General features: G+C 44.6%; 41 protein-coding genes, 1 other RNA gene and 1 pseudogene (2 of these 43 only partly in view). 20 read left to right on the top strand and 23 right to left on the bottom strand.

The genetic code is table 11. The features are described from left to right. Both GVO63_RS01170 and GVO63_RS01165 read right to left on the bottom strand, forming a co-directional pair. A protein-coding gene (locus tag GVO63_RS01170) for a TonB-dependent receptor (protein WP_159577806.1) crosses the window boundary here: on the bottom strand, positions 1-1896 show its 5' portion. 810 nt of this gene lie to the left of the window's left edge; only the first 1896 of its 2706 coding nucleotides appear in the window; the start codon lies at positions 1894-1896; the stop codon falls past the left edge of the window. 344 nt (positions 1897-2240) lie between these two features. Beyond that, positions 2241-3305 (bottom strand): LysR family transcriptional regulator, encoded by a 1065-nt coding sequence (locus GVO63_RS01165; protein WP_159493688.1) that lies wholly within the window; start codon positions 3303-3305, stop codon positions 2241-2243. A 433-nt stretch (positions 3306-3738) separates the two neighbouring features. On the opposite strand from GVO63_RS01165, the gene GVO63_RS01160 reads away from it, so the two are divergent. The 7 genes from GVO63_RS01160 (at position 3739) to GVO63_RS01130 (ending at position 12288) form a co-directional block, all read left to right on the top strand. After that, on the top strand, positions 3739-5013 hold the full coding sequence (locus tag GVO63_RS01160) for an efflux RND transporter periplasmic adaptor subunit (protein ID WP_159577805.1): 1275 nt from the start codon (positions 3739-3741) through the stop codon (positions 5011-5013). Then, positions 5013-8135: an efflux RND transporter permease subunit gene (locus GVO63_RS01155; RefSeq protein ID WP_159577804.1), complete on the top strand. Its 3123-nt coding sequence runs from the start codon at positions 5013-5015 to the stop codon at positions 8133-8135. The genes GVO63_RS01160 and GVO63_RS01155 overlap by 1 nt, the downstream gene beginning before the upstream one ends. A 167-nt stretch (positions 8136-8302) precedes the next feature. After that, positions 8303-9013 (top strand): SIMPL domain-containing protein, encoded by a 711-nt coding sequence (locus GVO63_RS01150; RefSeq protein WP_159493691.1) that lies wholly within the window; start codon positions 8303-8305, stop codon positions 9011-9013. A gap of 238 nt (positions 9014-9251) precedes the next feature. Then, positions 9252-9542, top strand: a complete 291-nt coding sequence (locus tag GVO63_RS01145) for a DUF1289 domain-containing protein (RefSeq protein WP_159577803.1) — start codon at positions 9252-9254, stop codon at positions 9540-9542. A gap of 27 nt (positions 9543-9569) precedes the next feature. Further along, complete coding sequence (locus GVO63_RS01140; RefSeq protein ID WP_159577802.1) at positions 9570-10394, top strand: HDOD domain-containing protein; 825 nt, start codon at positions 9570-9572, stop codon at positions 10392-10394. Positions 10395-10527: 133 nt separating this feature from the next. Next, a complete protein-coding gene (locus GVO63_RS01135) occupies positions 10528-11328 on the top strand; it encodes a YdiY family protein (RefSeq protein ID WP_159577801.1) in 801 nt (266 codons plus the stop codon). Positions 11329-11541: 213 nt separating this feature from the next. Beyond that, positions 11542-12288: a YdiY family protein gene (locus GVO63_RS01130; RefSeq protein WP_159493695.1), complete on the top strand. Its 747-nt coding sequence runs from the start codon at positions 11542-11544 to the stop codon at positions 12286-12288. A gap of 133 nt (positions 12289-12421) precedes the next feature. Here the strand turns inward: GVO63_RS01130 and serA are convergent, their stop codons facing one another. The 7 genes from serA to ssrS all read right to left on the bottom strand — a co-directional run bounded on the left by serA (position 12422) and on the right by ssrS (position 19340). Further along, a complete protein-coding gene (gene serA / locus GVO63_RS01125; protein WP_159577800.1) occupies positions 12422-13651 on the bottom strand; it encodes a phosphoglycerate dehydrogenase in 1230 nt (409 codons plus the stop codon). 394 nt (positions 13652-14045) lie between these two features. Then, the gene (rpiA, locus tag GVO63_RS01120) at positions 14046-14702 is read right to left on the bottom strand and encodes a ribose-5-phosphate isomerase RpiA (protein ID WP_159493697.1); all 657 of its coding nucleotides are present in this window, start codon (positions 14700-14702) and stop codon (positions 14046-14048) included. Between the two features lie 171 nt (positions 14703-14873). Then, positions 14874-15503: a 5-formyltetrahydrofolate cyclo-ligase gene (locus GVO63_RS01115; RefSeq protein ID WP_159577799.1), complete on the bottom strand. Its 630-nt coding sequence runs from the start codon at positions 15501-15503 to the stop codon at positions 14874-14876. An 82-nt stretch (positions 15504-15585) separates the two neighbouring features. Continuing rightward, entirely contained in the window at positions 15586-17214 is a 1629-nt protein-coding gene (locus GVO63_RS01110) for a GAF domain-containing hybrid sensor histidine kinase/response regulator (RefSeq protein ID WP_159577798.1), read from the bottom strand. Positions 17215-17275: 61 nt separating this feature from the next. After that, entirely contained in the window at positions 17276-18217 is a 942-nt protein-coding gene (locus GVO63_RS01105) for a nucleoside hydrolase (protein WP_159495097.1), read from the bottom strand. A gap of 22 nt (positions 18218-18239) precedes the next feature. Continuing rightward, on the bottom strand, positions 18240-19136 hold the full coding sequence (locus GVO63_RS01100; protein ID WP_159577797.1) for a ribokinase: 897 nt from the start codon (positions 19134-19136) through the stop codon (positions 18240-18242). A 21-nt stretch (positions 19137-19157) separates the two neighbouring features. Further along, positions 19158-19340, bottom strand: a non-coding RNA gene (gene ssrS / locus GVO63_RS01095) — 6S RNA. A gap of 535 nt (positions 19341-19875) precedes the next feature. On the opposite strand from ssrS, the gene GVO63_RS01090 reads away from it, so the two are divergent. The 6 genes from GVO63_RS01090 (at position 19876) to GVO63_RS01065 (ending at position 26544) form a co-directional block, all read left to right on the top strand. Next, positions 19876-20442 carry a UPF0149 family protein gene (locus GVO63_RS01090; protein ID WP_159495100.1) on the top strand — a complete coding sequence of 189 codons (567 nt, stop codon included), beginning with the start codon at positions 19876-19878 and terminating at the stop codon, positions 20440-20442. Positions 20443-20496: 54 nt separating this feature from the next. Continuing rightward, positions 20497-21810: a Xaa-Pro aminopeptidase gene (pepP, locus tag GVO63_RS01085; RefSeq protein ID WP_159577796.1), complete on the top strand. Its 1314-nt coding sequence runs from the start codon at positions 20497-20499 to the stop codon at positions 21808-21810. A 71-nt stretch (positions 21811-21881) separates the two neighbouring features. Continuing rightward, positions 21882-23225 (top strand): FAD-dependent monooxygenase, encoded by a 1344-nt coding sequence (locus GVO63_RS01080; RefSeq protein ID WP_159577795.1) that lies wholly within the window; start codon positions 21882-21884, stop codon positions 23223-23225. Continuing rightward, complete coding sequence (locus GVO63_RS01075) at positions 23212-24384, top strand: FAD-dependent monooxygenase (protein ID WP_159577794.1); 1173 nt, start codon at positions 23212-23214, stop codon at positions 24382-24384. Before GVO63_RS01080 ends, GVO63_RS01075 begins: the two co-directional genes overlap by 14 nt. Before the next feature lie 158 nt (positions 24385-24542). Beyond that, the gene (locus GVO63_RS01070) at positions 24543-25418 is read left to right on the top strand and encodes a multidrug transporter (RefSeq protein ID WP_159577793.1); all 876 of its coding nucleotides are present in this window, start codon (positions 24543-24545) and stop codon (positions 25416-25418) included. Positions 25419-25497: 79 nt separating this feature from the next. Continuing rightward, positions 25498-26544, top strand: a complete 1047-nt coding sequence (locus GVO63_RS01065; RefSeq protein ID WP_159577792.1) for an MBL fold metallo-hydrolase — start codon at positions 25498-25500, stop codon at positions 26542-26544. A gap of 124 nt (positions 26545-26668) precedes the next feature. Here the strand turns inward: GVO63_RS01065 and GVO63_RS01060 are convergent, their stop codons facing one another. The 6 genes from GVO63_RS01060 to GVO63_RS01035 form a co-directional block, all read right to left on the bottom strand. Beyond that, entirely contained in the window at positions 26669-27517 is an 849-nt protein-coding gene (locus GVO63_RS01060) for a LysR family transcriptional regulator (RefSeq protein ID WP_159495090.1), read from the bottom strand. A 92-nt stretch (positions 27518-27609) separates the two neighbouring features. Then, positions 27610-28926 carry a sugar MFS transporter gene (locus tag GVO63_RS01055; RefSeq protein ID WP_159577791.1) on the bottom strand — a complete coding sequence of 439 codons (1317 nt, stop codon included), beginning with the start codon at positions 28924-28926 and terminating at the stop codon, positions 27610-27612. A 117-nt stretch (positions 28927-29043) separates the two neighbouring features. Beyond that, a complete protein-coding gene (gene nagA, locus GVO63_RS01050; RefSeq protein ID WP_159577790.1) occupies positions 29044-30171 on the bottom strand; it encodes an N-acetylglucosamine-6-phosphate deacetylase in 1128 nt (375 codons plus the stop codon). Positions 30172-30173: 2 nt separating this feature from the next. Beyond that, positions 30174-31175 carry a glucosamine-6-phosphate deaminase NagB-II gene (gene nagB-II, locus GVO63_RS01045; protein WP_159577789.1) on the bottom strand — a complete coding sequence of 334 codons (1002 nt, stop codon included), beginning with the start codon at positions 31173-31175 and terminating at the stop codon, positions 30174-30176. 1 nt (position 31176) lies between these two features. Further along, positions 31177-32055: a BadF/BadG/BcrA/BcrD ATPase family protein gene (locus GVO63_RS01040; RefSeq protein ID WP_159577788.1), complete on the bottom strand. Its 879-nt coding sequence runs from the start codon at positions 32053-32055 to the stop codon at positions 31177-31179. A gap of 10 nt (positions 32056-32065) precedes the next feature. Beyond that, positions 32066-33151: an acyltransferase family protein gene (locus GVO63_RS01035; RefSeq protein ID WP_159577787.1), complete on the bottom strand. Its 1086-nt coding sequence runs from the start codon at positions 33149-33151 to the stop codon at positions 32066-32068. 199 nt (positions 33152-33350) lie between these two features. On the opposite strand from GVO63_RS01035, the gene GVO63_RS01030 reads away from it, so the two are divergent. From GVO63_RS01030 to gcvP, 6 genes are all read left to right on the top strand, one after another. After that, complete coding sequence (locus tag GVO63_RS01030) at positions 33351-34373, top strand: LacI family DNA-binding transcriptional regulator (protein WP_159577786.1); 1023 nt, start codon at positions 33351-33353, stop codon at positions 34371-34373. 217 nt (positions 34374-34590) lie between these two features. Beyond that, on the top strand, positions 34591-37236 hold the full coding sequence (locus GVO63_RS01025) for a TonB-dependent receptor (protein ID WP_159577785.1): 2646 nt from the start codon (positions 34591-34593) through the stop codon (positions 37234-37236). Between the two features lie 61 nt (positions 37237-37297). Next, a complete protein-coding gene (locus GVO63_RS01020) occupies positions 37298-39520 on the top strand; it encodes an alpha-N-acetylglucosaminidase (protein ID WP_159577784.1) in 2223 nt (740 codons plus the stop codon). Between the two features lie 199 nt (positions 39521-39719). After that, positions 39720-40799 (top strand): glycine cleavage system aminomethyltransferase GcvT, encoded by a 1080-nt coding sequence (gene gcvT / locus GVO63_RS01015; protein WP_159577783.1) that lies wholly within the window; start codon positions 39720-39722, stop codon positions 40797-40799. Positions 40800-40825: 26 nt separating this feature from the next. Then, positions 40826-41215 (top strand): glycine cleavage system protein GcvH, encoded by a 390-nt coding sequence (gene gcvH / locus GVO63_RS01010; protein WP_159495081.1) that lies wholly within the window; start codon positions 40826-40828, stop codon positions 41213-41215. Between the two features lie 123 nt (positions 41216-41338). Further along, positions 41339-44248 carry an aminomethyl-transferring glycine dehydrogenase gene (gene gcvP / locus GVO63_RS01005; protein ID WP_159577782.1) on the top strand — a complete coding sequence of 970 codons (2910 nt, stop codon included), beginning with the start codon at positions 41339-41341 and terminating at the stop codon, positions 44246-44248. A 146-nt stretch (positions 44249-44394) separates the two neighbouring features. Here gcvP and GVO63_RS01000 read toward each other — a convergent pair whose 3' ends face one another. From GVO63_RS01000 to GVO63_RS00970, 7 genes are read right to left on the bottom strand one after another with little or no spacing between them, the layout of a single operon-like run. Beyond that, positions 44395-47598, bottom strand: a complete 3204-nt coding sequence (locus GVO63_RS01000; protein WP_159577781.1) for a hypothetical protein — start codon at positions 47596-47598, stop codon at positions 44395-44397. 19 nt (positions 47599-47617) lie between these two features. Beyond that, the gene (locus GVO63_RS00995; RefSeq protein ID WP_236552023.1) at positions 47618-48454 is read right to left on the bottom strand and encodes an ATP F0F1 synthase synthase; all 837 of its coding nucleotides are present in this window, start codon (positions 48452-48454) and stop codon (positions 47618-47620) included. Next, a complete protein-coding gene (locus GVO63_RS00990) occupies positions 48454-49011 on the bottom strand; it encodes a hypothetical protein (RefSeq protein WP_159577780.1) in 558 nt (185 codons plus the stop codon). The genes GVO63_RS00995 and GVO63_RS00990 overlap by 1 nt, the downstream gene beginning before the upstream one ends. Further along, positions 49008-50135, bottom strand: coding sequence for a restriction endonuclease subunit S (locus GVO63_RS00985; protein ID WP_159577779.1), 1128 nt, complete (start codon positions 50133-50135; stop codon positions 49008-49010). The genes GVO63_RS00990 and GVO63_RS00985 overlap by 4 nt, the downstream gene beginning before the upstream one ends. Further along, complete coding sequence (locus GVO63_RS00980; RefSeq protein WP_159577778.1) at positions 50128-51765, bottom strand: class I SAM-dependent DNA methyltransferase; 1638 nt, start codon at positions 51763-51765, stop codon at positions 50128-50130. Before GVO63_RS00980 ends, GVO63_RS00985 begins: the two co-directional genes overlap by 8 nt. Positions 51766-51798: 33 nt before the next feature. After that, the gene (locus GVO63_RS00975; RefSeq protein ID WP_159577777.1) at positions 51799-54903 is read right to left on the bottom strand and encodes a type I restriction endonuclease subunit R; all 3105 of its coding nucleotides are present in this window, start codon (positions 54901-54903) and stop codon (positions 51799-51801) included. 8 nt (positions 54904-54911) lie between these two features. Continuing rightward, positions 54912-55085 (bottom strand): helix-turn-helix domain-containing protein, encoded by a 174-nt coding sequence (locus GVO63_RS00970; protein WP_159577776.1) that lies wholly within the window; start codon positions 55083-55085, stop codon positions 54912-54914. A 275-nt stretch (positions 55086-55360) separates the two neighbouring features. Here GVO63_RS00970 and GVO63_RS00960 point away from each other — a divergent pair. Then, positions 55361-56424 (top strand): annotated as a pseudogene (locus GVO63_RS00960) (IS3 family transposase); the annotation flags it as partial. An 82-nt stretch (positions 56425-56506) separates the two neighbouring features. On the opposite strand, the gene GVO63_RS00955 reads toward GVO63_RS00960, so the two are convergent. Then, positions 56507-57671: the 3' portion of a serine hydrolase gene (locus GVO63_RS00955; protein WP_159577774.1), read on the bottom strand. The gene runs 347 nt beyond the window's last position; 1165 of the gene's 1512 nt are visible here — the last part of the coding sequence; its start codon lies off the right edge, out of view; its stop codon occupies positions 56507-56509.

Genomic DNA, 57671 nt, shown 5'->3' with positions numbered 1-57671 from the left:
CGTGAGGTTTTTACTTGCGCTAAAGCGAAGTAGCACATCTTCACTCACTTCATAAACCACATTCAGTGTTGGTAAAACGCCTGAATAATCGCGAACCATAATAATGTCTTCACCGCCAGAGATACCCTTGGAGGTTAATTCAGTATTGTAATAGCGAAGACCGACGCTTCCTCTAAAGTTGGCGTCGTTTAGCATACTGTCCCAGCTATACATACCATAGAGGGCTTGGGTTTCTTCTTCTACATCGTAGGCGAATGTACTAATAACCTTATCTTCACCTAATGATAGGCCAGAAAGGCCATAAAACGCCTGTATCTTCGCCATATCAAGCTGTAGCCAATCTTGATCAGGGTGGTCTGAATACACTTCGGTGACATCAGGTGAAATTGTGATTACACCGTTATTAAGAGGCGTGTCTTTACTCTGAACATAACCAGAATCTTGACGACGCTCACCCGTGTTAGAGAATTTTTTATAATTAGCGCCGAAGCTAATGGTTCCTGTATCGCCAACGAAGTACTTAAAATCTACCCTGGCGTTGTCGAAATCGTTGGTTATGTAGTCTTCTTGGAAATACAAATCTTTAACCAGCCAGCCGTCAGGGGAGGCAGGGTCGAAGTCATAAGTATTTACACCGTAAAAGCGGTCTTGAGTAAAGTCGGTGGTAATACCGCTGCCAGGCCGCATTAGGTTGGCCTTATTTACCTTGGGTTGGTCGTAGTCAGAAGAGCTAGACCCAATCTGTGCGTTTGCTATGAAATCATCAGTGATGTTCCAGTCTACACTCAAGGTTAGTTGTGTGAAAACTGACTCATTATAATCTTCTCGTGATTCTGTTCTTATTGTGGTGTCTGAATAACGGCCAAAGACGACTTCTTTATCGCCATTATTGTCAATGAACTCTAGCTCTTCCACGCGACCAAGAGCTGTACTGCTTGAACCGCCAGTTGAAATATGGTGCTCATCCAGCGTATTGTTTAGCTCACCGCGCAGAAAATCTAAGCTAATATTTAAATCATCAGAGGGGCGATATTGTAAAGACGCCGTTATACCTAAGCGCTCTTGTTGGTTATTCCATACTGAGTATCGGTTACCTCTGGAAAACCATAGTTCACCGTCTTCGAGTAGTTGAGCGGTATTGGCATCTAGACTATCACTGTAGTTTGACGTGCTTCTCTTACGCCATCTGTAGGTGTTGTAGCCAAATTCGCGCGACTCTCGTGTGCTATAAGCCACTGACGCAAGCGCACCGAAGTTATCCCATGTGTTTGACAGCATCCCAACTAAACGATTGTCAAAGTTATCGGTATTGGTGTTGGTACCACCTTGAACGCCTATTACGCCTTTCATTCCTGAGAAGTCGAAAGGTTTCGCGGTTTTTAAATTAACTGTACCGCCTATACCGCCTTCTTCGATTTCCGCAGAATACGACTTTTTAACATCGATTTGATTAAAAAGTTCTGAGGCAAAGATGTTAAAGTCGAACGCGCGCGAACGGGTTACGGCGCCGCGACTGTCCATGGGAGACGACGATGACCCTAGAGCCTCCATGCCGTTTACTTCAACGCGTGTGAATTGTGGTCCCATTCCTCGAAGTGATATTTGACGACCTTCACCGCCTTCTCGGGTAATGGCGATGCCCGGCACGCGCTGTAAAGAGTCGGCCAGGTTTAAATCAGGAAAGTCTGCGATATCTTCTGCAACAATAGAGTCTTGAGCAACCAAAGACTCACGTTTTAAATCTTTAGCTTTAATTACGGCACTTCGAAAACCTTGAACTTCTACTATCTCTACTGATTCTTCATCGTTTTCTTGCGCATAAACAGGTAAAACATAAAGTGTGGATAGTGCGTGAGCAACGCTTAACGCGACTGCGGTTTTTACGGTCTTATTCATTATTATCTCCCATTAACATTCCAGCAACATAAACTTACAAGGTTTTTGACACCGGTGTCAATTGTTAGTTGGGAAATTTTTACAAAAAATTTATAATTAGATAACGAAGCGTGGTTTTTCGCTCATAATGGGTCTGTAGAAATGCTTTGACTATTTAATGGTCGATATTTTTTGCGATTAATAGCCGGTGAGCGCTTTGAACGACAGTTGTAACTCAGCGGTATGCCCTTGTTGAATAGGATTGACACCGGTTACATTTGTGGGTTTGTAGAGAACAGCTAAAGCGGTGAAAGCGTTAAAAAACGCCACCTACAGCAGCGCTGTAACTGTGTCGTGTTTACTCATTACTTTAGCTGCACGACGTCTGGCGACTCAATAGGCGTTGTCTGCGTACTGAGGTGTGCAGGGGTGAACGCTTCACAATTCATATTTCGCTCCTCCATAAAACGTTTAACCGTATCTGCACAGTACGCTTTGCGACAACACTGAGAAAGCAGCATTTCGTGACGTTTTACCCGTTCGCGAATGAATTTGACGACTAAGCCTCGAAGCCATTGTAGTCCTGCATCTTGGTCTTGGCGCTTGTGCCACATGATAGATAATGGGGAACTGACGATATCAATGGGGGTTTCAAACACAGCAAGCTCGCCAGAAAAGATTTCTTTTTCCATAACTAACGACGGGGCAACACAAATGAGGTTACTTTCTTTTAGCAGTGGCGTGGCGTTGTAAAATTGGTTTACCGACATAGCCACGCGGCGTTTTAAGCCTAAGTTGGCTAGCACCTGATCAGTTGGACCGGTTACGTCACCTGTTACGGAGACCAGTAGATGATCGGCCGCAACAAAGTCTTCTAAACTAAGTTGAGACTTAGCTAGGGGATGATCGGGGCGCATGACGACTACCCAGCTGGGGTCAAGCACATGTTCGGCACGAATTACAGAGCCAGGTTCCTGGTATTTTGAGAACGTAAGCTCGGCCTCGGCATCTTTCAGTATTTTATCCGTTTCCATATCATAATTAGGGATAGCATGGATATTGATACCCGGCGCTTCATTCTCAATAACTTTTCGCAGCGGCCCCCACACCATAGAAACAATACTGTCAGTTGCGGCAATACGAAAGGTACGTTTGGCAGTTGCAGGGTTAAAATCGGTGGGGTTTACCGCTACTTCAAGCTCACCTAATGGCCCTTGAATTTGGCTCCACAAATTTTTAGCAAATGACGTTGGCTGAATACCGCGCCCGTCTTTAACGAATAACTCATCATTCCAGGCAGTGCGCATGCGCGAGAGGGCATTGGAAACGGCTGGCTGCGTCATCGATAATCTATCTGCCGCGCGGGTAATCGCTCCTTCAGTCATAATGGCATCAAAAATCATCAATAAATTTAAATCATGTGGACGCATCGTCGTCTCCAAATATTGTTTACTACTAATATATAAACAAAACGCAGTTAGGGCTCACCTACAAGTCTCGCGATATATTTTTTTAGTTTATCAGTATAAAAATAGCTTATTTGTCGGTGCCTAAGCTATATCCTTCTTTTTTAAATACTGAAATATAAGCATTTTCTCATTAAAGCTAATCAGCAACGTACTGCGAAGAATGATAAATAACCAAGCCCAATTCGCCTCAAATTCACGTTATCAACATCGTTTTTTAACACTTTACTTCACTATTTTTATCATGCTTTTAACGCTCAATTAGCGTTATCTTCACCTGTCTTAATGTATAACATAATGTGATGTGTTGCATATAAAAAGATAATTATTTTTATTCTTTGAGGGTGTGCATAATGCGCCGCATCAAACTTTTGTCTAATTTTTAGAGAATCTCGCAATGAAAATTTTTACTCGTTTACTGGCAATAGCAAGCTTAACTGCGCTAGTCGCTGCATGCGGTGGCGAGCAGGATCCAGGTCAATCAATGAACGCCGGCGCACGAGCGGGTGTACCTGTGGATGTGGCTACCGTGGTATCTCAGCGTTTAACCCAGTGGGACAACTTTACCGGTCGTCTAGAATCGCCGAACATTGTTGCACTTCGTCCTCGCGTGTCGGGCTATATCGACTTTGTCGCCTTTGATGAGGGTGAATACGTTGAGCAAGGCCAAACACTATTTTTGATTGATAATCGTACGTTTAAAGCAGAAGTCGACCGTTTATCCGCGCAGCTTGTAGAAGCAAGAAGCCGCGTTCAACTTGCTGAACAGAACTACAATCGCGCTTTCAAACTTCGCAAAACCCAAGCTGTGTCAGAAGAAGTCCTTGATGCCCGTTTGGCCGAGAAGAACCAAGCACTTGCCAGCTTAAATCAAACACAAGCTGCACTGGAAGTCGCACGACTAAATCGTGGCTTTGCCCGAGTAGAAGCGCCTATTTCTGGTCGCATTTCTCGCGCGAATATCACGGAAGGTAACTTTGTTACTGCTGGTCAAACAGAGCTCACGCGCATTGTGTCTACCGACCGTCTGTATGCCTATTTCGATATTGATGAGCAGACTTATTTAAACTATCTAAGCGGCGCTAAGCAAGCATCTACGGCGGTGAGTGATCAGCCAGTCGCAATGCGCCTTGCAAATGAATCAGACTATCAGCACTGGGGTCAAATAGACTTCATTGACAATCAAGTCAACAGCAGCACCGGTACGTTGCGAGTTCGTGCTGTGTTTAACAATGAGGAAGGGCGTTTAATCCCTGGATTATTCGCACACCTTAAACTAGCAGGGGATACCGATGAACAGGGCATTCTTATTAAAGAAAAAGCCATCGGTACTGACCTTAACAATAAATTTGTACTGGTTGTTAACGACGAAAGTAAAGTGGAATATCGCGCGGTTACTCTAGGTGACAAAGTGGGCAATATGCGCATTATCACGAGTGGATTAAATGCTAACGATACCATCGTTGTTGATGGCTTACAGCGGGTTCGCCCAGGGGCCCTCGTCGCCGCCAATGAGGTCCGTATGGGAGATGAAGATGCACTTGCAAATTTATCTGACTGGCAGTCGCGCGTTGATAATGCCGTGCAAGTCAGCCAAACCATGGCGCAAGTCGAAGATGTTTTGTCGGGTGGTTCATTTGCCACAGGTACAGCGACGGCAGGTCTTAAGTAATGAATGTTTCGCAGTTTTTCATTCGCCGTCCTATTTTTGCGGGCGTACTGTCGCTACTTATTTTTATTGGCGGTGCCATTGCTGTATGGCAGCTACCGATTACTGAGTATCCTGAGGTTGTGCCGCCCACCGTGGTGGTTACGGCAAATTATCCGGGCGCTAACCCTGAAGTTATAGCTGAAACCGTCGCTACACCGCTTGAGCAAGAAATAAACGGTGTAGAAGATATGTTGTATATGTCGTCACAAGCAACGAGTGATGGCCGTATGACGTTGACGATTACATTTGCTATTGGAACTGATCCTGACGACGCAACAACCCTAGTACAAAACCGTGTTAATCGAGCTGCACCAAGGCTACCGCAGGAAGTGCAGCGTTTAGGCGTGGTGACAGAAAAGTCATCTCCAGATTTAACCATGGTGGTGCACTTGACCTCACCTGACAATCGGTATGACATGCTGTATTTGTCTAATTATGCCGATCAAAATGTAAAAGATGAGTTGGCGCGTATTAATGGGGTAGGCCAAGTACGTTTATTTGGCGCGGGTGAGTTCAGCATGCGTGTATGGCTCGATCCCAACAAGTTAGCGGCTCTTCAGCTTAACCCTGGAGATGTCGCTGCTGCTATTGCTGATCAAAACCAGCAGGCAGCGGCGGGTAGCTTGGGCGCTCAACCAACAGGCTCTAGTGAATTTCAGTTACTTATTAACGTTCGCGGCCGTCTGAAAGACGAAGCTGAATTTGAAAATATTATTGTTAAGTCCGGCGAAAACGGTGAAATTACGCGTCTTAAAGACATTGCTCGCATTGAACTAGGCGCGAATAACTACGCCCTGCGCTCGCTTTTAAACAATAACCCGGCAGCGGCGATTCCTATTTTCCAAGCGCCCGGCTCAAATGCAATTCAGATTTCAGATGATGTGCGAGCGCGCATGGCTGAACTTTCGAAGATGTTCCCAGACGGTCTTGAGTATGACATTGTCTACGACCCAACGGTATTTGTAAGAGGCTCAATCGAGGCCGTGGTGGATACCCTTTTTGAAGCCGTGCTGCTCGTTGTGCTTGTGGTTGTGCTTTTCCTTCAAACATGGCGTGCCTCTATCATTCCATTGGTTGCCGTACCTATTTCATTGGTGGGTACGTTTGCGTTCATGCAGCTTATGGGCTTCTCACTTAATGCGTTGTCATTATTCGGTCTCGTGCTAGCAATTGGTATTGTGGTGGACGACGCAATTGTTGTGGTGGAAAACGTAGAGCGAAACATTGCTGAAGGAAAGTCACCTTTTGACGCGACGGTGCAGGCAATGAAAGAGGTGACAGGGCCAATTATTGCAACAACCCTTGTATTGGCGGCTGTATTCATCCCTACGGCGTTTATGAGTGGGTTAACTGGGCAGTTTTACAAGCAGTTTGCACTTACTATCACTATTTCAACAGTTATTTCAGCAGTTAACTCGTTAACACTCAGTCCTGCGCTATCCGCGTTGTTGTTAAAGCCACACGGCAAAGCCAATGATTGGCTGACTCGAAGCATGGACAAAGTGTTTGGGCGTTTTGTGTTTGCGCCTTTTAATCGGGTATTTGAGCGAGGCTCTAAACAATATACTGGTGCGGTTGGTGGTTTAATTCGCAAAAGTGGCATCGTATTGATTTTATACACAGGGCTTATTGCACTGACTTATCATCAGTTTGCAAACACGCCTACGGGGTATGTACCTGGTCAAGATAAACAATACTTAGTGGCCTTTGCACAGCTACCTAATGCGGCAAGCTTAGACAGAACCGAAGAGGTTATCCGTGAAATGTCGCGTATTGCTATGGCGCATCCAGGTGTGTCTGATGCGGTGGCCTTTCCTGGCCTGAATATTAACGGTTTCACGAATAGTCCAAGCTCGGGTATTTTATTTACACCGCTTAAACCGTTTGACGAGCGGCAGTCGCCAGCGCTGTCGGCTGGTGCTATCGCCGCCAAACTCAATCAACAGTTTGGTGCGATCAAGGGGGCATACGTGGCTATCTTCCCACCGCCACCGGTAATGGGCCTTGGCACGATTGGTGGGTTTCGCTTGCAAGTGGAAGACAGGGGGAATCTAGGTTTTGAAGCCCTTGAACGTGTTACTCAAGAAGTAATTGGCAAAGCATGGGCGCACCCGGCGCTTACAGGATCTTTCACCAGCTTTACCGTCGCTGTGCCACAGCTTGATGTGGATGTGGACCGCGAAAAAGCGGTGAGTCAAGGTGTCAACATTGATACGTTGTTCACTACGCTTCAGGCATATTTGGGGTCGCTCTATGTCAACGACTTCAATTTATTTGGCAGAACATACCAAGTTAATGTGCAGGCCGATGCCCAATACCGCCAGGAAATAGGCGATATCACTCAGTTTAAGATTAGAAACAATCAGGGGGAAATGATTCCTCTAGGTTCCTTCTTAGACGTCCAACACAGTGCGGGCCCTGACCGTGTTATGCACTATAACGGCTATGTAACTGCAGAAATCAACGGAGCTCCGGCACCGGGATATTCGTCAGACCAAGCGAAAGCTGCTATCGAGGATATCTTAGCGGAAACCTTGCCATTAGGAATGACATACGAATGGACCGAACTCACTTATCAGCAAATTTTAGCGGGTAATGCGTCAGCGTTTGTATTTCCGCTCGTCGTACTTTTAGTGTTCCTGGTATTGGCTGCACAATATGAGAGCTTGCGTTTACCGCTTGCGATCATTCTTATTGTGCCAATGACGCTGCTAAGTGCTTTGATTGGTGTCCAAATCTACGGCGGTGACAACAATATTTTCACTCAAATAGGCTTGATCGTCCTGGTAGGTCTCGCGACTAAAAACGCCATACTTATTGTTGAGTTTGCTAAAGAATTGCAAGACAACGGAATGGATGCACTATCGGCGATAAAAGAAGCGAGCCGCCTGCGTCTTCGACCAATATTGATGACATCCATTGCTTTTATCATGGGGGTATTGCCTATGGTTATCTCCACCGGAGCTGGAGCGGAAATGCGTCAAGCTATGGGAGTGGCAGTATTTTCAGGCATGATTGGCGTAACCTTCTTTGGCCTGATACTCACACCCGTATTTTACTATTTGCTAAAACGCAAAGGTTAACTCTCCCGTCTACCCAAGCGTTGCCCTCTTAAGGGGCTTTTTAGGCCACTCATTTGAGTGGCCTTTTTTTTGCCATCATTTATCTCGTTTTGTGAAACTGAAAAGCTTATATTCGCATATACCCTGTAAGTTGAGTGGTAAGCACAGTAAACAAAGCGGAGTTTAGAATGAAAATAGGTGCGGCAATAGTAATAGCGCTGGGCATGGTGATTGCGGTGTCTTTGCTGGGTGTGCAGGTATCTTCTGCCATGAACAATATGCAAACCTGGGACAGGGTAGTCACGGTGAAAGGGCTATCAGAGCGAGAGTACATCGCTGACCAAGTCATTTGGCCTATTCAGTTCGTCGATGCCGGTAACGACTTACCTCAGCTTTATGAGCATATCGAGAAAAACAGTATAAAGGTAGCTAGCTTTCTAGAAGATAAAGGAGTTCCCGCAGAAAGCATCACCATTGGTAAACCTGAAATTAACGATAAACTAGCCCAACAGTATGGAAGCGGTGAAAAGGCGTCATTTCGCTATAGCGCTATTCAAACCGTTACTGTTTTCTCTAATGAGGTGGAAAAGGTACGCGAACTGATGCAGCAAATTGGGGAGCTTATCAAGACTGGCATTGTGTTATCTGAGCAAAGCTACCGCGCACAGCCAGAATACGTATTTACTCGATTAAACGATGTAAAGCCCGCTATGATTGAAGAGGCCACATTGAATGCCCGTGAAGTCGCGGAAAAATTTGCGACAGACTCAAAAAGCACGTTGGGGAAAATCAAACGTGCCAACCAAGGTCAGTTCAGTATATCGAGTCGAGATAGCCACCATCCTCATATTAAAAAGGTACGTGTAGTTTCTACCATTGAATACACGCTCGTAGACTAATATTCATGCTATGCTTTACACATTGAGAGTGCGCGCTGACTTAAATGCATCAGAAATAAAGTGTAGCGATGGACATGCGCTAGTGATGGCCCAGGTTCAATGAACCTTTTTCGCACTCTAAAAGGACTGTTTGATTAATTTACTGCTAATGTCTACTGGTGAGATGCGCACTAATGCGTTTTAATTCGCTCTAGGACAGCATCATCTAAAGCCTGTTACTAAAAGGTAAGCGTCTGAAATGACAGACCCTAAATCGCACGCTCAGCAACTGGAGTTCTTTGAAATTCCGAGCCCTTGCATTGGTGTCTGCGAGTCCGGCTCCAGAGGTTTCTGTAAAGGGTGCTTTAGAAGCCGAGATGAGCGTCTTTACTGGCTCAAAGTCGATGATGCGACTAAACGCAAAATAATCAGCGCATGTGTACGGCGCAAGAAAGCAGTACTGGCGAGAGAGCGTAAGGCTCAAACAGATCAAAACGCCTCGGGGGACCAGCAGTACCCCTTATTTGATATACCGCCAGAGATAATTTAGAAACGAAGAGAGACTGAGATTTATTACATGTCGCTAGATAAGTACGTTGCCTTTGCCGCAAAATCTTTTACGTTACCCAATATTTGCGTGCGATTGCGTGCAACGCTGGACGACCCCCGTTCAAGCGCTGAGGATATAGGCCAACTTATCAGCGCAGATGCTTCGCTCACCGCCAAAGTATTGCGCTTGGCGAATAGTTCCTTATTTCGTTTCCCGTCTCAGATTGAAACAGTGTCAAAAGCCATAAGCGTTATAGGTGGCGAAGCGCTTTACAATTTAGTCATGGCGGAAACTGCAACAACAGCTTTTAAGCATTTCGATAATATTCTTATTAAGCTAGACCAACACTGGTATAAATCGGTTTATTGCGGCATGGTCGCCAAAAGCCTTGCAATGCGTCTTAACGTCCGCGGCGCGGAGCGTTTTTTTGTTATGGGTATTCTTCAAAACCTGAGCGAATTGATAGTTGCAAAGAAAGAGCCTCAGCGTTATTACAATTATCAACATGCTGTAAAGGGAGAATTACCACATATTGACCAGTTAGCGCATTTCGGTTTTACGTTTGCACAATGCAGCGGTATGATACTCGAAAATTGGCGCTTACCTATTGGCCTATACTACCCCGTATCGTTTATGAACGATGAAAAAAAGTATACGTCTGACGTAGATGTTTGTGTTCTAGCGTTAGCAAGTCGTATTACCTTTAATCAACGTGAAAAAGAAAATTACGATAACATTGAACTTTTTACGCCAGAAATAGCCAATACGTTAAGTCTCGATATGGAAGTAATAAGTAATTCAATTGAATATGCTGAGCAAGAAACAGCAAAAATTGCTTCACTTATTCACTGAGCTTGAAGTACTGCAAACCCGTTACAGCATAGACATACTGTAAGAACGTTAAAAGCTCTCCAGAGGATTGGAATAACAAGCGTCGTTTAAAGACGTAATCTAATAACTATAAAAGCTTAACGTAAATCAGGTTATGTTCACAAAAATCCTGCCAAACATTGTTATTGGTCTTGTCTGTTTGAGCGCGTGTGCGTCAGTGAAGGCAAGAGACCTCATTGAAACCCTTTATCACGCTGATTTTACGCCCGACACCGACGACGAAATACCGCGCTTTACACTCGATGGAGAGGTTGGTGTGCTGGTTAATACGGGAAATACATCAGCAGCCAGCGTTAAGGCAGCGGTCAATGCTGACCACGAAACCGAAAACTGGAGCAGCATTTATTTTGCTGAACTGCTTTATAAAGAAAGTGGTACGCCGACCACAGAGCGTGATATCAGCGCACAGCGCTTTTTCACGAGCGCACAATTCGATTATAAACTGCTTACGCCGGGACGACGCCTCTTCATGTATGGCGATTACGAAGACGATCAATTTACCGGTTATGAGCACCGCGCTTCACTTGCTGCGGGTTGGTCACAGCGCGTATGGCGAAATGAAGATAGCGAATTTCGTTATAGTGTCGGGCCAGGGTATACCTTTATTGAAGCGGAAAAAGACAACGAGAGCCTTGTGAATGACGGCATTATAGTGCGCGCGTCGGCTGAGTATAAATATCATTGGAGCTCGGGTGCAAAATTAAGACAATTCGTTAGTACAGAGGCCGGCGAAGAAAATACAAAATCTCGCTCAGAAACCTCGCTTTCTGCCAATGTGTTTGGATCGTTGGCAATGAAATTATCATTCATATTAAATCACGAAACAGACACCCCTGAAGATGTCGCGGCGTTAAGCACAGAAACATCGGTAGCGCTGGTCTATCAATTCTTTTAGTCAATTAGCGTAAATTAATAGTCGAATATAGGCTTTTTGCCGTGTTCTCATTGACTGAGAGGCTTGAAAATGTACACTGCGCACCATTGTTTGTGATGCCAGTTCCTCTTGTGCATTACTTAATAGACTTCTTTTAAAACTCGTGTTGTACCGCCTTGCAGTTCAAAAGGTATCGCGTACAACGAATGGACCGATAATCAATAGGATTGTTCAATGAAAAAGCAAGTGCTTGCATCTCTAGTTGCAATTTCTCTTTCTCCGGCTGTTTTCGCTCAAGACGATGAAGTGAAGCCTTTTACAATGGAAGGTGAGTTAGGTTTTATCTCTACATCAGGTAACACTGAAACAACATCTATCAGCGCAGGTATTCAAGCGCATCAAGAACTTGAGAAGTGGAGTAACGACTACATTCTTAAAGGTCTTTACAAGAAAGAGACGGTAGAAGGCGATGACGGAGAAGATATTGAATTTACTTCTGCACAGAAGTTCTTCGGTTCAGCGCAGGGTAACTACAAACTCGCCAACCCAGATAACCGTTTATTCGGGTTCGCATCTTATGAAGATGACCGATTCAGCAACTTTAACTACCAGGCTACTGTAGCTGCGGGTTGGAACCAAAAGGTTCTTCAAAACAAGCGCCATACCTTAGAATATTCAATCGGTCCGGGTTATTCTTTCATTGAAACTCAAGACGGTGAAAACCTTGATAGCATGATTGTTCGTGCATCATCAGCATATTCTTGGAAGATTTCTGATACTGCTAAATTTACTCAAACAGTGAGTACGGAAGTGGGTTCTGACAACACTAAGTCACGTGCTGAATCAGCCCTAACTGCTACCATTAGCGGTAACCTTTCTATGCGCCTTTCATTTAAATTAGACCACAACACCAACGTTGATGACGATGTAGAAAAGCTTGATACTGAAACAGCAGTAAGCCTAGTTTACAACTTCTTCTAAGCCGAACTAATTTGTTCAAAGGTCAATAGGCCCTTCAAAACATCGAAGTAAAAAGTATTGAAGTAAAATGATAAGCATAAAAAAACGCTGCACATAGGGCAGCGTTTTTTGTTTAGGCTACAAACAAGGCTTCTTAGTGAAGAATGCGAGTCTTAATTGTGCCATCAATTTGTTGAAGCTCTGCCAATGCTTCATAGCCTCGGTCTTCTTTAACATCCACAACGACGTAACCAATTTCCGCGTTAGTCTGTAGATACTGGGCTTCAATGTTAATGCCTTTTTCTGCAAACGCTCGGTTAATTTGGGTAAGAATACCTGGCTGATTTTTGTGAATATGAAGAAGGCGTGAGCGGCCGGTATGCTCTGGCAACGAAACTTCAGGGAAGTTAACCGCCGATAGCGTAGAACCGTTGTCACTGTACTTCGCCAATTTTCCTGCGACCTCGATACCGATATTTTCTTGCGCTTCCTGCGTACTACCACCCACATGAGGAGTAAGAATTACGTTATCAAATGAGCGAAGTGGCGATTCAAATTCTTCTGTATTTGATTTTGGCTCAACAGGGAATACGTCGATTGCTGCGCCATTAAGCTGACCGCTTTCTAATGCTTTAGCAAGTGCGTCAATATCGACCACTGTACCGCGAGAGGCATTAATAAGAATGCTGCCTTTTTTCATTTGAGACAGTTCCTTTTCGCCAATCATATCTTGTGTTTGAGGCGTTTCAGGCACATGCAGCGAAACTACGTCAGAGGTACTTAGTAGTTTTTCAAGTGACTTCACTTGAGCAGAGTTGCCTAACACAAGCTTGTCTTCGATATCAAAGAACTGCACGCGCATGCCAAGGTGTTCAGCGAGAATGCTTAGCTGTGTTCCAATATGCCCGTACCCGATAATACCCAGTGTCTTGCCGCGAGCTTCATACGAGCCTACTGCTGTTTTTTCCCATTCCCCACGATGTGCCTTAGCATTTTTGCTAGGAACTTGGCGAAGTAGAAGGATAATTTGGCCAAGCACTAACTCAGCGACTGAGCGTGTATTTGAGAAGGGGGCATTAAAAACAGGAATACCGCGGCGTTGTGTTGCTTCTAGATCAACCTGATTTGTGCCAATACAGAAACAGCCGATAGCCACTAATTTCTGCGCTGCATCAACGACTTTCTCTGTAATTTGCGTGCGCGAGCGGATACCGACGAAGTGAGCGTCTTTAATTTTCTCAATTAACTCGTCTTCCGGAAGAGAGGTCTTAAGAAATTCAATGTTGCTATACCCATTGCTTTTAAGTGTTTCCAAAGCACTTTGGTGAACACCCTCTAACAACAAAATTCGGATCTTGTCCTTCTCTAATGAAACTTTGCTCATGAACTCGCTATCTCTCACTGATGTAATTTGGTTTGCTTGGATAACTAAAACACATTCTTAAGACATTTTTTCGCAGTTTTAAACCACGTTTGGGCCAAGCCATTGCTGGCTCTACGCATTAAAAAAGTCACAAGTCGCAAATGTAGCGTTACCAAGTTTCTAATCGCGTTGATTGCTTTTGTTGCCGAAGTTGCTGGCTTCACACAACGAGAATCTAGATGCCTTTTAAAAGACATCTAGACGTCTAAACGGAAATTAACAGAAAACGCATAAAGTTAAAAGCAGTTTTTGTTTAGCAATTCACCGTAGACCGTTCAAGCAACGTAAAGTGGCTGCACTCATTCGTCATCATCCAGAATGCTCTTAGAAAATAACTTTTGATTTTCTTAAAAAGCTATTTGAACGTTTCTACGCCATTCTCTGTCGCGCTTAGCACAATGTCTGCTCCACGTAGGGCAAAAATACCGTTTGTCACGACGCCAGGAATATTGTTAATGTGTTGCTCGAGTTCCCGTGGGTTTAAGATCTCTAGGTTATGCACATCTAAAATAACATTTCCGTTATCGGTAACAACGCCCTGACGATATTCAGGGTCTCCGCCCAGTTTCACTAACTCGCGAGCGACGAAAGAACGCGCCATAGGAATAACTTCAACCGGAAGAGGGAATGCCCCCAATACGGGTACACGTTTACTCTCATCAACTATACAGACGAAGGTTGTCGCAGCACCCGCAACAATTTTTTCGCGAGTCAGTGCGGCTCCTCCACCTTTGATCATATGTTTATGTTCGGTTACTTCATCTGCTCCGTCGATATAAACGGACAAATTGCTGACATCATTGAGTTCAAATACTTCAATTCCCAATGCTTTTAAACGCTGGGTAGAGGCTTCTGAACTTGATACTGCACCTTCGATTTTGTGCTTTATCTTACCGAGTTCTTCGATGAAAAAGTTGACGGTAGAACCTGTCCCCACGCCGACTATGCTGTCAGACTCAACATAGTCGATGGCTGCTTGGGCGACGGCTTGTTTTTTGGCGTTCTGATCCATGATCATTCTCCGACTTATCGTTTTTTGGCAGTGTAACGTATATACGCATACGCTCCTACATATTATCTATGCCGATTGGTATTAGGGCGTGTTGTTCTTTGCTGCAAAAGTGCACAGCAAAGAACAACACGCCCTAGGAATTAACATTTAATAGGGTGAGTATTACGCTATTTAGAAGCGCAGTGTCCTTGTGGGGGTAACGATGGCATCTAAGGGGACATCCCAAGGCGCAACAGGAAGTGAATGGACTTCTTGAACATCGTGAGCAATACCGACGATTTTCGGCTTACTTGGGCAAAGTGGATTGTGAAAACCCGTTGTAGTTTGGGTAAATGCGAGCGTTCTGTCATAGTAGCCACCTCCCATACCTAGGCGGTTTCCATTAAGATCGAAACCAACCAGCGGCATAAGAATAACGTCACATTGTGACGTTGGAATTACGCTTTGGCAGGATAATGCAGGCTCTTCGATGTTATATTTGTTTTTGACTAACTTTGTGTGGCGGGAATAAGAAAGAAAAAGCAGGTGCCCCTTACAGATAGGGTGGAGTACCGGCAGCGAAAAGTGTTTAGGCGGATGTGTTTCCCATTGCGAATCAATATAGGGTTTTAGGTTTACTTCACCATCGTTAACTAAATAACCAGCCACAGTGCGTGCATTGTTCAACAGCGACAATGCATTTAATTGTTCCATTACACCACGACTCGCTTCTTCGTGTTCGGCAATAGTTAACTTGCGACGTGCGTCTCTAAGCTCTTTTCTCAAAAAGGAACGGGCATCCAGTGTTTGTTTTGAAAGCATTTATCAACCGTAGTTCGATGTTTACCTATTGGTGTTATACAGTGAAGAAAAACGCGTTACCGATACAAGCAACACGGTCATTTTACTCCTTTTCTTTTGCCAAAAAGTGATTAAGCACACGAACGATTTCACCCTTATTAATCGGCTTCGTGAGCACGTCATCCATGCCCTTTTCGCGAAGAGAGGTCGGCTTAGTAATGACATCTGCCGTTAACGCAACCACGGGAAGCTCGGGCCTTATTGCTTTTATTTGAGCGGTCGCCTCATCACCTTGAATGCCGGGTAAGTTCAAATCCATAAGAACAAGGTCGACGGGGTGGGACCTTGTATATTCGACACCTTCTTCACCGGTTCCCACAATTGAAAATTGAATACCCAATTTTTCAAGCAGTGTCTGAATTACTGCTTGGTTGATATAGTGGTCCTCTACAACAAGTATGTTGGCCGCATTATCAATATTTATGTGTGCGGTAAGACTTCGTGCGGTGGTGTCCTCAAGCTGCGAAGCATCGAATGAATCTGCAGGTATTGATAGGCTAACGCGCGTGCCCTTATTCAATTTACTGCTGACTTTAATTGAACCGTCCATTAATTCTATAAGACGCTTCGATATATTCAGGCCTAAACCCGTTCCGCTTATCTTGTGGGCATTTTTCATTCGTTCGTAGGGAGTGAATAGACGCTTTTGATCCTCTTCGCTCATCCCGATGCCTTGGTCTACCACAGTGAAAATCAGACTGCCTTTTTTGTATTTCACTTGCGCTTTTACAGACTTGTCCTTTGCCGTAAATTTGATCGCGTTTGATAATATGTTGAGCGCAACTTGACCAAACTTAGTGTCATCGAAAAATAACGTTTTGGGCATCGTTGTTTCAATGGTGGTGCTAAGCAAAACGCCGCTTTCTTCAGCGCGAATCTTAGTGAGCGAAAACAAGTGAGTGAAAAAGTCATTCAAGTTGACGGCTCGTGGCATAACGCGCATTTTTCCGGCTTCAATCTGATTGATATCTAACACAGAATTGACAATTTCCAGAAGCCTTTCACCACTTTGAGAAACGTGTGATAGGGGGGTAGAAAAGGTTTCGGGCAAATTGAGCTTACGTGCTTCAGCTTCAAGTAAATGGCTGAATGTATTGATTGCGTTGAGCGGCGTTCTAATTTCGTGACTTATATAGGATAAAAAATCAGATTTAAACTGGCTGGTTCGTTCTAGCTCTCTGTTTTTACGTCTAAGCTCTAGATGCGCCACTACCGATTTACTTAAGGTTTGCAGTGACATTTTCTGGGCATCGGTCAGTCGACGAGGTTTTTTGTCGATAGCGCAAAGCGTTCCAATAGCATGCCCCGACGGAGTGATAAGGGGGGCTCCGGCATAAAAGCGTATATCTGGCGAGCCAGTCACTAGGGGGTTGTCGTGGAATCGAGGGTCTAGGGTCGCATTGGGAATTTCAAATACGTCTTCTTGCAAAATAGCATGGGAGCAAAAGGCAATTTCTCTCGACGTTTCTTCGGCATCAAGACCTACCCGCGATTTAAACCACTGTCTATTCGGGTCGACTAAGCTAATTAGCGCAATGGGGGTTTCACATATTTGTGAGGCAAGTGCGGTTAAGTCATCAAATAACTTTTCAGCTTCAGTATCAATGATATCGTAACTTAATAGCTCCGCTAAACGTTCATCTTCGTTTTTAGGGAGTGGCGCCGCTTCCATATAGATTTGCCCTAACGCTTAAATAAAAAAGGGATTATTCGTACATAATCCCTTTAAGATATCACAGTGCGTAGGTATCTATGAATAATTGTTCGAGTTTTTGATGGTCTACCTTCGTTGCAACTTTGATGGTATTTGCTTCATTCCACAGTGGACTCGGCGTTGTCCCTTTAGGCGCAACAACGGTTTGTCCTCTATCAAGCGTGCCTGTGCCAACGCGAACATGACCTTCTGTCAGCTCAAACAGCTCCGGGTGGCGAAGGTGTGCAAGAGGAAATGCGTCATGGAAGAAACATACTCTGTCCTCACGATTTTGTGAGTAAAAGTCCATGTAGAACTGTGCGCTTTCTTTAACAAAACCACCAAGGGTCGTGTTTTTATCTTCCAGTTTTTCTACAAACTCAGGTGAGAAAGGCGTGAAGTTAGTCACATCAAGACCAAACATGGTCAGATCCCAGTCGGCAGCAAACACGATTTCAGCAGCGTGTGCATCGTTCCAAATATTGGCTTCAGCTACAGGCGTTACGTTGCCTGGTACAAACGCCGCACCACCCATGATGCTAACACCTTTTACTAGCTTAGGCAGTTCAGGTTCAAGGCGTAGCGCAAGCGCTAAGTTTCCAAGCGGGCCTATCGCTACAATGGTAATTTCACCGGGATATTTGCGGGCCATATCTACGATAAACTGGGCTGAACTACGGGGATCCAGTTGAGTTTTAGGGGCTTCAGGTTTGATATGACCAAATCCGTACTCACCGTGTACAAAGTGAGCATAAGTCGATTCTGGCCCTACCCACGGCATACCAACACCTTTAGTGACAGGGATGTCTTTACCAGCAATTTCACAGAGGGTAAGTGCGTTCTGTGCTGCCATAGTGACGGGAACGTTACCAAAAACAGTGGTTAACCCTAGAACTTCAATGTCTGGTGATTGAAATGCAAAAAATATTGCCATCGCATCATCAATGCCCGGATCCGTATCTAATATGATTTTATGTGTCATCAAATTATCTCAATGCGTCTTGCTAATTGGCGTGTTTCGCTAAGAAACGATCCACTTCTTTTTGTGTAGGAATACTTTGCGCTGCACCTTCGCGGGTTACTGCAATTGCTGAAGCGGCGCAGCCACGGCGCAATGCTTGTTTAGCATCTGTGTGATTGCAGTACGCGGATAGGAAATATCCAATAAAGGTGTCACCGGCTGCGGTAGTGTCTACAGCGTCAACGGTGAATGCTTTCACTTCAATCACCTCGTTTTTACGCAGCATGATTACACCTGCTTTTCCTAGTGTAATAATCACTTCGCAATGTGACCATTGTTCTTTGAACTCTGTCACAATGTCTTCAAGGGTTTCTTTGCCCGTAATGGCAGCGGCTTCGGTCTCATTAACAATGAGTAAGTCTACACAGTCAAGCGGAAGCTGCTTAACCGACTCGCTCATAGGCGCTGGGTTGAAAGCCACTTTCAGATGTTTCTCTTTTGCTTGACGAAGTACTTCTTCAATGCTGCTGGTTTCGTTTTGTGTCAAAACCCAATCCGAAGGACGCGTGTCATCAAGCGCCTGCATAACGGTTTTTGCAGTGATGGTTTGGTTTGCGCCGCCAAAAAGCACAATAGCGTTCTCGCCGCTAGGTGTAACTTGAATAATAGCGTGACCAGAGGGGACTTCTGAGCAGGTCAATCCACGACAATCTACACCTTTTTTAATAAGTGCTTGTTTGAATGAGGCGTCGTTTTCGTGAATGCTGCCAACGTGTCGTACGTCTGCGCCTGCTTGCGCTAGAGCAATAGACTGGTTTGCACCTTTACCACCAAGTAGCGTTTGGTAGTGGGTAGAAGCTAACGTTTCGCCAGGTTGAACAAAGTGATCTACCTGATAAACGTGATCAATATTTATAGAGCCAAAATTAATAATTGCCATTTCTTCTTCCGTCGAAAGAGGGCGCTTCCCAGAATGCCGCTGTCCATGTTTCGCCCGTGAACCGAAAAGTTCAGGGCGGAAGTATCACAATTGCCGTAGGCTTCTCGATACGTGTCGAGCTTGCACAATAGCAGCTGTTTCAACTTCCTTGGTTTAAAGCATCGGCCAGGGACATGAATGAACTAGCAAACATCCCAGGAAACATTGTTGTTGTATTAACGCAACAGGGTATATCAAACGCGAGATCCAGTGAAGAGGATCACCTAAAGCGCTTTATAACTATTTTGCGTGGTGATTATAAAAGCGGTGAAAAAAATCATTGTTTTCTTGACCAATTGGTCAGCAATTATACACGCATATTAGCTAAGCTCAATAACAACCAAACAGCTAATTCAGGGAGTAACAGACTAAAGGACAGTTTGAAACGCTGTTGCGAAAGGAAATCCGTATCCAACACCCATGATCTTAGATGAATTCATTCCGTGTTGCTACCCATACCCCTTCTAATTTTAATAAATAAGCGTAATTAAGGCCATTTTGAGTAGTGAATAGACAGATGTTGCTGGCTATTGCACAAAGCGTGTACGAACGTAAATAAAGATAGTTTATGCATCGCCGCCACATCGTCAAAGGTAGGCTTTATACATTGATTTTTGCTAGTATTATCTCCAACAAGGGAAAGCGGCCACGTAAAAATGGTTTGTTTATCTCAACTTATTTAAAACGAAGAGAAAGAACCGTGGAAAAACAGCTCGATTACGACACCGTAAGTAATAAATTGACTCAGCAAGGCATTGTAGTAGACGGTGCAGAAGTCCATGGCATTTTATGCGGCATGCTCTGCGGTGGTATGTCTTTAACAGACCAAAAATGGCAAGAAGCGTTGAGCGAGACCATTCATCAAGGGGAAAGCTTTGATGATCAAACCCGGCACCTTCTAGATACACTTTTTAATCAACTCTGCCAGCAATTGCTTGAACCTGAGTTTGCCCTGAATTTATTACTCCCTGAAGATCAAGCACCGATTAATGATCGCGGTGCGGCGCTTATCAATTGGGTTCAAGGCTTTATGTTAGGTTTTGGCTTACATCAGCAGGATTTAATGCAGTGTTCGGAGGATGTGAAAGAAGCCCTTGAAGACTTCTCTGATATCTCGCGCATGGAAGAGCCGATGGACGCAGATGAAGAATCGGAAAAAGCGTTGTTGGAAGTGGAAGAGTACGTCAAGATTTCAGCCATTTTGTGTTTTAGCGAATTAGGCCAGTCACTTTTAGATGATCAACAAGACACGCCGTCCGTACACTAATAATCAACAATTTAGCTACCTAGTTCAAATCACCTACTCAGGATTTTCTCGAATATGATAAGTGCGCAAGAGTTTATTGCCAGGCAGGACAGGCTACTGGCACAGTGTGAACCCAATAGTGTATGTATTGTGCCAGCAGCAGGGTTAGTCACACGTAGTCGAGATACCGAGTATACCTTTAGGCAAGACAGCGATTTTTGGTACTTAACTGGGTTTGAAGAGCCAAATGCTTGGTTAATACTGTCTAATCACTCACGCTATGGTGAACGTTATCGCGCTATGGTGGTACAGGACAAAGACAAAAGCGCTGAAATTTGGCAAGGCAAACGTCTGGGTGCCGAAGCAGCGCTGTCACGTTTTAGTCTAGATGAAGCATTTGAAAGCCAAGAACTTGAAGAGGCGTTACTGGCATCGATTCAGGGGCAAGATAATCTCTATTTTGCACTAGGACACAACGAAGCTCATGATAAGTTAATCACCGAGGCGTTAACGACCCTTCGAGAAGCACCCAAAGAATCACTAGCGCCGCGAGCAATCCACGATTTCCGTCCTATTCTCCATGAAATGCGCGTGTTTAAATCAGCGTGTGAGGTTGCCGTGATGAAAGCAGCGGGAGAAATCACCGCTCGTGCTCACAAGCGAGCTATGCAGTTTGCAACACCAGGTTGCTTTGAGTACCAAATTGAAGCAGAAATTCACCATGAATTTGCGATGGCCGGAGCCCGGTCACCCGCGTATAGCACCATCGTAGGAAGTGGCGACAATGCCTGTGTGCTGCATTACATTCAAAACAGTGCACAAGTGAATGATGGTGATTTGATCTTGATCGATGCTGGGGCAGAGTATCAGGGCTATGCTGCTGACATTACGCGCACTTTTCCTGCGAATGGTAAGTTTAGTCACGCGCAACGAGAAATTTATAGCATTGTGCTGAAAGCCCAAAAAAGTGTACTGGATATGTTAGCGCCAGGTGTGACCCTCTCTGACGCCATGTTGCACAGCGCTGAGATAATTACACAGGGTTTAATTGACGTTGGCATTTTAGTGGGTAGTGTAGCAGAAAACCTCGAGAACGAGCGCTGGAGACAATACTATATGCATGGTTTGGGGCATTTCTTAGGACTCGATGTGCACGATGTCGGTAATTACAAAATTGAAGGCGAAGACCGCCCTTTGAAACCGGGTATGGTCATTACCGTTGAACCCGGCATTTATATTAGCCAAGACAGTGATGCGCCAGACAAATATAAGGGAATCGGTATTCGCATTGAGGATGATGTAGTGATAACCGCCACGGGTGTAGACGTGCTTACTTCAGATGTTCCTAAAGAAATTGAAGAGATAGAAACGTTTATGGCGAAAAACTGAAAGCATATTTAGCAAAGTAGTGCATGCGCGGCAGAACAAAAAAGAAAAAGTGAATCACAGGATGAAATACGGTGAAATCGGTTGATGTAGCAATTATTGGTGGTGGTATTGTAGGTACCGTATTGGCAAAAGGACTGTCAGAAAAAGTAGGGCTTGCTGTCGCACTCATTGATGCTGCAGACCCTCAACAGTGTCGTGAGTCATCCAACGATTTCAACCCGTTTACCGACACTCGTGTAATTGCGCTGGCAAGACGTACCGTCAATGAACTTTCTGATATTGGACTAAATCTCGAAGACTTAGCAAAACAGCACAACGGCGAATTACCTCCTAAAATAAAGCATATTGAAGTGAGTGATAAAGGTCACTTAGGCCTACTGCACTTAGATAGTAAGGATTACCATATTGATGCATTCGGGCAAGTCGTTAGTCTAAGCGCACTGACTAGGATGGCAATAAGTACAAATTCTACTTATCACCACATTGCGCCAGCAAAGGTTATTACCGTGACCCAGCAAAAAGATGGGGTAAACGTTGAGCTTGATAGTGGCGAGACGCTCACAGCACGGTTACTTGTGTTGGCGGATGGAGGCAGGTCAGGTTTAGCGCAGCAGGTGGGAATAGCTAAAACTATAACCGACTATAACCAAACTGCCATTGTATTTAATGTGCATGTGCAAATGCCGCACGATAACAAAGCGTATGAACGGTTCACACCGTCCGGTCCGCTTGCATTTCTGCCTTTTGATAGTGAAATTGACGGCGTTAAAGCGAAAGGAAACGGTTTTTCAGTGGTGTGGACAGTGGAAACAGACACCGCGAAATCTTTAATGGCGTTAAGTAAGACAGAATTTGTAAAGGCTTTACAAGGTGCCTTCGGTTATCGCCAAGGTAGAATACTTAGAGTAAGTGAGTTAGCCAGCTACCCGCTTGCCCTTGCGAAAGCGGAACCGATCATGAGCCATCGAACCCTGGTGGTAGGCAATGCCGCGCAGGCACTACACCCCATTGCTGGACAAGGTTTCAACTTAGGTTTACGAGATCTAAGCACCCTTATCGCTATCCTCGATACGTCGCAAAAAGCGCACAAAAAACAACAAACAGTACAAAAGGGGGAAGAAAACAGTGCGAGCAAATTAGTGCAAGCCTGTGTTTCTGACCGTTTTGATGCTGGGGCATTTGACATCCTAACGCGTTATGCAAATGAAAGAATACGAGACAGAGACAACACAATAACCCTTACCGATACCCTGGTAAGAACCTTTTCTAATCAGTATTTTCCTACGGTGATTGGCCGGAATGTGTCGCTCCTTGCGCTGAGTATGCTCCCGCAAGCAAAAAAAGCTTTTGTGAAACGCACAACAGGCTATGGCGAAACATCGCAAGTGAACAGAGGCCGCAATGCAGCATGTTGATTTAGCAATAGTAGGTGGTGGCATTGTGGGTTTGACCCTTGCCGCCGCACTTAAACATAGTGAATTACAGATAGCCGTTGTTGATAAGACAGCGTGTTATCAGACGCTTTCTGAAAAGCCTACAGCCAGAGTGAGTGCCATAAATCAGGCAAATATCAAAGCGCTCAAGCAATATCACGTTTGGCAACACTTACAGCAAGACCGAGCGAATCCCTACACCGATATGCATGTGTGGGATAAAGACAGTTTTGGTGATATCTCTTTCTCGTGTGATGAAATGGGGAGCGATGCCTTAGGCGTCATTGTTGAAAACCAAGCGCTCGTCAATGCGCTGTCTGAAGCTGTAGAAGCGCAATCGAATGTACAGCTTGTTACCGCGGGTATTGAAAGAGTGCTGGCTGGGCCAAACCAAACCATGCTTATGTTAGATAATGACGACGTAATAAGCTGTAGGCTGTTGGTAGGTGCTGATGGTGGTCATTCGATGGTAAGAAAGCAGGCCGGTTTGCCAATTACCTTTAAAGACTACGAACATACCGCTATCGTAGCGAACATTCGAACGGATAAGCCTCACAACAATGTTGCCAGGCAAGCATTTACGCCAACAGGACCGCTTGCGTTACTGCCTATGGTAGCGCCAAACGTATGTTCAATTGTTTGGTCTCAGACGCCAGAACAAGCAAATTCACTGATGGCATTAAATGACGATGCATTTTGTAATGCATTAACCGCTGCGTGTAATAGCGTGCTCGGTACGGCTGCTCTTGAAACCCAACGTTCAGCTTTCCCACTTACTATGCGCTATGCGCGTCAATGGGCAAAGGACGGTGTAGTGCTGGTCGGTGATGCGGCACATACTATCCATCCGCTTGCGGGGCAGGGCGCGAATTTGGGAATGCAAGATGCACTAGCCTTAGCCGAAACACTTACAGAGCTGAGTCTAGCAGGTAAAGATATCGGCTTGCATAAGCATTTGCGCAGCTATGAACGAAGCCGAAAAACAGAAGCTATGAAAATGATCGCCGCCATGGACGGATTTAAATTTTTGTTTGATGGTAACGACCCCCTTAAAAAGCTGGTGCGCGGTATAGGGCTCTCAGCGACCGATAAACTCACCGCTGTAAAAAACGCTTTCGTCAGCCATGCTATGGGCCTTTAGAAAGGCAATACCTAGCATGGATTGCGTTTACATGCTCTGAAGTGCCCCGGCGTTGGCAACAGCAAAAAGCGAAAACAGGGCATAAGCACTGCGTCATTAATTGAGCTGTTTATTGGAAGCACGTTAAAACATTTAACTGCTAGAATTTGTCACAGAACATGAGTTGGATTTTATTTACGCTAGGCGCGGTGGTTCTGCAAACTGTGCGAAATGCGCTTCAAAGCAAACTGAGCGCGTCGGTGAGTACCTCTGGCGTTACGCTGTCGCGTTTTATTCTGGCCCCACCTCTGGCACTTGTTTATTTGCTGATACTTTATGGGGGAAAAACCAGTACATTGCCACAATTTTCAGCCACATTTATGGCTGTAGTTTTGTGCGCGTCAATTCTTCAAATAGCCGCCACGTCTTTCATGATTGTTTTGTTCAAGCAGAGAAACTTTGCCGTTGGGGCCGGACTGGCGAAAAGTGAGGCCTTAGTGGCAGGCGTAGTAGGCACGCTCTTTTTCGGAAGTTATTTAACGCCTTTGGGATGGGCGGGTATTGTAATAGGGGGCGTCGCGGTATTTATACTAAGTAGTGGCGGCAGACTTTATGGTATTAGCGTTAAAACCATGGTTATAGGTTTTGCTTGCGGCACCTGCTTTGCATTAACGTCACTACTGGTGCGCGAAGCCAGCCATATGCTTAGCGTACCGCATACTCTTGGCGCAGCCTGGGTTCTATTATGGGTGCTCTGTGTCCAAACCGTTACATTGAGCACTTATATTGGGCTCACCAACCCCGTAATATTTAAGCAATTAAAGGCCGCTAAAAAACAGGTGCTAGCGATAAGTGCAGTAAGTTGCTTGGGGTCTATTTGTTGGTTCACGGCTATGGCGCTACAACATGTGGCGCTGGTAAAAACATTGGGGCAGTTAGAGGTGCTGTTAACTTTGCTTCTGTCTCACTACTGGCTAAAAAATACGGTGACAAAACGTGAAATTACAGGGCTTCTGCTTGTGGGAGTTGCAGCCACTATGGTGATGTGGGCATAAAGGTTTGTGGCCACATTTTTTATTTTTTAGTCAGTATTCGACAACCTAAAAAACTGACGTGATTTAAGAGCGAAGAGAAATGTTGAGATATACCCTAGGTTTTTTTGTACTCGCAGCGCTTAGCGCCTGTAATACAACGTCAATAAAAAGCAGCGATCAGACAAACGAAACGGCGTTCAAAGTGAGCAGCAATAGCGTGGCGCCAGCATTTCAATTAATCACCTTAGGAGATACCGGCGGAATCAAAGACGGTAACTTGAGCGCGTTTTTACTGCGAAGCGTACATGAGGAAAATTTTGTCGCCTTGGACGCAGGAACAATTGTCAATGGTATTGACGTCGCACTGGAATCAGACGCTTTTGACGGGCTTGAAAACAGACCTGACGAAGGCCTTAAGGCCAACGGTAATATTTTGCATAACCATGTTAAAGCTTACTTAATCAGTCATGGACATTTAGATCATGTCGCTGGTTTGCTCGTGGCGTCGCCCGATGACAATGAAAAGCCGATTTATGCATTAAAGTCGGTAAATGACACGATGGGGAGTACGTATTTTAATTGGCAAGCGTGGGCTAATTTTACCAATCGAGGCATAGAACCAAAACTCAATAAATACGACGTTATCGATTTAGCGCCTCAGCAACCGATGCCCATTGAAGGTACAAAACTAACGGTAACACCGTTTAGCCTGAGCCACCCCTTGGAATCCACGGCTTTCATTATTGAAAGCGAGGACGATATGTTTGTTTACTTCGGTGACACCGGCCCAGATGGCGTAGAAAAAGAAGGGAAGTTAAGCACGATATGGCAATACCTAGCACAACAAATGCGAACGAAAACATTAAGAGGCATGGTTATTGAAGTTTCATTTTCCAATAATCGCCCAGACACATTGTTGTTTGGCCACCTGACGCCTAATTGGTTGATGCAAGAGCTCACCCGTTTTCACGACTTAGTCGAAGACAAAAGTCAGTTTTCGGCGATGAATATTGTGATAAGCCATATTAAGTACAGCCTTAAAGCCGGTGAAGAACCACGTAGGGTGATTGAAAGTGAATTAGCGCAAGCCAATAAATTAGGGTTTAACTTTACGCTGGCAAAGCAAGGCCAGTCGCTTGTTTTTTAGTTGCGAGTGGTGTTTTCGCTGCGGTGACATACTAACTTCACTAAGTTGTAATGAACTCATTTCTGGGGCGGCATCTTTATTGACATCCCCTTAATAAATGTGTGCTAACTTGGAAATGAATAGGCTACCCTCTCAACCTCACTTTAAAAAATTCGGCCAATGTCTTACTGATAACAGGGTGCTGTGTGTCTTGGTTAAACAAGCAAATGTTCACCTTGCCCAGTTTAGGTAAATGCGGGTGGTTCAAAACCGCTAAGTTGGCAGGTAAGCTTGATTTTGCCAGCGCGGTAACCCCAAGGCCTTGTTGAATAGCCGCAACAAGCCCCCCTAAATCGGCGTTAGTGTAGCTTATTTTCCAAGCAAAAGTTTGCTGCTTCAACTGTTCAATTACTCGGCTTCTATACATGCAGCCATCTGGCGCTAAGACTAATGGAATATTGTTTCCAACTAACGGATGGGCGGTGTCGCCAACCCACACCACATCGTCTTCTAATACCACTTCGCCTTCTGTTTGTTCGCCAGGGTTAACTAATGCCAAAATTAGATCGAAATGATCGCGTTGTGTCGGATGAAGTAGATCGCGACTTAGTGCTGACGTTACCTCTAACGATACATCGGGGTAGCGCTTCGAAAACTCTCCGATTAATCCCGGTAACAAGGTAGAGGCGAATTCGTTAGGAATGCCCAAACGCAATCGGCCGCTTAATGGCGCAGGGGTCAGGCTTCGAAAAATGTTGTCATTAAGCTCTAATATTTCTTTGGCTTTCGGGTAAAGCCAATTACCGTCTGCACTGGGCACGTGACGTTGACCCACTTTAGTGAATAGCTTTCTGTTTAACTGCGATTCAAGTTTTTTTATTTGTAAACTAATGGCAGGTTGAGAGCGACCTAAAAAGTCGCCCGCCTTTGCATAGCCACCCAGTTCAATAACGCTAACAAAGGTGCGTAAGGTATCAAGGGAAAGCTGTTTCATCGTTAAATATGGATTCCGACATCACCGGCATTAAACATTACTTCAAGAATAACACTTAAGCCTACCGTAAACCCACCACGTCGTCGCCTAAATTACCATTCTCTTAAACGCCAGCCCTTCAAAGCGTAAAAAAGAATGAAGGCGTAGCATGGTATCGTTGTCCAGTAAGCGTTCAGCACGCCGAAGTGATCAGCCGCAAATCCAAACAATAGAGGAATAATTGCACCTCCTGCTATGCCCATTATCAATAGTGCAGACCCGCGCGCAGTAAATTTACCTAATCCCTCTAAAGCGAGAGGCCAAACGGCGGGCCATACGATGGCATTGGCAAGGCCCAGTAGTGCAATTAGGGTAATAGGATCAGGAAGCGCCGTAATGCCAGTCCAGCCCCACAGAAAACTTGCAAAGAGTTGGCTTTCAGCGTTAGTGAAAGGGATACCGATAGACAAAGTGATACCTAATACCGAAGAAAGGGTAAGTAATTGGTGCTGAGTACACACGTTAGGCACAAGTAATAAACCTAGGCTATACCCCACAACCATAAAGAACATGGTATACGAAGTAAGCCCAAGTGCGCCCGGCACGCCTAGCTGTGAGCCTGCTAGTCCTATAGTATCGCCAGCGATAACCTCAACGCCTACATAGCAAAAAAGCGCAATAACACCGAAGACAAGCTGAGGGAACTGCAAAACCGAGCCTTTACCTTTCCCGTATTCGGCAAGTTTTTTATCTTCCACATCGAGATCGAGTTCAGGTAACCCTGAAAAACTTAATGCGATTGCAAGCAGGACTAACGCAGCGGCCATTCCCAAGTAAGGCATGATCAGACTTTGCGCTAATTGCTGTATTTGTGCACTTCGTTCAGCCTCTGGCAGCGCTGCAATACTTTGTTCAGTGATACCCGACAAATCTCCGAGTACAAGCGCAATAAATACCATAGGGGCAAGCCAACCTGCACCTTTATTGAGTAACCCCATAATGGAGATTCTTGCGGCGGCGCTTTCTGACGGCCCAATTTTCACCAAATATGGGTTTGATGCGGTTTGTAGAATAGTTAAACCGGAACCGACGACAAATTGGGCTGTGATAAACAATATGAATGCTTGGGTTTTGGCTGCCGGAACAAAGAGGCAGCAGCCTACTGCAATTAACACAAGGCCAAAAGTCATGGCGTTCTTGTAGCCCATTTTATTGAGCACGAATGACATAGGAAGCGCCATAACAACATACGCAATGTAAAAGCTAAACGCGATCAGCAACGCCTCTGTTCCATTCAAATTACAAACAATTTGCAAGAAGGGGATGAGTGCTCCATTCAGCCACGTGATAAAACCAAAAACGAAAAACAAGGTGCCGATTATTACCATCGGGAGCATGGTTGACGGGGTGGATTTAACTGCAGTTTGCATCGCGTTTCCTTCTTATATTGTTTTTATGTCACTGTCTTGCTTACTTACTGTTTTAACTATTAGCGCGTCTTGTTAACGATTCATTGGATATAAGTGGCTTACATGTTGGGCGTGCGCCTACTGGGCAAGCTCGCCATTGCGCCAACAGCGGGTGACCTTAAGACTTTCATCCAACGTTACAAAATTTGCGACAGCGCCTGTGCGCAATGTGCCAATGTTGGCTTCGCTTTTAATAAATGCTGCGGGCGTTGACGTTGCCATTCTTAGCGTTGCTTGCAGGTCGATATTTAGGTCGAAGTGAGTATGCTGAATGGCTTGTTCCATGGTTAATAGTGAACCCGCTAATGTACCGTCTTCAAGACGCAACGTATTATTTTTACGCATGACTTTGGTGCCTTGATAGACGAAGTGGTCGACGTCGCTGGCCGCTGGTGCCATGGCGTCGGTGACCAGCATTAATCGTTTATCGCCTTTAAGCTTTATCGCTAGCGTTGCTGACACAGGGTGAACGTGATGGTGATCAACAATTAATCCGCAATAGACGTCATCTCTGTAAAGTGAAGCTCCAACCATCCCAGGCTCTCGACTGGTGAAGGGTGACATGGCATTAAAAAGGTGCGTGGCACCAGTAGCACCGGCATTAAAAGCGGTAAAGCAATCCTCTGACGTCGCGTTCGTGTGGCCTATAGAGACAATAACGCCTGCGTTCGTCAAAGCCTCTATATCTGAAGGTAAAACCGCCTCTGGTGCCAGAGTAACAATAACCTTACCCAGATCATCTCGAGTAAATAAAGCCAGCTCTTTGTCGCTAAGCGAGCGGATATGCTTTGAGCTATGCATGCCTTTTTTGGCTATGCTGAGGTGAGGCCCTTCAAAATGGACACCCGGAATAGCACCTGGATCCCATTTATGGCCTAAAGCTATGGCATCAGCGCCTTTGTTCATAACGTCGATGTCGTCAGTGATAATGGTTGGCATTAAGCTACCTGTGCCCACGTTTAAATAGGCCTTTGCCATTTGCTGAAGTGTAGATAAGGTAGGCGTCTCGTTAAATTGAACGCCGCCTCCACCGTTCACCTGAACATCAACCATGGCGGGAATGACCAGTTCATGGATAACCTCAGCGTTACTTTCATCTTCACTATCTGAATAGAAAGCAGTCACTTGAGTTTTATTCACCTCAAAACGTACGTTTGAATGGAGTGTAAAGCCGTCAAAGAGGCGTTTGGCAAAAAAAGATTTCATTGCTAGAGCGTTTCCGTTACTTTTTTAAGCCCGACAGGGCTGTCTGGGTCCATACCCATCTCGCGCGCGGCCTTTTCAATATCTAAGTAAAAACGCTGCATAACGACAAGTGCCGAAGTGAGAGGGTGTATATCTGATGGTACCTCAAATAAAGGAAAAATTTGTGCTCCTCTGCGGGCAACTTCTTCAATTTGTGCCTTATGTACGCGACTCGATGCGTCAGGAATATGGGCATCGATAATCGCAATGTTGCGGTTTAAAAGGGATATTGGTCCATGAAGAAATTCCGCGCTGCTGAAGGCCTCGGCCTGTATTCCACAAACCTCTTTCATTTTAAGCGCTATCTCTCTGGAAATGGCATAACCGAAAGCACGGCCTAGTACTACGCATCGCTCAAGCGGTGCTAGATGTTCAGCAGTAAGTACGGAAGGGGTTGTTATTACTGACGCTAACTGCGCAGGTAAGGCAAGCAATGCCTCGTGTATATCGCGACGTTTAGTGCAGGCTGCAACAATGCTTAGTAAGGCATAAAGTGTAGCGAGATAGCTTTTCGTTGCCGCTACAGCAATTTCAGGCCCGGCGCAAAGCGGGACAAAAACATCAACGATATCTTTGACCGGCGAAGACTCATCATTTACCAGCGCAACACATAAGGCGCCTTTTTCCTTTGCCATTTTGGCTTGCGCAAGTATGTCTGGGCTTCTACCTGACTGAGAAATGATGAAAACAAGAGCCCGATTTAATCGCAGTGATTTACCAAAAACGCTGTTTACCGATGGCGCGGCCGAAGCAACCGGCAGACCCATTTCGGTCTCAATCAGATACTTTCCAAATACACCTGCATGGTCTGAGGTGCCGCGGCCAATGATATACACAAATTCCGGGTCGTGTTTTTCAATCTCTGCAGATAACTTACGGTATATATGAGTATTACTTTCCAGTTGTCGCTTCAGAACTTGGGGGGGTTCGGCCGCTTCAGCCGCCATTTTGGTTACGTAAGTCATATCAACACTCCTTTACCAGGTGTTTTATTAATGAAACTGCACCAAATTCAGGCGGACACATCGGGGCTTGTAGGCGTTGTCGAATATTTTCAGGCAGCCACTGGGCCCACTGCGACGAGAGACCTCCAATCAATGAGATGCGTTCAGCGCCAAGTTTGTCTAAGTGTGAGATAACCTCGATGAGGTATTGCTTGCCTTCGTTTACAATGGCAAGAGCGACGGGATCATTGTCGTTAGCACATGTCACCACTACTGGCGCAAACTTACCGAAATCACTCGATTTGTAATGCAGTGACTTACCGACTATTTCTTGAGGTTCGTCAGTACCTAGAGCCTCGCACATATCTGTAACAAGTCTGGACGGCGGCACCAGTGAATCGAGTGCTTCAAGGGTGTATTGCAAAGCCTGTAAGCCTAGCCATGCGCCACCGGCTTTATCGCCCAAAGGGAAACCATGTCCGCCGATGCTTGTTAAGTTGCCAGCCACGCTTGCTAGTGCTGAACTACCGGTACCGGTAATGATGATTGCACCGTCTTTACCTGCATGAGCGCCTAAGCAAGCAATGTGCAAATCGGTGGTTATGTGGGTCCGTTTAAATGGGAGGATCCAGCTTTGAGCAGTCTGTCGATAGCGTGGAACGTTCACGCCCGCAAGGCCCAGACACACGTTAAGGTCGCTTATTTTTGTTGCTGGAATTGCAGCAGCGTCTAATGCCAGTGATGTCGCTTCAATTATTGAAGCGAACGCAGTATCAGCAGACTGAGCAGGGTTGCACGGGCCTGACAACCCTTCGCCGAGTAATTCACCCTGTTCGTTTTCAAGTCGCGCTTTACATTTAGTGCCACCGCCGTCAATGCCGACAAAATAATTCTGAGTCACAGGTTCCACCTTAAATCTTTATGAAAATTTGTTTGCGATAAAGGACATACACAGGGATAAAGCAAACGCAGAGAAATAGAATGACCCATACCGTAGCACTAAAAAAGTCACTTACGCCCATGCTGGACATCAATCCGATGTAGCTGTTGTGAATAGAGATACCGGCGACTTGCCAATCAAGAAACTTTTCAATAATTACATGCAGGACGTAAGCGGTGATTGCGTTGGCCCCAAATATGGTGGCTACTTTAGTGCCGCTTCTGAAACCTTTTACATCGGTATACCACATCATACTAGCCAAGATCATGGCACCTATTCCGCCGGTGGCTAATACAAATGAGCTGGTCCATGCTTGTTTAATAAAAGGAAAGCCTAGGCTCCAAATACATCCCAGAGAAAAGGTAACAAATCCGAAAACGAACAAATTCATTACCGTGATAGGTAGGTTGCCCTTTCCTTTGACAATAATGTGACCAATGAGCATACCCATAATGCCCGTAACAACGGCAGGAAAAGTACTGAGCAGCCCTTCAGGGTCCCATGTGCCGCGCCATAGCATACCCGGTACAAATTGATCGAACCAATTTATTATATTCTCGCCACGCACGAGATGACCGTTAGGAAGACCGGGGGCGGGAACCAGCAGAATAAATAACCAGTACAGAAGCAAAATAGCAACGCCCACTTTAACCACGGTTTTTGTCGTGCAGTATATTGCCAGGTAACAGCAGACGAGATAAACAATACCAATTCTTTGTAATACGCCAAGTAGTCTTATTTGTTCGAAGTGGGTGTAAAACAAATTAACAACGAGTCCAAGCCCAATGAGCGTAAGGGCTCTTCTCCACACTTTTTTCAAAATGTCAGGTAATTGCGGCGAAGATGAATCAATATTTTTGAACCCCAAGCTTATCGCCACGCCGACAATGAGAATGAAAAACGGAAACACTAAATCGGCAAAGTTAATGCCTACCCAGTGAGCGTGCGAGAGTTCTCCGTAAGTATTCGGACTATTTACCACAATCATTGCGATTATAGTCAGCCCGCGAAATACATCGAGAGACAGGAGTCGTGAAGATGGCGTGTTTGATGTCATGTTTATTGCTTTTTTTATAATCAATGACTTTACCCTAACTCTTTTTGTTTACTTGTGTCAACGTTGTCAATGCTCTTTTTTAAAACAATTGAAAAATTGCGTTAGCGGCCAACGGGTTTACAAGATAAGGAAATTTGCTTGAAGGGGGCTTTCACTTTATTCTCTCTAGCACTCAATACCTTGTACCGAAAAGAATTTCATGAAAAAACCAACAATTAAGGATGTCGCGAAACTGGCCGGAGTATCGTTTAAAACGGTTTCGCGAGTGGTTAATCAAGAGCCAAACGTAAGTGAATCGGTAAAGGAAAAGGTACTTGAGTCAATAAAACAGTTGAACTATCAGCCAAACCACACCGCAAGAGTCATGCGTAAAGCACCGTTTTCTCTCGCGTTTGTCTACGACAACCCTAATAGTCACTATGTCATTGAAATGCAGAACGGCATTATCTCTGAATGCAGAAAAAAAGGGTTTGAACTGGTTATTCACCCCACCGATTCTCATTCTGATGAAGTGGGAAATGAGCTCGCAGCCATGATTGGTTCAAATCAGATTGGCGGTATTATCCTCACACCGCCGTTGTCAGAAAATAAAGAGCTCGTGACGTTTTTACTGAGTAGAGATGCAAAGGTTGTCAGGATCTTATCTGGCGAGCAACCTCCCGATAAATTAGCTCCGGTTCTGCACGTGGACGATGTAGATGCGGGGTTTAAAATGACGCAGTACTTACTGGAGTTAGGCCATAGAGATATTGCTTTTCTTGGCTTCCATGCCTCCCATGAATCGAGTTTAGGCCGGGTTCGGGGATTTAAAAAAGCGCACGAACTCGCAGGTTTGTCTTTTGATAAAAACTTTATCATTGACGGAGAGTTTACCTTTGAATCTGGAATGGATATGGCCAAGCAAGTGCTCGCCATGCCCAAGAGGCCTTCTGCGATTTTTGCGTGTAATGACGAAATTGCAGCGGGAGCGGTATTTATGGCGCGTCTCAATGATCTTAAAGTGCCAGAGGACATTTCGATTATCGGGTTTGAAAACAGCCCCTTCGCCACGCAAACTTGGCCCCACCTTACTACCATTGATCAGCCCAACTTTGATATTGCTGCCACCGCTGCTGCCATGGTTATCGAGATGATGAAATCTAATGATGTTCATGTTGTTGATTCAAAAGGTTTTTCTCTTGAGGTCGTAATCAGGGATTCGGCGTGTAAACCTTCTCTCTAGCGCGCTGTTTAACGTTTTCATCCTACAGAAGGTTCATTTTTCTAAGTACTCAACATTATTCAACTGACATTTTATTTTTTGTTGACAACGTTGACATGGGTTGGTAGCGTCAATGGCAGGTGATGAAAAAAACACCGCAAATAATAAGAAATAAAACTTATCAGCTGGTTGCCTGAAGCTGAACAACAAACACTACAAAGAAGATGGGAACCACATCATGAATAACGCTCGTCCAAAGAAAACGTTACTCGCCAGTGCTATGATAGGAATACTGAGCGCCCCCGCGCCGGTTTTGGCTCAAACTGCTCCAGATGTTAATGATAGTGACGTTGAACGCATCGACGTTACTTACCGCTCTAGTTTGGTTCAAGCTGCCGCGCTAAAGCGCGATGAAACGAAAGTTGCTGATATCATAACTTCCGAAGATATCGGTAAATTTCCTACAGAGAATATTGCAGAGGCAATCCAGCGAATTCCAGGCGTACAGATATCAAATATCAATGGCAGAGGCTCTACAATTAGTGTGCGGGGTTTAGGTGCGCAATACGCCAGAACAACGGTGAATGGCCAAACCATGGCAAATGCGGATTTCACCGGCGGCTTCCGTTACGACATCATTCAGTCTGAACTTGCTTCAAGTATCGCAGTCATTAAGTCTCCGAGTGCTGACATGGATACCGGTGGTTTGTCTGGAACCATTAATATCGACACCACCAAGCCACTTTCATACAGTGAGCGTAAAGTTGTTGCTTCCGTTAAAGGGCAATATTCAGAGTTTTCTCCCACAGATGATGTAACTCCCAAAGGTAATATTACCTATATCGATCAATTTGCTGATGACACAGTAGGTTTATTTTTAAACGCGGGTTATCAGGCACTTGACGATAGGGTAGACAACTTCTGGATGGGGAGATGGTTTAGCGACGATGAAGGTAATGATATCCCTCGCCGTCCACGTTATCGTCGTATTGACCGGGAGACCAAACGCTATCTGATGAACGGTGCTCTTCAGTGGCGCCCCAGTGATAACTTTGAAACAACGTTTACGGCCATTTATGCCGATGACGACACGATACAAGATTTGAACCAGCAGGTTTTCTTGTTCGATCGTGACGAAATTACCTTGCTCGGCGAGCCGGATAATGGCGTGTACAAGCAAGTACGTATTGACAATTTCACCCTTGAAAATAACCGCCAAGCCGAAGACAAACAAGCGACCAGCAAAGCATTTACGCTTGAGTCGAAGTACGAGACAGAAAACTGGACGATTCTTGGCGTAGCTCACTACACCAAAGGTGAGGCTGTTCACGCAGAAGAGGCGGTAATCTTAGCCACTACGGTGTCTGCCAATATGGATATTTCTGACCGCAATAACGTTGTGTTTAATGTGGATGAAGATTTAACCGACCCGTCTTTATACCCTGCAGATATGCCAAGGAACGAGTATCCAAACGGCGCAACGCGATATATGGATTCTTCAGAAAGTGCGCTTCAATTCGACGCAATTCGTTCGCTCGACGGGGAATTTTTTACCGGTTTTGCATTTGGAGGAAAATACCGTAAAGAAGAATTCAATCGAGAGGTCTTTCGCACAGACAGGTTTGCCATAGGTGAGGCTGATCCGAGTGACCTTCCGTCGATGAGCGAGTTCAACTATATGGTGACTGACTTCTTAGACAATCAAATGTCAATAGATCATGGCTGGGTGGCACCTGATATTCAGGCCTACCGAGATGCGCTTGTCGCGGAAGGTGTGACAGTTCCAACTTTATTCGCTGCTCAGTCTTCCTATTCTATAGAGCGAGATATTCTTTCGTTTTACGGTAAAGTCGATTTCGAAAAGTATTTAGGTGAAATGACATTGAGAGGAAACATTGGTGGCCGCTATGAAACCACCGATAGAACAATCAATACGTATTTGACCGGTGAAAATAACCCAATCAACTCAGAAATCAGTTTAGTGATTGGCGAAACGGCGTTTGACTACGACTACAGCAATTTCTTACCAAGCGTAAACCTGGTACTTGAGTTGACTGATGAAGTACAAGCGCGCTTTGCCGCGGCAAAAGTGCTCGTTCGTCCATTGTTGACATCGCGTACACAAATTGCCGCGTCTGAGACGTCGGTGAACAATTCATTTGGCACGCGCACCTACACCGTAGATCTTGGCCAACCTAATATGAAAGCGCTGACGGCTGATCAAGCTGATTTAGGGCTGGAGTGGTATTACGGTGAGGGGAACAGCCTAGCACTGACGCTGTTCTGGAAAGAAATTAAAAACGGTTCGGTCTCTGAATTTGTTTGCCCTGATAGCTACAGCGACGTGACGCTCAGTGGAACGCCGGAGGACTGCGTCGACACGCAAGGTAATATTTATGAAATCACGAGTACCTTCAACGATGATAGTGGTACGACTATCAAAGGCTATGAGCTAGGTTGGAACCAGAGCCTAGACAGTTTTTTACCTATTGATGGTTTTGGTTTCTCGGCCAACTATACCTTTATCGATGCAGAAGATAGCGAAGACTTTGTTCTCACCAATTCTTCAGAAGAAACGTGGAACTTTATTGGCTATTGGGAAAACGACACGTTTAGTGCAAGAGTCGCCATTAACAACCGTAGCCCATACGTTCAAGACAATACGGATGCGTTTTTTGCTCGCGAGGGAAGGGTAGTCGACGGAAGAAATCAGGTTGATATTCTACTGAGTTATAACGTAACGGAAGCACTGAACCTTCGTTTTGGCGCGCTGAACATTAACGGCAATAACGAGGAAGCCTATTTCACTGAAGAGAAGCCAGTTTGGCAGACCACCAGTATCATAGGTACTAGCTACTATCTAAGTGCGGTGTACGCATTTTAAAACAAAGGCGCTGCGGGGAACCGCAGCATTTCTTCTACGATTTTTATCAGGATATTAAGCAATGAAGAAAACGTGGTCACACTCGATAAGCGCCTTGTGCCTTAGCTTATCAGCCGTATTAGTTGGCTGCGAAAAGCAGCAAGAAGTCTCAGACGTTGTGCATAAACAAACAGATCCTGAGGTTCACGCTGTTCTTGAACGCGTTACACAGGGACAAGTAAAAAACATTTCAACGATAAAAGTTACTGACCAAGAGCCAGAGTGGTTTGAAGTCAATGTTATTGATGGGCAAGCCGAAGTGCTGGCAAATAGTCGCACTGCGCTGGCTTATGGCGCCTATCAATATTTGCGTGAGCAGGGGGCTTTGTCGATCAGTTGGGAAGGAAAAAATGTCGCATTTCCTGACGTGTTTGAAAATTTTGATGGTGCAAAAACAATAACCCCGTTTGAACAACGCACTTACTTAAATGTTTGCGCTTATGGCTATACCACACCCTGGTGGGATTGGGAGCGTTGGGAGAAAGAAATAGACTGGATGGCGCTACATGGCATAAACAATCCGGTTGCCATGGAAGGACAAGAATTCGTATGGCAAGCATTGTGGAAAGACTTTGATGTTACCGATCAAGAGTTAGCCGATTATTTTTCCGGTCCCGCATTTACGCCTTGGCAACGCATGGGGAATATCGAAGGGCATGAAGGTCCTCTTCCCCAGAGCTGGATCGATAAGAAGCACGTTCTTCAAAAACACATTCTCAAACGCATGAAAGCATTGGGTATGAAGCCTGTTGTGCCCGCCTTCAGCGGCTATGTGCCTAAAGCGTTTGTCGACCGTTTTCCTGACGCTAAAGTGTATGAAATGCCTCGCTGGACTGGCTTTGAAAAAGCCACCTATTGGTTAGACCCCGCTGACCCCCTCTTTAAAACAGTGGCTAAGCGATTTATTGAGCTTTATACCGAAATTTATGGTGAACAGGACTATTACCTCTCAGACGCTTTTAACGAAATGCTACCGCCGGTTTCAGAAGAGAACCGCTACGCTGAGCTCGCATCCTATGGAAAACGCATCTACGAATCTATTGCACAGGTTGCACCTGATGCTGTGTGGGTAATGCAAGGATGGATGTTTGGCGCAGACGAAGAGTTCTGGGACCTCGCATCTATCGAAGCGTTCTTAAAAGATGTTCCCGATCAAAAAGCCATGATCCACGATATCGGAAATGACAGATATCACGTGTGGCAGCGAACGGAAGGTTTCAAAGGCAAACCATGGGTGTTTGGCTTCATTCACAACTATGGAGGTTCAGACCCTGTTTATGCTGACTTCGCAGACTATGTCGAGCAGCTAGACGTGGTGACAAACTCTGATAAAAAAGGCGCGCTAACCGGGTTTGGTGTATTCCCCGAAGGGATCCACAATAACTCTGTGGCCTATGAGTTTCTCTTCGATTTACCTTGGAACGCCAAGCCGGATATGAAGAATTGGCTCGAAATGTACACCAAAGCGCGATATGGAAAGACGTCACCTCAACTAATTGCTGCATGGGAGCAGGTGATAAACGGGGTATTTTCCGTTAGCTATTGGAAAAGCCGGTGGTGGGAAGGCTCGGCAGGTGCATATTTGCTGTTTAAGCGTCCAACCGTCGATATTGTAAATTTTGAAGGGCACCCCGGTAACTTAACGGCTTTAGACGATGGCATCTTGCAATTACTGGAACTGGCAGAGTCGATGGATAATGCGTACCTGTATCAGTACGATGTGGTTGATTTCGTGAAGCATGCTGTGTCTTTGCATGTCGACCTTATGCTACAGGAAGTGGTAAAAGCCTATTCGGCAAACGATTTTGCAAAGGGCGATGAACTAATGACTTCCATAGACGTTGCCGTTGCGAAGTTAGACAACTTACTCGGATTTCACCAAGAAAGCCTGCACACGTGGTTGAGCGACGCGTCGGCTTATGGCGAGACTGAGCAAGAGTCGGCGTATTATATAAACAATGCGCGACTTCAAATAACCCAATGGGGCGGACCAAAGCTTAAAGATTATGCGTCTAAAGCCTGGCAGGGAATGTATAAAGATTATTATTTACCACGCTGGAAAATGTACTTATCTGCGTACCGCATAGCAAAGGAAACCCAGACACCATTTGATGATGCTTCAATGCAAGAGGCACTAATCAATTGGGAGCGTGATTGGATAAAGCAAACGGACATTCCAACGCAATATATCCCAGAGACACCCATCGAAGATGCGCAAGCTCTTATGCAGGTCATAACTCGATAATAAAAAGGGGTGTAATCACTCATTTTGAAAGCCCTGTTACTGACGAAGTGTGGGGCTTTTACATTTGCATACCTAATCCAGTAAGCTTAATACATTTGCTTTTTAAATGTATTGATAAAAATTTCCAATTTGTTGCACAAACGTTAGCTCACTATACTCATTCTCGTTTTCTACCTTTCAATTAAAAAGAGTAAGTGGAATGTCTAATACCACCGCCCTACACGCAAAGCACCTAGAAGCGGGTGCGAAAATGGTCGATTTCTTCGGCTGGGATATGCCAATTAACTACGGTTCACAAATTGAAGAGCATCACGCTGTGCGTCAAGACGCCGGTATGTTTGATGTGTCTCACATGACCATTGTTGATGTTAAAGGCGCACAAGCGAAAGCGTACCTTCAGTACTTGTTGGCTAACGATGTAGCCAAACTAAAGGAAAAAGGTAAAGCGCTATACAGCGGCATGCTGAATGAAGAAGGCGGTGTTGTAGACGACCTTATTGTTTATCACTTCGACGAAACTAACTATCGCTTGGTAGTTAACTCAGCAACCCGCGAGAAAGACATGAACTGGTTAATGAGCAAAGCAGAAGGCTTTGACGTAACCATTACCGAGCGCCCTGAGTTTGCTATGATTGCGATACAAGGCCCTAACGCTAAAGAAAAAGCGGCAACGTTATTTAGCGCAGCGCAAAAAGAAGCGGTTGCAGGCATGAAGCCATTTTTTGGCGTACAAGCCGAAGACTTGTTCATCGCCACAACGGGCTACACAGGTGAAGCAGGCTACGAAATTATGGTGCCAGCTGAGCAAGCAGAAAGCTTCTGGCAAGCACTACTAGACGCAGGCGTTAAGCCATGTGGCCTAGGCGCACGTGACACCCTACGCCTTGAAGCGGGTATGAATTTATATGGCCAAGATATGGATGAAACCGTATCGCCACTAGCCGCTAACATGGGCTGGACAATTACTTGGGAACCGGCAGAACGTGACTTCGTGGGGCGTAAAGCACTAGAAGCGCAGCGCGAAGCGGGTACCGACAAGCTTGTAGGCTTGGTAATGACTGAAAAAGGCGTGCTGCGTCATGGCCTTAAAGTAAAAACTGAAAGCGGCGAGGGTGTTATCACCTCCGGTACTTTTTCTCCAACATTGGGCCACTCAATTGCCATGGCACGAGTACCACGTGATGTTGGCGAAACAGTAGAAGTGGAAATGCGCAAAAAGTGGGTTACAGTAAAAGTGGTTAAGCCCTCCTTTGTTCGCAATGGAAAAAGTGTTTTATAAGTTAACAGAGAATAACAGGAACGATTATGAGCAACATCCCAACTGATTTACGCTATGCCGCTACGCACGAATGGGTTCGCCCTGATGGTGACGGTGTTTTCACTGTAGGTATTTCTGAGCACGCACAAGGTTTGCTTGGCGACATGGTTTTTGTTGATTTGCCAGACGTTGGCGATGCGGTAAGCACTGGCGACGATATCTGTGTTGCTGAATCGGTGAAAGCGGCGTCTGACGTTTACGCACCCATTTCAGGCGAAATTGTTGCGATAAACGAAGACTTAGAAGATTCACCAGAATTGGTTAACACTGACCCTTATGGCGACGGTTGGCTATTCAAAATAAAAGCTGACGACGTTGAAGAAGTAGAAGGTCTACTTGACGCGGAAGGCTACGAAAACAGCATTGACGAAGAGTAATTCGTTATACGGTTTTCTTTCGATACACATTTAGTAAAGGGGCATGAATATTATTCGGCCCCTTTTTAAATTAAAGATTTATTGACGCCCTTGCGGCAAACATTACGAGTGCTTAACAACGTTATGTCGAATACTTCTCCTACATTGGCTCAATTAGAGCAAAAAGATACATTTATCCGTCGTCACATTGGCCCGGGTAAAGGCGAAATTGAAGAAATGCTGTCTGCCATTGGTGCAAGCTCATTAGACGATTTAATCGAGCAAACTGTACCGGCAGGTATTGCGCTACCTGAGCCACTAAAATGCGGTGAAGGTGCGACAGAAGTTGAAGCATTAAGTGAATTAAAAGCTGTTGCGCAAAAGAACAAAATCAACCGTTCTTTTATTGGTATGGGTTACTACGACACACACGTACCAAACGTAATTTTGCGCAACGTGCTAGAAAACCCAGGTTGGTACACAGCATACACGCCTTATCAGCCAGAGATCGCACAAGGCCGTTTAGAAGCTATTCTTAACTTCCAACAAGTTACTATCGACCTTACAGGCCTAGAGCTAGCGTCGGCATCATTGCTTGACGAAGCTACGGCAGCCGCAGAGGCGATGGGCCTTGCCAAGCGCGTATCTAAAAACAAAAAATCGAACGCTTTCTTTATTGCTAACGACGTACACCCACAAACTATTGACGTGGTTGAAACTCGTGCGGAAATGTTCGGTTTTGAAATCATCAAAGGTGCAGCAGAAGAAGCGGCAGAACACGACGTATTTGGTGCGCTACTGCAATACCCAACTACCACAGGTGAAGTAAAAGATATCAGCGACATCATTGCTGCGGTACAGGCGAACAAGGGTATTGTTGCAGTAGCGGCAGACCTAATGAGCTTGGTCATGCTTAAGTCGCCAGGCGAGCTAGGCGCAGACGTTGCACTGGGTAGTGCGCAGCGCTTTGGTGTACCTATGGGCTACGGCGGTCCACACGCGGCATTCTTTGCAACGCGCGACAGCTACAAGCGTTCACTGCCAGGGCGTATTATTGGTGTAAGTAAAGACACCCGCGGCCGCCAAGCATTGCGTATGGCGCTACAAACCCGTGAACAGCACATTCGCCGTGAAAAAGCGAACTCGAACATCTGTACAGCGCAGGTACTACTTGCCAACATGGCAAGCTTCTACGCCGTGTACCACGGCCCACAAGGCCTTAAAACCATTGCTGAGCGCATTCACCGTTTTGCTGACATTCTTGCTACTGGTTTAACACAAAAAGGTGCAGAAAAAGGCGTAGCCCTTAAGCACAGCACTTACTTCGACACGCTAACCGTAATGGTAGACAACAAAGAAGACGTACTAGCAAAAGCATATGCAAAAGGCATGAACCTACGTGCTGACTTAGAAGGCGCGGTAGGTGTAGCACTAGATGAAACCACAACCCGTGAAGACATTGTTGCGCTATTCGATGTTATTCTAGGTGACGATCACGGCCTAACAGTAGAAGGCCTAGACGCTGAAGTTACCACGCAAGACGTGAAATCTATTCCTGATGCGCTAGTACGTACAAGCGACATTCTTACGCACGAAGTATTTAACAAGTATCACTCTGAAACAGAGATGCTGCGTTACATCAAGAGCCTTGAGAACAAAGACTTGGCCCTTAACCACTCAATGATTTCATTGGGTTCGTGCACTATGAAGCTAAACGCAACGGCTGAAATGATTCCAGTAACGTGGGCTGAATTTGGCCAGCTTCACCCGTTTGCACCACTAGACCAAGCAACAGGCTATCAAGAAATGATTGCCGAGCTAGCCAAGTGGCTAATTAACGTAACGGGCTACGATGCACTTTCAATGCAGCCTAACTCGGGTGCACAGGGTGAATACGCAGGCCTATTAGCTATTCAGCGTTACCACGAAAGCCGCGGCGAAGGCCACAGAAACGTGTGCCTAATTCCAAGCTCTGCACACGGTACTAACCCAGCGTCTGCGCAAATGGTTAGCCTAAAAGTAGTGGTTGTAGCGTGTGATTCAAACGGTAACGTAGACCTTAACGACCTTCGCAAAAAGGCCGAAGAAGTGGGTGAGAACCTATCTTGTGCCATGATCACATACCCGTCTACCCACGGTGTATACGAAGAAACTGTACGCGAGATTTGTGACATTGTTCACGAGCACGGCGGTCAGGTTTACATGGATGGCGCGAACATGAACGCGCAGGTGGGCATTACATCACCTGGTTTCATTGGTTCAGACGTATCGCACCTTAACCTACATAAAACCTTCTGTATTCCACACGGTGGTGGCGGCCCAGGTATGGGACCAATTGGTGTTAAGTCGCACCTTGCGCCATTCCTACCAAACCACACAGTGGTAGACGTAGCAACAGCAGGTAAAGACTGTGGTGCGGTTTCGGCAGCGCCATGGGGTAGTGCCTCTATTCTGCCTATCAGCTACATGTACATTAAAATGATGGGTAGCGAAGGCCTACGCCGTGCAACCGAAGTGGCCATTCTTAACGCTAACTACGTAGCAAAGAAGCTAGAAGGGCACTACAAGGTACTTTACAAAGGTAACAATGGCCGTGTTGCGCACGAATGTATTGTTGACCTGCGCCCGCTTAAAGAAGCAAGTGGTGTGACCGAAGTAGACATTGCGAAGCGCCTTAACGACTACGGCTTCCACGCGCCAACTATGAGCTTCCCAGTAGCGGGTACGCTTATGATTGAGCCAACAGAGTCGGAAGCAAAGTACGAACTAGACCGGTTCATTAATGCCATGATTAGCATTCGCCAAGAAGTAGCGAAAGTAGAAAGCGGCGAGTGGGATGCCATCGACAACCCACTACACAATGCACCGCACACGTTAGCAGATATCTGTGACAGCGACTGGAACCGCAGCTACGACCGCATGCTAGCAGCGTACCCAGCACCAGAAGTACACAGAAACAAATTCTGGCCAACAGTTAACCGTATTGATGATGTTTATGGTGACCGTAACCTAATTTGTTCTTGCCCTAGTATTGAGAGTTATTCTGAGGAATAGGGGGTTGTCAAGCTCGAATAAAGAATGCAACTATCGGAATTAAGTTTGCAACTCAAATAAAGTTTGCAACCGGTAGTTGAATCTAGAGGTCAGTAAATATGAAAAAGCGAACCATTTCTGGTTCGCTTTTTTGTTTTCTTACAGCCTTATTTAGGAGGAAGTACTTTTCGGTTATTTGCCAATCGAAAGCCTTCGGGTACGGGCTTAAATTTATCGTTATTTTCGGGCCAGCGTTTAGCTCTGCTTTGAAAAGCCCGAAGAGCTGTGATATCTATCGTAGCAGCTACCACGAAATCATTATCACCACCTCTTAAACGCGCGATATCACGCAGAAACCCCTCTTTTGCTGGTGAACGAACTCGACTGTCACCATATTTGCGATTATTAACTAAAATTGTATAAGCATGAATATCTAGAGCCGCAGATTCGATTAGAGACGCGAAGGTATCAAGATCTCTATTCCAACTAAGCACCATCAATGCATCAACGGCCCCTTGGAAGCGAACTCGTGCTTTACTGTTTTGTAACTCTGAACAAACCATAACACCAAAATTAAAGCCGTTATGTATATATACAGGTTTTGGTGATTTCCCTAATGAGTCCCATTGCTTGCCAAACTTACTAGTAAGCTCTTTGTCCTCACCAACAGCTGGCTCAAGTTTAGGCTGTCTAATTTTTACAAAGGTAGGATAACCGAGACGGTTATCCGCCAAAATCATTGAGGCCTCACTGTATATCTTATTAGCTCCAACGTGTTGGTACTCTGTTCCTGCAATAATGCTTATCCCTGCGCTACTTAATCTAGCAGCAATACTGTTAAGCCATCTCAGTGGAATTGATAGTTCAGGAAAAAGTACGTAATCAGGTTTTGGTTTTAATTTCAGAACATCGTTGACCAATTTAGAAATTTTTTGATAACGCTTTCGACTTAAATTTGGCTTGTTGCATGCTGTCGATGCCCAGTCGTTGTCCTCAGTGCGAAGATTAGTTAGCGCTACGATCACCTTGTCTTTGCTGTCCGTACCTACATTAATGAATTTCTTTCGGCGTGTTGAAGGCTTTTCATCAGCATCTTGCTCAGCAGCAAGTAGGGTTGGCTTTATCCATACACCACGCAGTACTTGCGTGTATTTTGCCCATGTAACAGAGGGCCCAAATACTGGAGGTTTTCCGGATGCAGAGGGTAAACCGACACATTCAGGGGCTAGCTCAGATATTTCCAGTGGAGATAATGGTCTGGTTGGGAAAAGGTACGGCAGGAAGCTATCGTTTTTCTTTTGCCCTTTAGTAACGTTGCCTAGTCTCGTTTTTCGGGTAGAGTTTATAAACTGCTCGAATATAGGTACTTCAATGAGCCCAGAATCACCGAGCAAATCCAGAATTTGTTTTTCTTTTTTTGCATTTCGCTTACCTACTAACTGCTCAGCGGAACGACTATTTATGATGTACTTATATGCTTCTTTTGCAAGGTCTGCTGATGCGACTAAAGGCGCTTTGTTTTCAAATTCTGCCACATCAAAACTAAGCTCTAGTAGTGCTTCGAAACTACTCAGTGTTTCGACAATTTGTTTTAAGAATAAGTTAGCTAGACGCTTTTTCTTGCTCGAACGTTCCCCAAGGAATAGTTTACTTGGATCATGGTAGCGTGTAGCGGCATCAATAAATAACCAGGTTAAGGTGCCTTTTATGTAGCCCCAAAGGTCTTTCAAGACTTTAGCGTCACATCCATTGATTCGAACTTTCTGTCCTCTGCCTACCTCTTTGGCGAGTATATCTATTGCTTGATAGGACTTCACTGCGATTTGTTCAGCTTGTTCCCATTCATTCATGCTGATTGCAAATCCAAGCAATCTAGGTAAGTAATTAAAATGAGCAAATAGATTGTCTGCACGCAAGATATGATTATGAGCAAATTGGTAAAACTCTTCCCTTTGCTCTTTCCATTGATTCGGCGGTAAATCCCGAGCTAGGGTTTCTACGTGACGCAATTGTAGTGACCAACCCAAACGACGGATCGTTAATCCATCGGCTCTTCTTAAAGTATCTGCATTTTCACCCACACTTCCAGCAGCTGAGAGTACTTTAGCTGCGGTTGAATGTTCCAATTGGTCGGGCGAGGGCATGAGGCGATGCTCACTAGATAATTCGTATATTTCCTTTTCGATACTATCCAACAGGTCTAAGCCAGCACGGCCTTGCAGGATAAATAATTTTTGTTTGTCTGACTGAAGCGATATTGTGGAGTTACCTTGTACGTCATCGCCTTGATTAATTTCCCATACTTTATTGTTTTTGGGACTTTGTGCAATGCACTTTTCACCCATTCGCTCTTGTAATAAAAGCATAAAGTCTTGGCTATTTGAGATTTTCCCCGTATCGCGCAACACAAGGAACATATCATCAACATAACGACCATAGTGAATAGGTGAGAGTTTTTCGATAATAAGTCGGTCCCACTTGTGCAATAAAGCATTCGAAATAACTCTGCTACACGTCAGGCCAATGACTAACCCTCCGCTTATTTTTGCTCTTTGACCACCAACTGATTTACCAAATTGGCTGGCGCCGCTAGCCCACGCATTAAGAAATAGTGATAGCTGCTTAGTGAAGGATTTTTCTTCATCAGACAAGTTCAAATCTAGAGCTTCTATAAGTGCTGAAGCGGAGGTAATTAGCGGGTCTATAAAATGGTAGTAACTTTTCAAGTCCAGAGATACAGCAATTATATCTCGGTCTTTTTCCAACTCTTCCCTTATTGTTTTTAAGCCATCGTTACGCCATTTTTGGTAAGGTTGAAAATACGGTACAAAAGAGCCTACAGAGCTGATATGAAATGGTTTTTCATTATTTTCTGTAAACAGTTCATCATTACGAATTCGTTTGAGTCTGGCGCCGTAGCAGCTATCGTCGAGTTTGGCGTCAAACTTGTGACCAATCATATTGATCCACAATGCAGAAATAATGTGGGTATTTACAGGAAAGTCGCCGACAATTCTAAACTCAGGCACTACATTGTAATTTTTAAACAGGCTTTCAACCGCTCTATCAGGTTTTGAGAAATGAACGTGGCCATTGTCACCTGAATCTGATTTTCTTTCAGTGGATAGCTTCTTGGGCAGTAAACGAAAATCCCCAAGTAATTCTACATTTTCAGCAAAACCAGCATCGGCTTGCAATTGACCTAACAGAGCTTTTAGGTTGGTGAGTAGATCTTGCTCGTATTCAGCGAATTTAATTGCTGTTGGAAAGGTGTTTTCGAAGAAACAGTCGGCTTTTGCTTTTCGGTAGGCAACAAGAAGATCTTCTATTGTAAGGGAATCCCATCCCGAAAACTCTGCTTTGTAAGACATAAAAATTCTTCCTTGATTATTATTTTATAGCTTGTACTGAATTTGCTAGGCGTTTTTCCTTACCAAAGGGGGTGGTGTAAAAGCGCTGTTCTATGCCATAAACCAACAATTTCAAGTCTTCATCAGTTGATATCTCAAACTTTTGATTCTGTTGATCAAATTTAAGTCTTTGCTCGCAGTATCCATCTATGTACTCAAGCATATTGGTTTTATCACCGGCTGACATTCCTTCAAGCGTTTTCATGGCAAGACCAATACGCTTTCGATTTGGCTTTGATACTTTTTCGATGCTGTAATTGTTGCTCAGTTCTATAAATGACTCATCTAAGAACTGTTCAACTTCTTCTTTAGTCGCTTCTTTGTACAGTTCATCTATGCCTTTAAATATACTTGAAATCGTTGCCAAGCTTTTGAATATTAAAGTATCCGCTGCTTTGAAATACACGGCATCAGGTAACACATTAATTACTAAGCGCGTTTGACTTTTTTCAAGCTCAGCCGTTTCACCAAACACCAGTGTTTTGCGCTTAACAAAAAGGCTAGGGGTTATTTTTTGAAAATAAAAGTCATCGCCCTGAACAGCAAATAAATAAGCAATTTTAGAAAAATTAGCTTTAGTTAAATCATGGTAATCTTTTGAATCGAACTTTTTCTTCAATAGTTCTAAACCGTAGGCTTGGTTGCTAAAGCCTTCAATTTTGAACCATGAGTCTTCATCGAGGTTATGGTCAGGGTCGTATGGAACACAGGCGTTCAAATCGACTTTGACTGTATCAAATAGAGATTGATCCGAAACTAATTTAAAAGTGCGTTTTTTTGCTCTTGTTTTTATGTGTGCCAGTATATGGTCCATCATTACTCTCGCTCGATAAAAGTATAATTATTAATTCGATAAGCCAACGGTATTTGAATGTCATCAGGCTTTTTGTAGCGCGCTTTGCTAATCAGAAAAATGGCTGTGCCGTTTTTAGTCGTGATGTTGTAAAACTCATAACCAAACAACAAAAACAGTGGATTAAAGTAGAGTGCCTGCGAAAGAAAGGTGAATACGAACAACACCCCATACACAAACCACAGGGTTTCCCAGTTGCCTATGCTCAGCGCCACAAAAAAGTAGCCCAAGTAACTGGGTAGAAAGCTGTTATTTGCATGTTCAATACTAGCGACTTCACCCTCTTTAAATTCGTCTTTACCCAAGTATTGACTCAGCCAAATACTCAAACCCGTCGATAAGATGGGTATGGCCAAATAAAACAAATACGAGGCTACGTTCGGAAGTTTAACTGTCCAACTGAAACAATCTAGTCCACCGAATAATTGACTAATCGTGGTGCCTTTTTGCACCAAATAGATAATCACCAGTAGCGATGTAGCATTAGCTGTGAGTAAGACCCGAAACGCAGTATTAATCATTTTACTGTTACCTGGCCGTTCATTAACATGGGGAGAAGCCAGTCGCGTAAAGCCTTAAGATCTCGGCTTTGCTCCTTCAGCAATTCAATTTTTTTCACACTACCCATAACTGCGCCAGCATACTGTTCACGAATTATTTGCGGTGGATAAATAATATTAATCTTGGAAATTTGCGGTACTGTTAACTGTTGTTGAACCGACCCTGAGTTTTCGAACCCTATTCGTTTGACTGCCTCATCTAAAAATTTAATGTCTTCGCTATGATACGGTGTCAATACAAGTAATCGAATTATTGGGACGAATGGTTTCGTTCTCAATACAGCATAACCAATTGTTCCACGCGCAGAGACTGTAATGCTCGGAAATTCAATTGTGGCTTTGCTTGTGTAGCCATAAAGACCATCTTCAGTGATTCCATTTGAAAATATAGGGACTTGGTTATCATCTGTTTGTGTTTCAGAATATCCTGTCGGCTTATCTCCGCCGGCTTTAATATGAGAAATGTCACCTAGATTTTTTACTTCCCATCCCTCCGGTATTTCCCGTTTTAGGATTGGGTTGTATACCATTTTGCCACCGGAGGTCTTGTAGGAGTTGCCATTGGCATCGGGGAAGTCGAACTGTACAAACCAATAGTCGTACAGGGTTTTGGCCATGGCCTCCAGCTCGGCGTTGATGCGGTTATTGAGTTCGATTTTTTTATCGATGACACTTAATACATTGGCGATTTTTGATTGTTCATCACCTGTAATATCGCGAAAGTGGATTCCTGTGAGAATTGGCATCGTCAAAAATTTAGTTTGAGAGCCTTGTGACTTTTCCCGTAATCTCTTTAATTCGAGTTTTAGTGCGTAATAAACATAATCAATATTGAAGCCTTCTTTGGCGGTTAGAATATAAGTGCGCTGGTAAGCATTGAATTTCCCCTTGTACCGACTTACATGAAAATTCCCCCGGGCATTGTTACCAGCTACAAGCACAACATCATCATCATATGCAAAGTGATCTATCTGATCAGGGAATTCAGCACAAGTAAAAAATGGATATTCTCCGCCTGAAACCGCTTGATTGGCATCTAGTTTTCCGGTTGATATGTTACAAGCAAGACCTATTGTTTTATCCATTAAACTTCAACCCCGCCAACTGCTTTTTAATCTCCGTTTCCAATTCATGAGACTGACTAAACAGGTTATCTAGGTTACTGGTAAAACCCTGCATCTTTTGTGCGAATTGCTCTGGGGTAATATCCACATATTCGATTTTGACATCAAAGTACTGGCCCGCACTTAATGAGTAGTTTTTCGCTTCGATGTCGGCATAACTGACCACGACGGAAAAATCTTCTACAGCTTGTTTAGCGTTAAAGACATCAATAATTTGTTGTTCTTCGTCTGGCGTTAATACGGTTTTTTGGTTTTTGCCGTCTTTAACTTTTTCGCCCAAGTTAGAGGCATCTACCAGTACTACATCACCATCGTTACTAGCATCGATAAACAGAATGGATACATTAGTACCTGTGGTGGCGAAGATATTCGATGGCATAGACACCACGCCCGCCAGCATTTTGTTTTTTACCAAATGTTCGCGAATGCCTTTGTCAATGCCCGATTGTGCGGTAATAAAACCCGTTGGCACCACGACAGCGGCTTTGCCGCCCGGTTTAAGTGAGGCAATGATGTGCTGCAAGAACAATTGGTAAATCTCCATCTTGTCCTTGGCTTTGGCTTTAATCTTTGGAATGCCGGCAAAAAATCGGTCTTTGTTTTCTTTACTGTCTAGCTCATCTCTAAAGTCGCTGAAATCAAGCTTAAATGGCGGGTTAGAAACAATATAGTCAAAGCGTTTAAGCGCTTTACCGTCTTTATGGTAGGGATGCAGCACAGTATTACCTTGGATTACATTCGGAATTGAGTGCACCAAATTATTTAAGATCAGGTTTAAACGCAGCAGATTGGATGATTTTTGCGAAATATCTTGCGTGTAAATGCTACAGCGGTTTTCACCAATGGCGTGCGCCACGTTCATCAGCAACGTACCCGAACCTGCCGATGGGTCGTAACAGGCAACATTGCGCACCGTACCGCGCTGCTCTTTAGGTACTAAGATTTCCGCCATAATGCGCGCTACCGCATGGGGGGTGAAATACTCGGCATATTTACCGCCAGAATTGCTGTTATAGTCTTTGATCAGGTATTCAAAGATGGTGGCGTAGAAGTCGAATTTTTGCGTAAAAATTCTCTCAAAGCTGAACTCGACCAGTTTATTGATAATAGCGCGGCAGAAAGCATCGCGTTTTGAGTCGTCAGCAATGTATTGGCTGATTCGGTCAAACAGCACCACTTTTGCGCCGCCATCGGTTTTTACTGCAAACACATCGTTATTGGTAATAGCAATGTCTATTAGGGTGTCGTCAAACAGCTTGGCAAAGTCAGGGGCGTTTTGTTGGCTAAACAAGTAGCTGATAAAGTGCTGCGGTTTTAAGCGTGCGGTATCGCCGCCCATTTGTAGTTGTAGCATGTCGAGGTCATCTTCTGACATAACTGCTAGGGCTTCTTCCCATTTGTCTGCTTTGGCAATGGTGTCGTCGAGTTTTTTAGCTTCAAAGGCGAACTTGTCGTTTAAAAACTTATACAAAAACGTTTGGGTAATGATTTTAAATTCGTTACCGTCATTACCTAAACCATAGTTGGCACAGATGCTTTTTAAGCTATCAATCAGGGTTTTAGTTTTTTGCTGAAATTCTAATTCAACCATTGTAATTGTGTTTCCTAATTAGTGTTACCGGCACTACCAAACTTGGCTGCCGGTATTAAATTCTTTTAAATATTCCGCGACGACGAGATGATTAATATAACGAGATGCGTCTGCGTTTAGCCTGATATTTTGTTCTTTCATAAAGCGCGCAATTACCAGCGGCATCATTTGGCGCTCGAAGTAACTTTCATTGTCGAGCACTTGGCTATTGTTGATGACTTGCTCATCGGCATCTTGTTTCACGCCAACTAAAGCCTCAAATATTTTTCGCTCACTGTCTGAAATATCCCCACGTTCTTGCAAGCGCTTATGAATACGAGTGTATTTGGCATCACCTAGATACTTTTGTCGCAGCTGGTTGTTTTGGCGGTTGAGTTCTTTCACACGGTCGTGAATTTTATTGAGCGCGTCAATGTTTGCAACCATTTCGTCCTGGGTGACTTCGCTGAGGTTTTTCTTCTTAAACAAGCGCTCTAGTTCTTCTTTCAAGCTAATAAACTGTGGATCTTGCTGATCAAAGTTGCTGGCCAGGGTTTCACGGGTTTGGCGTAGGGTGTTTTTGAGCTTGTCGGCCAGAACCAGTTCTTCTTCGCCGATTTTTACAAACTTGAAGATCACGTCTTCTAAAGCGCGGTTGAGCAAATTGCTGGTGTCTTGGCCGCTTTCTAAATCGTTTTTGAGGTTTAGTAGGTCTAAATGGTTACTGGTTTCGCGGTAAAGCACATTGAGCTTGGCGAAATCCAGTTCATCCAGAAAATCATATTCACCTTGCAAGCGGATCAAGTTATACAAACTACGGGCATCGGCTAAGGCTTTCTTGAGTGCCAGTACCGTATCACGGTCTTGTATTTGGCTGATTTGGTTGCAGAATTCTTCCATGTTCTCAGTATCAAAGCGGAACAAAACATCTTTGATATGCTCGATTTCTTGTTTGATCTCTTCCTGAGATTTAAACAAGTCTGAATAGTGCTCCATCTCATCACCAAGCTCCGACTGTAATTCGTCGAAATAGGCCTTGTTAGTGGCATCAAATTCTTTACGAATATCGGCAAAATCCACCACATAACCATAGCGAAAATCTTTGTATGTACGGTTTACACGCGTGAGGGCTTGAAGCAAGTTGTGTTTGCGAATAACTCGGCCAAGGTAGAGCTTTTTCAGGCGCTTGGCATCAAAGCCCGTGAGTAGCATGTTGTACACAAACAAAAAGTCGATTTTGCCGGCTTTGAAATCTTCTACCCAGTTTTTACGTTCTTCTTTTGCGCCGATGTCGTGCAGGATCAGGGCGGCGTTTTTTACTTTTTGGGCTTGTTTAGCTGATTCGGTATAAGCTGTTGGAGCAGGTTCAGTGACTTCGAGTACTTGGCTATTTGAGTCGCCTACTTTTTGTGGAAGAATAGGCGTTTCGGCATAAATCTCATTGAATATTTCAAACATCTGCTTCGCTTGGTCTGAACTATCGCAGATCACCATCCCGCCAATGCTAGTATCATTCAATGCACCACGACTTTTTTCAAAGTCGTTCACTATGTAAGTGAGCATAGGTTCAACAAAATTTGGGTGGGCGTATATCAGCTTACGATCAACATCGCCCATTTTCACTTCGGCTTCTTCAAGGGCTTTTTGCAAATCGATTTTGTATTGGGTGCTGATCTCTTCACGGATTAGGCGCAAAGTGTAACCGTCGGCAATGGAAGCGTTGTAGTAGTACTTATGAATGTAGTCACCAAACAAGGCGCGAGAGTTGTAGTCATCGCCCAATAGCGGCGTTCCAGTTAAGCCAATCTTGATGGCGTTGCTGTCAGACTGGCTCAAGTTGGCTAAAAAACTGCCTTTGGGGTTATAGCTGCGGTGAACTTCGTCTAAAAAGTACACGCGCTGTATCGCTACGTTGTAGTCTTGAGTGCTAACTACATCAGGGTCATCTTTAAACTTTTGAATATTTGCTACGGTGATTTCTGGCTTGCCAGAATGATTATGGAGCACTTGTGTGGCTTTAATATCACGGGTAAAGGCATCCCGCGAGTTTATGGTGTGAACGGTTAAACCACGGGCGGTAAATTCATGCTGCGCTTGTTGCAGTAAGTCTAAGCGATCAACAATAAAATAAAATTTAGGGATGATTTGCTGTTTTTGGAAATAGTCGGTTAAAAAGCGCACGTTGTAATATGTAAGGGCGGTTTTACCACTACCTTGAGTGTGCCAAATAATACCTTTTCTAATGCCTTCGCTGAGCTTATTTTCAATAGCTTTGGTAGCAAACAGCTGCGGATAGCGCATGATATGTTTTTGTAATCCGTCAGTTTCCGACACATAGGTCAAGGCATAACGTAAAATAAAGGCTAAGCGCTCACGTGATAACAACGAAGTACATATGCGATTGGTAGGTCGCTCTGGTTGCTTGTTGGTTTGAAATTCTGGGTTACTACGGATTACTTCCAGATTATTGTCTTTTAAAACTTTTAACTCGTCATCATCCGACACTGGCTTTAACAGGGCGGTTAAATTTAAGATTTCTTCTTCGCGGAAATAGTTAAAGACCGGTTTATGATAAGAACTACTAGCGTAAAAAGCACCTTGAACTGGTTCTGGGTCTCCATCATCGTACTCCATGTTATTAGAGAAAATCATAAACTGGGTGATGTTGGCAAAACGTTTAAATTTAGGGTTTTGAAAGCGCTTATTAATACGGTCTCGCTCGGCCAAAATACCTTCGCGGTTATTCGGCTTTTTCACCTCGATAAACACCAGCGGCATACCATTGATTAGCAGCGTGATATCTGGGCGGAACTCTTCATCGCCATTCTGGCACGTCAGCTCGGTAACAACATGGAAGGTGTTGTTATTAAAGTTTTCAAAGTCAATCAACTTGGTATTTGAACGCTCAGACAGGCGCTCAAAGAAAGCTCTACCTAGATCTTCATTATCAAGCAGTAGTTTTACATCTTCTAACAGTCGGCCAGCTTCAGCTTCTTCAATACCTGGGTTAATTTTGCTGATAGCGGTTTTAAATAATTCAGGGAAGATATTGGTATCTAGATCCCAGCTTTGCCCTTTAAGTGATAAGTACTGGTAGCCGAGACGCATTAAATGCAAAATAGCTGGGATCTTAACGCGAGAATCTTCATTAAATTTCATAACATTCCTTATTTTTGTTTTTGTTCTTCAATCCACTTTTCCAAATCTACGCGCTTAAAGCGCCAACTACCACCTACCTTGAACCCAGGTAATTTGCCTTCACTTGCAAGACGATATGCCGTCTTTTCATTTAGCTTCAGGTAGGTGGCGACCTCTTGAATGGTCAAAATATCATCGGCCATGTTTAATCTCTGTATGTGAACAAATTGATAGTATGAGAAAATTGAGGAATTAGCAATTGATCGCAAGCGATCTTGATTGTCTTTTTTACTGCTTTTATGAGCGATTAAAAAATATTTTAAAAAAATTTTCAGCCAATTTTGACAATGTCTTAGAAATAGCGGTTTAGCTTGCGTTGAAATATTTCAATTTTTAAAGCATCAAAATACCTCACTGAATCGACCAGAGTTCTCTAGACACTTAATTGCTTTATAATTATGTGCACCAAGGAGAAAAGATGTCTCAACGATTTACAGAAGAATTTAAAATACAAGCCGTAAAACAGGTTACCGACCAAGGTTATTCGGTGGCAAGCGTCTCAGAGAGGCTAGGAGTGACTAGCAGTTCGCTTTATAACTGGATAAAAGCTTATGGCCCAGATAGTGAAGAACATAGGCAATCTCAAGAACAATCTGACCGTATTAAACAACTCGAAAAAGAGCTTAAACGCGTGACAATGGAACGCGACATCCTAAAGGAAGCCACCGTATTTTTCGCGGGCGAGTCAAAGAAAAATATGCGTTCATAAAAGCTAGGCTCAAGAATTACCCAACAAAGTTGATGTGTGAAGCTCTAGCAATACAGCGAAGCGGCTTCTATGCATGGATGGATAAGCCGAAGTCAAAACGACAGCTTGAGGACGAGCGTCTAACAGGCTTAATTAAGCATTCTTGGCTAGAAAGCGGTTGTGTCTACGGGTATAGAAAAGTCACGAGTGACCTTAAGGATTTAGGCGAAGCTTGCAGCAAACATCGTGTAGCTAAATTGATGAAACTAGAAGGTATAAAGGCACAAGTCGGTTATAGAAAGCATAAAGGACACTTCAGCGGCAAGCCTGCGGTTGTTGCACATAACGTGCTTGATAGGCAATTTACGGTTGCCAAACCGAACAGATATTGGGTGACTGACATCACTTATATCCGCACCCATGAAGGCTGGCTCTATCTTGCCGTTGTCTTAGATTTATACTCACGCGCTGTCGTTGGTTGGTCGATGAGTTCTCGCATGGAATCTGAACTCGTTACTCAGTCGCTTTTAGCTGCGGTATGGCGACGAAAGCCCAAAAAGCAGGTACTTATACATTCAGATCAGGGTAGTCAATTTACAGGCTATGAATGGAGTGACTTCCTAACTGAGCATAATCTAAAAGCCAGCATGAGCCGCAGAGGAAACTGCCACGATAATGCGGTAGTAGAGAGCTTCTTCCAGCTACTTAGGAGAGAACGAATAAAACGAAAAATCTATACGACACGTGAACATGCAAGAGCCGACATATTTGATTACATCGAAATGTTTTACAACTCTAGGAAATGTTTCAAGGTAGAATTACCTACATTTGAGCTCCAGTCTTACTGTGTAAATTAGGTTATTCAATACTTATCAACTACTCCTTCCTAAAACCCCGAATATTCCCATCCATCACAAGCGCCGTAACCAACCCACTGTCTTCATCCATCTCAAAACGAATACTGCTACCATTCCTAGCAAAAAACTTACCTTCACCTTCATGAAAATACTCTTCATCTTCAACATAAGGTAAGGCGTTAAGCACAAAGCCATTGGCCGTCTTTTCTAACACCACATCAACAATAACTGGCTTTGTCACTTCATAGGTCCCAATGTATTGGCTTAGTTCGTCTTGGCTAATGGGCACTAGTGTTTTTATTTCAGGCTCAGAGTAACCAACGTCTAATGCTTCCTTTAAACGTATTTCTAGTTCAGTGATTAACTGCCTACCGTTGTTGCCGTTGGTCATAATGGCGTAGCCGTTGCCCGTATCTAGCTCAATGTATAGCTGCGACATAAACCCAGCATCTGCGCCGCCATGGCCAAAGCCTAAAATTTCCCCGTTGTCATCCATGTTGATGAAAAAGCCAATTCCCACATTAGGCGGCTTTATACTTGGTGTATTGTTGGTTAACATTTCTTGTGCGGTATCTTGCGATATCCAGTCTGTTTTTTGCCCCAAATACGCACTGCGTACACTGCTTGCCAGCTTCAACATGTCTGATGGCGTACTCCACATACCTGCCGCTGCGAGTGTGGCGTAGGTATGCGCACCACCTTTTATTGGCGAACCGTCACCGTCGTATGGGGTAGCCATATTGTTTGATAGGTTTGTCGTTATGGGTTGTTCGTATCCTGAACGTGTCATACCTAAAGGTTTAAACAAAAGCCGTTGTGACATAGTCGGCAAAGGTTCGTTAGCTACGTCTTGCAAGGCAAGTTGAGCTAGCGTAGTGCCACCACCCGAATAACGCATTTGCGTGCCTGGTTTAATATCAACAACTACTGCGCTGGTGTTTGCAGGCGCTGTGCCTTCTAACACTTGCTGCAAAGTTGGCACTGGCTCACCAGCGGCGTAACCAGGGAAGCCATGCACTGTGGTACCCGCCGTGTGGCTTAAAAGTCGGCGTAACGACACCGCTTCTTGGCCAGTCCATTCGTGTTCGGGTAATTTCCAGCTGGTAAGCAAGTTATTTACGTCTGTATCTAAATCAATAGGGTTATCTTGGCGGTACTTCATCAATACTGCTGCAAATGCGGGC

This window comes from Alteromonas sp. KUL106 (assembly GCF_009811415.1).
GTDB lineage: Bacteria > Pseudomonadota > Gammaproteobacteria > Enterobacterales > Alteromonadaceae > Alteromonas.
This window is presented reverse-complemented; position numbering and strand designations above follow the sequence as displayed.

Coding starts and splice junctions, on each gene's coding strand:
- GVO63_RS01165 (WP_159493688.1), bottom strand. CDS start 3,305: ATGCGTCCACATGATTTAAATTTATTGATGATTTTTGATGCCATTATG.
- GVO63_RS01160 (WP_159577805.1), top strand. CDS start 3,739: ATGAAAATTTTTACTCGTTTACTGGCAATAGCAAGCTTAACTGCGCTA.
- GVO63_RS01155 (WP_159577804.1), top strand. CDS start 5,013: ATGAATGTTTCGCAGTTTTTCATTCGCCGTCCTATTTTTGCGGGCGTA.
- GVO63_RS01150 (WP_159493691.1), top strand. CDS start 8,303: ATGAAAATAGGTGCGGCAATAGTAATAGCGCTGGGCATGGTGATTGCG.
- GVO63_RS01145 (WP_159577803.1), top strand. CDS start 9,252: ATGACAGACCCTAAATCGCACGCTCAGCAACTGGAGTTCTTTGAAATT.
- GVO63_RS01140 (WP_159577802.1), top strand. CDS start 9,570: ATGTCGCTAGATAAGTACGTTGCCTTTGCCGCAAAATCTTTTACGTTA.
- GVO63_RS01135 (WP_159577801.1), top strand. CDS start 10,528: ATGTTCACAAAAATCCTGCCAAACATTGTTATTGGTCTTGTCTGTTTG.
- GVO63_RS01130 (WP_159493695.1), top strand. CDS start 11,542: ATGAAAAAGCAAGTGCTTGCATCTCTAGTTGCAATTTCTCTTTCTCCG.
- serA (WP_159577800.1), bottom strand. CDS start 13,651: ATGAGCAAAGTTTCATTAGAGAAGGACAAGATCCGAATTTTGTTGTTA.
- rpiA (WP_159493697.1), bottom strand. CDS start 14,702: ATGGATCAGAACGCCAAAAAACAAGCCGTCGCCCAAGCAGCCATCGAC.
- GVO63_RS01115 (WP_159577799.1), bottom strand. CDS start 15,503: ATGCTTTCAAAACAAACACTGGATGCCCGTTCCTTTTTGAGAAAAGAG.
- GVO63_RS01110 (WP_159577798.1), bottom strand. CDS start 17,214: ATGGAAGCGGCGCCACTCCCTAAAAACGAAGATGAACGTTTAGCGGAG.
- GVO63_RS01105 (WP_159495097.1), bottom strand. CDS start 18,217: ATGACACATAAAATCATATTAGATACGGATCCGGGCATTGATGATGCG.
- GVO63_RS01100 (WP_159577797.1), bottom strand. CDS start 19,136: ATGGCAATTATTAATTTTGGCTCTATAAATATTGATCACGTTTATCAG.
- pepP (WP_159577796.1), top strand. CDS start 20,497: ATGATAAGTGCGCAAGAGTTTATTGCCAGGCAGGACAGGCTACTGGCA.
- GVO63_RS01075 (WP_159577794.1), top strand. CDS start 23,212: ATGCAGCATGTTGATTTAGCAATAGTAGGTGGTGGCATTGTGGGTTTG.
- GVO63_RS01070 (WP_159577793.1), top strand. CDS start 24,543: ATGAGTTGGATTTTATTTACGCTAGGCGCGGTGGTTCTGCAAACTGTG.
- GVO63_RS01065 (WP_159577792.1), top strand. CDS start 25,498: ATGTTGAGATATACCCTAGGTTTTTTTGTACTCGCAGCGCTTAGCGCC.
- GVO63_RS01060 (WP_159495090.1), bottom strand. CDS start 27,517: ATGAAACAGCTTTCCCTTGATACCTTACGCACCTTTGTTAGCGTTATT.
- GVO63_RS01055 (WP_159577791.1), bottom strand. CDS start 28,926: ATGCAAACTGCAGTTAAATCCACCCCGTCAACCATGCTCCCGATGGTA.
- nagA (WP_159577790.1), bottom strand. CDS start 30,171: ATGAAATCTTTTTTTGCCAAACGCCTCTTTGACGGCTTTACACTCCAT.
- nagB-II (WP_159577789.1), bottom strand. CDS start 31,175: ATGACTTACGTAACCAAAATGGCGGCTGAAGCGGCCGAACCCCCCCAA.
- GVO63_RS01035 (WP_159577787.1), bottom strand. CDS start 33,151: ATGACATCAAACACGCCATCTTCACGACTCCTGTCTCTCGATGTATTT.
- GVO63_RS01030 (WP_159577786.1), top strand. CDS start 33,351: ATGAAAAAACCAACAATTAAGGATGTCGCGAAACTGGCCGGAGTATCG.
- GVO63_RS01025 (WP_159577785.1), top strand. CDS start 34,591: ATGAATAACGCTCGTCCAAAGAAAACGTTACTCGCCAGTGCTATGATA.
- GVO63_RS01020 (WP_159577784.1), top strand. CDS start 37,298: ATGAAGAAAACGTGGTCACACTCGATAAGCGCCTTGTGCCTTAGCTTA.
- gcvT (WP_159577783.1), top strand. CDS start 39,720: ATGTCTAATACCACCGCCCTACACGCAAAGCACCTAGAAGCGGGTGCG.
- gcvH (WP_159495081.1), top strand. CDS start 40,826: ATGAGCAACATCCCAACTGATTTACGCTATGCCGCTACGCACGAATGG.
- gcvP (WP_159577782.1), top strand. CDS start 41,339: ATGTCGAATACTTCTCCTACATTGGCTCAATTAGAGCAAAAAGATACA.
- GVO63_RS01000 (WP_159577781.1), bottom strand. CDS start 47,598: ATGTCTTACAAAGCAGAGTTTTCGGGATGGGATTCCCTTACAATAGAA.
- GVO63_RS00995 (WP_236552023.1), bottom strand. CDS start 48,454: ATGATGGACCATATACTGGCACACATAAAAACAAGAGCAAAAAAACGC.
- GVO63_RS00990 (WP_159577780.1), bottom strand. CDS start 49,011: ATGATTAATACTGCGTTTCGGGTCTTACTCACAGCTAATGCTACATCG.
- GVO63_RS00985 (WP_159577779.1), bottom strand. CDS start 50,135: ATGGATAAAACAATAGGTCTTGCTTGTAACATATCAACCGGAAAACTA.
- GVO63_RS00980 (WP_159577778.1), bottom strand. CDS start 51,765: ATGGTTGAATTAGAATTTCAGCAAAAAACTAAAACCCTGATTGATAGC.
- GVO63_RS00975 (WP_159577777.1), bottom strand. CDS start 54,903: ATGAAATTTAATGAAGATTCTCGCGTTAAGATCCCAGCTATTTTGCAT.
- GVO63_RS00970 (WP_159577776.1), bottom strand. CDS start 55,085: ATGGCCGATGATATTTTGACCATTCAAGAGGTCGCCACCTACCTGAAG.